We start from the raw sequence: 57,671 nt of genomic DNA, 5'->3' as shown, positions 1-57,671 counted from the left end.
CAGCTTTTGATTGTCGAGGGTTGGTTGCTGCTCTAAGCGATCGTATTGAGATACGATCTCTTCAAGATACGGCATAAAGCGCTTTGACTCAGTGGTAAATCCTTGATCACTCTTAAATATATGTTCAAACTTAGCATGGCCATTTTGGCTAAGCTGGTCTAAAGTTTTATCAGCGTCATGAGCTTGTCTATAGGCAGTTTGTAAACTGCTGCGCAGTTGCGCTAATACTGGATGTTGCGCCATGCACATCTCCTAAAAAACGGAATTTCGACAAATTATACGGGTGGTTCAGGATGACAATCAATACACCAATACGACTTGGGCAACTACTATTACTGGTTTTACTCTTTTTAACTGGCATCAGCGTGCAGGCGGCACCGACTGATAAGCCGCCGTTTTATCGTTTACAAATTAACGGCAGTACCACCTACTTACTGGGCTCTATTCATGTCGGCAAAGCCGATATGTACCCAATGGCGAGTGTTATCGAGCGTAAGCTAGAAGATGCGGACGGCATCGTTCTTGAAGTGTTGCTCGAGCAAGCGAATATGGTGGATTTGGTTCAACGCTACGGCATGGGAGCGCAAGATATTGATCGTGAATTGCTCAATAAACGACAGGCATTTTGTAAAAACTATGCCACTCAATGCGCTTCCATTCCTTACTTAAAAGCTTGGATGCAAGCGTCGGTGATTACGATGATCCGTTTTGGCGAACAGGGGCTAACGCCGGAATATGGCGTTGAGACTTGGGTGTCTGCAAACTATCCAGAGCATAAACGCTATCAGTTAGAATCCACTGAGTTTCAGTTTCAGTTGTTTTCAGGACTGTCTAACGAGCTTCAGCAATTAATGCTCCAAGACGCCCTTGAGGCCGATGAACAGGAGCTTAGCGCTTTGGTTGAGGTGTGGCGCAGCGGCAATGAAGCTGATTTTTTAGAGCTCATTGAAGACGGCTTTAGCAACAACCGCGAACTCATGGACGCGGTGTTAACCGAACGAAATTATGGCATGGCCGCGGAATTAAGCCGTTTGCTTGACAGTAACAAGCAGCAAAAATTAGTGGTTATTGTTGGTGCGGCTCACCTTGTTGGACCGGAATCTTTACCCGATATCTTTAAAAAAAGAGGCGCTATAGTATCCAGTTGCTGGAAGGTGGATTGTTAAAAGCGGGGTGTGAGTTGAGCGAGTACCCGCGGCGGCTTCATAGTGCTACAATGTGCAACTTAGCTATTATTTTCACACTGTTAGAGCCGACGCAATTATGAAACACCAGCAGCAGCTAAAAAAGCTGCCTTCGCTTTTGCAAGTTTATCGAAAAATTCTGTTTTCACGTAAGCCCGGATGGGATGGCAAGCTTATGCCCAACATCTCGGTGTCGTTACCGCAATGGAAAGGGGATTCGGTCAAAGTTGAACGGTACTCACGAGTGTGTCAGTTCGACCACAATGCTCAGTACTTGCCCGTCACTTATTTATATACCCAAGTGTTTCGTTTACACGCCATCATCTTTACCAATCCGGCCATTACCATCCCACTGTGGGGCATGATTCATCTTAGAAATGAAATTGAGCAGTATCGCGATATCGGCTTTGATGAAACCTTACGCCTCGAGTGTCACTTAACCGAATCCCAAGTAACCGATAACGGTTTAGAGTTCGAGCTCTTGTCTCAAGCTTATGCAGGGCAGGATTTAGTATGGCAAGCAAAATCCATTTACTTGTACAAGTCGGCGCAAGCAAAAGCGAAGCGAGTTCGACCGCCAAGGGCTTCAGGGATGACGTGGGACCCGATCGGCCAATGGCCATTGCAAGCCTCTCTTGGTCGCGAATACGCAAGCGCAAGTGGCGATTATAACTTGATACACATTCACCCTATCCTGGCTAAGCAATTTGGCTTTGATAAAATTCTTGCTCATGGCATGTGGTCAAAAGGGCGCTGTGTCGCAGCTCTGCCTGAGCAATACCGCAGTGGTGCTTGCAAAATTTCAGTGGAATTTAAGTTGCCGCTGTTTTTACCTGCAGAGGTGAGTTTTGGATTTGAGCCCAATAATGACGGTTGTCATTTTGAGCTTCGAGACGGTCGAGGAAGACGCCCTCACTTGGTTGGACAAGTGGAGCGCCTTAATTAGCTCATCAGTGGCTTAGAAATGCCATTGTAAGTAAACCGTGTTGTAATTACTTCCGCCTTTGATTCGACCGAAGGCGGAACTGGTTTCAAAGATGCCGCTGCGGTGGTGAATAGACCAACCCAGCCACAACTGGTTGAGTTTTGGCGAATTAAACCAATCGCCAATGTTGATATCAAAACTAAAATCTAAATAGTTAAGTAACTTAGACGGTCGATAGTCTTTGGCATCCAACTCGGTTCGCTCGATATAGGTCACTTGGCTTACGTAAGACAAACCTTCCGCCACACCAAAGCGCCATTTTCTTGGCCAATCTATTGTATAGTAGGCTTTTACGGCGAGTACGCCCTCCCACGAGCGGTCTTGTACCTCTGATGGCTGGTGGTGGCCTATGCCGGTGGTGAAATACACATCCAATGGCAGGGTGAATAGGTTATCCGCTAAAGGGAAACCATAAAAGACCGAGGTCATTTGATTGTTATAAGGGTCTTTGCGGGTCTTAAATTTCAATATTTCGTTTAAGTTAGACGGTGTCGCCCAACCGTGTGAAACCCTTATGTATTCGCCGGGGTTTGACGCTATGGGATTGGTTTTTTGCTCTTCTGTGGGGAAGAAACCAAACCCTAAAAAGCTTTCTACCTGATGACTTTGATTCATCATCGGCAATTGGGTTAATGACTTTTCATGTTGGGTCACCCCAATTTGCGCAATCAAATGCAAATTAGACACCACATGATAGCTCGCCTTTACGCCGGCGCCGTAAGAGAACCCTGAGTCCACATCCAGCAGATCGAGGCCATAGTAATAGCTGTTATACTGGCTCGATTTCCAGCGGGTTTCTGCATAGGGGTGCAGATACAAGCTGTCGAATTTGAATGGCTTTCCAACGCGCCCTAATACCGACGGATGGCCTCGAGTGTCGCTGAGTAGACTAATGTCTGCGTACCAATCCTGTTCGCTTTCATAGCGGTACTGAAGCCCGGAGTCTAAAGCGTCGGCTTGAGTCTGGTTTTGATATTCTTTTGGAACATCAAAGAAGCGGTACTTGCCAAACAAATTGAGCTGATGGCCGTCTTTCTTCCAAAGGTGTGCGCCACCTTCTAAACCGTCAATGTAGAAGCGCTCACCTTTGTAAATGAACAAAGGGATGACATCGGCCACTTTGTCTATCTCGGTGTTATAGGGGATTTGCGCTTGGCGAACCCCAATGCCGATGCCCCATGGAGCAGGGGGCTCAGTGGATTTTGCAGAAGCTTCTTCGGCAACGGCAATATTGGCTGAGCCGGCGGCAGCCAGTATCGCTGCCGCAGTAAGTTGGCTAATCTTTTTCATGATAAATGTGCACATCGCGCTGCGGGAATGGAATGCTGATTCCTTCTGCATCAAAGCGTTGTTTAACGGCTTTGGTTATGTCCCAATGAACCTCCCAGTAATCTTTAGGCTTAACCCAAGGGCGAACCACAAAATCAACTGAAGAGTTGTTCAAGGTATGCAATTTTACTTTCGGCTCCGGATCCTTTAACACCAGTGGGTGGTTCTCAACAATATCGATAAGTACGCGCTCTGCATGTTCAATATCGTCACCGTAGCCAATGCCAAAGACCATATCGATACGACGGTGAGTTTCAGCGGTAATGTTGTTGATGGTGTCTCCCCAAATTTTATTATTCGGGATAATAAGGCGTTGGTTATCCAACGTCTTAATGGTTGTGGATACTAAGCTCATGTGGCTCACCACTCCGGTAACACCTGCAGTTATGACCAAATCGCCGACATCGTAAGGCCGATAAATCAGAATCATCATGCCTGAGGCAAAGTTTGACAGCGTATCTTGCAGGGCAAAACCAATAATGACACCGGCAATACCGAAACCTGCCAACAAGGGACCAAGTTCTAGCCCTAATTGTGATAAACCAATTAAAACACCGATAACCACGACAATCTTGGTGGCTAAGCTGACGAAAAAGTCTTGCAGCAATTTACTAAAGTTAAGTTTAGAGGTTTTTACTGCGCGTCCGACAAGCTTGCCCACAACGCGGCTTATTAAGCTGGCCAACGCAATGATCAAAACAAATATCAGTAGCTTAAATACTAGACCAGGGCCTTCTTCGAATAACTGACTGCTGGCTTTGTCCCACCATTGTTTCGCCAGTTTGCTGGCCAAACTTACATTAAGAACATCTTGGGTAATGTCACCGGTAAGGTTGAACATGGTTTGCTGATAATGCGTGGTATCCATTTGCAGCCCGCTCATCAACGATATTTGTTGTTTTAAGCTGGTATCAATGGCCACTAATTGAGTTTTAATGGCGGTAGCCGAGGCTTGCAAATCGCCTTGTTGGTCAGCCGGTGTTAAGGCCAATTTGTCTTGGATTCGACTCAATTTCTCTCGGTTAAACAGGGCAAAGTCGACGAGGTAATCTAGGCGTTCAGCAAGCTCTCGCTTGAGTTCATCAGTTTGCGCTTTGGTGTCAATGTTCAGTTGATTTGCCCAGGCTAGGCTTTGTTGCAGCATGGCATAATACTGATCTTTTTGGTGATAGCGCTTGAGCATTTTGTTCAATACGGCATCTGAGGCTTGTTCAGAGTATTCGTTAGTTAACTCTTGCATGCGCTGATCAAGATACTTGCCGTAATCTTCGAGATAACTGAGTTGAAATTGAACGTGGGGCACAACGGTTTTTGCCGCCGTTTTGTTAGTTACTTCACCGTCGATGGCTTTACGGAGACTTTGTGCCATTCGATTGAGGCGAAATTCTGCTAAATCTCTTGGCTCCCCTTCTAGGGTTTCCATTGACTGCAGTTGCTGAGTGAGGTTGGATTCGAGTTTATTCCAATCGGTAGTTTGGGCGTAAGTGGTAACACTAAACAACAGGGTCGTTATCAACAGAGCGGCAAAGCAGGATTGTCTGACCATAGTGATTCCTTTCAGAAGTTACATATTTGTGAACTCTGTCAGTTTATGCGAGTCGTCGTGTAAAAGAAAGAATTGCGGCGTAGAGAATCGCCAAGTAGACTGTGCGCTGCTTAAAAAGGAGCCGATTTGTTATGCAATGCCCTAAATGTGCCAAGTTCTTAAAGTTGTCTGATATTAGCGAGTATCAGGTGAAAGGAACCCAGCGCCATATTCAGTGCTATCACTGCCAAACCTGGTTAAAGAATAGTGGGGTAACGCTCATGCTTAAAGTCATTGCGTTTTATGTATGCGCAATCAGCATTGGAGTGGGGTATTTCATGGCCGAGTGGCGCACGATCACCACGCCTATAGCCATTATGGCGCTTATTGCAACCTTAGTCTCTCATTTGATGGACCAATGGGCTGAAACGGAAGCACCAAAAAACTACCAATCGAAATCCTCGTCAGAGTAACTTTTCAATTGGTAGTTTAGGGTCGGTATTACATTTCTACCGTTTGCGCTTCAAGCGAAGCTTCAACAAGATAGATTCCGCCGAAGATGGTTACGGCCATCACGACCATAACAGCAATGATGCCGAAGTTTGCTTTTAAAAATGACATGTTTCTATTCCCAAGTTAGTGCGATTAAAGAAGGTACCTCGCATTGGCTTAGCCGTAGTCCGTCACTGTTTGCGTCGAAATACCAATCTGCGTCTATTATAGACGGCCTTTGCGTCGGAATAAATATATAAAACGTCTGCTAAAGCTCGGTTTTACTTTCTAGCTTAGTGTAAGTTCTCACGCGTAAAAGGTCAAAAAATGAGCGGTACCTCTCACTTTTGCTGAAAGTTAAAAATGGATCGGTGTTTTACTGGCTTTTGTCGCTTGTTCTCGAACCAGTTTAGGGACCAAGAAACCCGGCAAAATGGTGAGGATTTGTTGCATTAAGGATTGGGCTTGGGCTAACGATACTTCGAAGTGCTGAGCGCCGGACACCTTATCCAGCATATGCAAATAGTACGGTTGTATGTTGGCATCGTACAACGCCTCAGACAAAGCTACTAAGGTGTCACAGGAATCATTCACGCCTTTAAGCAGAACGCTTTGATTCAACAGCAGTATTTGATTTTTGAACGGTTGCAGGTTTTCAACAAAGGCACTGCAGAGTTCGTTAGCGTGATTGATGTGAAACACCATTACCACCTTTAAACGGGTGGCGGTTAAGGCAGAAAGAAGGTCAGGGGTAAGACGTTGCGGCAACACAACCGGCAGTCGAGTGTGAATTCGAATGCGTTTGAGGTGCGGGATTGCGGCTAGGGCTTCAATATAGCGTTGTAAATGTTCATCTTTGGCCATCAATGGATCGCCACCAGAGAAAATGACTTCATTAATTTGTGGGCGTTGGTGCAAGTAGTCGAGGATGTCTTGCCATTGTGAAGCGCTTAACGAGTGTTCTTGATAGGGAAAATGTCGTCTAAAACAGTAACGGCAATTAATGGCGCAACCGCCTTTAAGCATAATTAGGACGCGAGTGTCATACTTATGCAGTAATCCAGGTAAGGGGGTGTCTTGTTCTTGCAAAGGATCGTGGCTGTAACCCTTGGCGGTGGCGAATTCAGAGGCGGAACAAAATACTTGCTGCAACAACGGATCCTGTAAGTTGCCCTTTTGCATTAATTGTACAAAAGGACGAGGCACTCTCATGGGAAATAGGCGACGAGCTTTGATGTCCTCAGACAGTGGTGTGGGATCAATTTCCAACAACTGCAACAGTTGTATTGGGTCTGTCACACATTGTGCCAACTCTTTTTGCCAATCAGAGTGCAAATTTAAAGGGATTCGGGTTATCATTTTGCCCATAAGTTACTAAACGACAGTTAGACGAGAATTAAAATGGCTTCAGTAAGCACCAACGAGTTTAAATCTGGCCTTAAAATCATGCTGGATGGCGAACCTTGCAACATCATTGAAAACGAGTTTGTTAAACCGGGTAAAGGCCAAGCCTTTAACCGCGTAAAAATTCGCAAGTTGATTTCTGGCAAAGTACTAGAAAAAACCTTTAAATCCGGTGAGTCTGTAGAGCGTGCAGACGTAATGGATATTGAACTTGCGTATCTGTATAACGATGGCGAGTTTTGGCACTTCATGAACAACGACACTTTTGAGCAGGTTGCTGCGGACTCTAAAGCCGTAGGCGATCAAGAAAAGTGGCTTGTTGAACAAGACGTATGCACCGTTACCACTTGGAATGATAACCCGATTGCCATTACTCCACCAAACTTTGTTGAACTGGAAGTTGTTGAAACGGATCCAGGTCTTAAAGGGGATACTCAAGGTACCGGTGGCAAGCCGGCCACCCTTAGCACGGGTGCCGTAGTTAGAGTACCGCTGTTTATTACCATTGGTGAAGTGGTGAAAGTGGATACTCGCAGCGCAGAATACGTTGAACGTGTGCGCAAGTAAGCTCCGGTTATTTTAAAAAAGCGGAGCCTTGGCTCCGCTTTTTGGTTTTTACGGATAACCTCATCATTAGGACCTAAGAGCGGCTTATGAGTAGTCAGAGTTGGCGCCCAAGCGCTACCATTGAAACCCTAAAAGCGCGGGCGGCATTCATGTCGGCCATTCGTCAATTTTTCGAGCAGCGCAATGTCTTAGAAGTGGAAACTCCCTTGCTTGCTCGCTCCGGTGTCACCGACCCTCATTTGGTTAATTTTGAGACCAATTTGATAGCTCCGGGCTTTGCTAAGGGGCAACGATTGTTTTTGCAAACCTCACCGGAATACCACATGAAACGATTGCTGTGTGCCGGCTCTGGGGCTATTTTTCAATTGGCTCGCTCGTTTCGCAATGAAGAGAATGGACGCATTCATAATCCGGAATTTACCATGCTCGAATGGTATCGCCCCGGCTTTAATCAACAACAGTTGATGGATGAGGTAGAGGCTTTGATGATGTTGCTGCTTAATTGCAACAGCGCTGCCCGCATCAGCTATCAACAAGTCTTTATTCAACAGCTGGCTCTGGATCCTTTACAATGCAGCCATGCCCAATTGTTTGAAGTAGCGTGCAGTCATGGCCTCGCTGAAGCGGCCAGCGACAGTGATCGCGATACCTTGCTGCAACTGCTTTTTAGCTGTTTAATTGAGCCAAAGATAGGTCAGCAGCGCCCTTGTTTTGTTTACGATTTTCCAGCCTCGCAAGCGGCACTCGCCAAGTTGAACCCGAATGATGAACGGGTCGCACATCGTTTTGAGGTTTATTATCAGGGGGTTGAATTAGCCAACGGGTTCGATGAGCTACAAGATGCTCAACAACAACGTCAGCGTTTCGAACAAGATAACCAGCAGCGCAGCCAAATGGGCATACAACAGCAGTCCATTGATACTCACTTAATTGCCGCGTTAGCGCATGGATTACCGCAGTGCAGCGGTGTTGCCATGGGGGTGGATAGATTGTTTATGCTGCAACAGCAAACTCAGACGTTGTCTCAAGCGATGAGCTTTGGCATTGACAACGCCTAGCGGAAGTTGCTGTTGCTGAAGGCTTACGGCTGATAATGCGTGCTGGCGCCACTCAGCTTGCCCACTCGGGTTCTAAACCACCAAGGGCTGCTTGGATCCAATGCCTGTTTAGCCAAGGGAGTCCAATTGCTACCATCGTTACTAAACTCAATGGTTAACCCAGGAAAAGCACTGTTAACCTTGAGCTTATTGCTGCTGGTGTCGCGCTCTACGCCCACCAATGGCAACCGCGGAGACACGCCATCTCTTACTAATCTCGGCAACTCCTTTTGCGCCAGAGTCTGAGCGAATAAGCTCCATTGCTCGCTTTGTTCTTGAGCACTTTCAGCGCCGGCTGTGTTTTGCCACACCCCTTTATGCCATGCGCGCTGCGCTACCGCTAATATTCGTGGAAACACCATTTGCTGCAGTTGCTCTGGGGTACGAATGGTTTCGGTCCAAACATGGCCTTGCATACCCAACAAGTGTTCTGGTTTTTGTAAAGCGGGCATACGCCTACCAACCAAACCCTCAAGGTCATTTATCGGATTCCCTTCTCGAGTAAAGTCTGCGTTGGCATACAAATCTAATGGGTTATAGCCAAAGGTTTTTTGGGTATCGGAATAACGGGTCGCCCAATAGTAACCGCGCTCATAAGGTGAGGTTTCGTAAGGATGGTCGAAATACAGATGAGTAGCCGACGACAACACCACTTGATAACCGTCATTGGCAAGTCGGTAGCTTCTATCGGCAACTCCCCATTCCCAAATGTTGTCCCAGGTATTGCCAATAACCCGCTGATTAGCAAATTGACTGCGGGCAAAAGGCACCGTGGTGCTGTACATTAAGCCATCTTCCCAACCGGCAAGATCCAGTCCGCGAGCAGCACTTAGCTGGCTAACCCGTTTGCTAAAATAAGCTTTCAGATCAGCGACGCCTGACACGCCATTATTAGGCGCTTCAAATAATGCCTGGCATACCGGGCTATCTTGCCACGCGCCTTTAGGCGTTTCGTCGCCGCCAAAATGGTAGATGTTAAGTTGGCTATCGGCACTGCGATACATTTGTTGCAGTTCATAAAGCACTTTATCAATGAACTGGTAACTGGATTCTAAGCAGACGTTAAGGGCATTGTCAGTGTAGTTTTGCACTGAGTAATATTGGCTTAAATCTTTGTCGTCGGATAGACGATAAGTATTGGCCTGTTCGACACTGGCTCCGGCTTTCAATAATCGTTGGCTTCGGGCGTTCATTGCGACAATGGCTGCGCGACTGTGCCCTGGCATATCAAGCTCTGGAATAACTTCAATATGGTGCTGTTTGGCAAGAGTTAACAGCGTTATGAATTGCTCTGTGGTTAAAAAGCCATTCCCGGATCCGGATTTAAAGGGGCCGGTACCTAGCTGAGTCAATAAACACTGTTGTTCGGTTAGGTCAAAACAGCGGTAAGCGCCGATTTCTGTTAGCTCAGGTAAGCCTGGAATTTGCAGGCGCCAACCTTCATCATCGCTTAAGTGCAAATGCAATTTATTGAGTTTGTAGCGTGCCATTTGCTTGATTAAGGTTTCGATGGCTTGGTAACCGTGGAAGTTTCGACCCAGGTCATAATGCATTCCTCGCCAGGGAAACAGAGGTTTGTCTATGACCGTCATTTTCGCCACTGTTAATGGCTCGCTGGTGGTTATTGGAAAGAGAGCCAATAGACTCTGAATTCCATAAAATACACCGGCTTCATCGGCTCCTCGAATCACAATGACATCGGAATCAATCTCAAGCACATAACCTTCCGCTGTGCTTTGCTTACCGTCTAACTGCAATCGAATCACTCGTTTTTCTTTGCTATGAGCTTGAGAGCTCAAGAGCTGTTGCAATGGTTGACCTAAGTAGGCAGTCAATTGTTGTTGCAGCTGAGCGGCTTCATTGGTTAATGCGCCGTCATATATTAGACGCCACTGCGATGTGATGCTGGCTTGTCCGCGGCGGCGTTCAACTTTGGCAGGGAAGGGGATTATTTGACGGTCGATGGCTTCTTGAGAGTAGCGTTTACTATAGGCATTAGCGTTGCGTTTAAATCGACTTTGAGGCGTTACCTGAGCGTAATTGTCTGATGGTGAGTTAAATCGGTAGAGCTGTTCGTTGTAAGTGAAAGGCAATACAAATTGCTCGAAGTTTTCGCTATCGGTATTGGCAATAATGCTGGGTCGATTATCGCCTATAACGACGAAGGCTCTCGGCATAAGGTCGCTTTGGCTTACGACCCAAGCAGCCGCAATGTAGTCAATGGTTAGCGATTGCTTTGGCGCCAATGCTTTGAAGTTTGGGCCGGCGGTCATTTGGTATAAATCGCCTTGAACGTGTTTAATGACAACGTTGTCATTTAGGCTCTTAGAAATCTTTCTTATGTTGTGAAAATAAACACTCCAATCGTGATCGCTTTGCAAGCTAATATCGGACTGGTTGCTAATAATGATTCGGCCTTGGTGTTGCCCAGCCTGTTCCAAAAAGTTAGAAACGACCCCTTGTTGAAAAGTTAGTTTTTGGGCGAGTTGGTCTTGCTGGTCTTGACTGACGGGGGTGCTTGCCGTTGCGGCAAAGCTTAAGATAGCCAGTGACCTGATAAACAGCGATATGATCTTCAACGTTCTCTCCATGAATCCATTATGGATACAGGTATAGCATAGCTGAACTAAGAAAACCAAGTTGGATTATCAACCGCAGCCGAGCAGACTGCGGTTGATGCCCAACAAGCTCTACGCCTGGGAGGTGTGTGAGAATCGATTAATGGTTAGTCGACAAACAATGGCTGAGATGGCGAGCGTAGCAACAATCGCGGCACCGGCCGGCAAGTCCCACATTGCAGAACAGGCGAGGCCAATTAGGTAGGCGCTGATCCCAACACTGTAGGCTAGCACTAACGGTCGCTTGACCAACTCACTGTTCACTGCTAGGGCCGGTAAAATTAGGCTACTAAAGACTAAGTAGACACCAATAAGCTCGACCGATTGCGTGATTACAAGGGCGAATATCAGGTAAAAGGCTCGGCCTTCCATTAACTGTGGTTTAGTCATTATTACCACTAAAACCACGGCTGTAATGATCCCCGGTATCATGAGTTGATGCCAGTTAACCCACAGAATTTGCCCGTCTAACAATCGTTTCAGAAGTTCGGCACCATGGGGGTCATGACTGAGCATCAATAGTGCCGCAACGGCAGAAACAACATACAGGCAGCCGATAATAGCTTCTAGTTCTCGACGCGCACGCTTTTCTAACCAAGCAATGCCCATTGCTGCCGCCAGAGCGAACAGCAATGGCACCCATAGGTGCACCAAAGGTAACTCTTCTAAAGGATGCCAGATATGAGTCAGGACACTGCCCAGTGCGGCCACTTGAGCGATGGCTAAATCAATAAAGATAATGCCTCGTTTAAGTACTTGCCGTCCTAAAAGTACGTGAGTCGATAGCACCACAATAGCCGCTGCAAAAGCGGGCATTAAGATGCTAATAAGATCCCAATCAACCATGATTTGATTTCAACTCCAACAGCTTGTTTATCACGCTATCGTATAAAGTGAACAAATCGGTTACCGAGTCATCAGCACCCACCGACATAGGCAGAATTTCACCTTTAACACCGGTGCGATTCTCTAACCACTCAGCGCCGCGAGGGTCTTGGTAAGACGCAACAATAATGCCAATCGGCTTTTGTTGTTCAGCCACTTTAACCAGCTTGGCAAGATGAGCGCTTGTGGGCGGTAGGCCTGGTTTTGGCTCTAAGTCAGCCACTTGCTTCATACCCAGCCAGTTGTATAGATAACGGAAACTGGAATGGTAACCAATGACTTTGCTGCCTTTTAAGCTGGCGGCTTTGGTTTGCCACTGCTCGGTTGCTGTCTGCCAACGTTTGCTGAAATCGTCTAAGTTAGCCTGATAGGAAGCTGCGTTGTCAGGATCAATGCTAGCTAAGCGGTTATTAACCTCTTCGGCAACCTGCAGCATTCGCTTGGGGTCGAAGTGCATGTGCGGGTTACCCAGTGCGTGAACATCCCCCATGCTGCGGTCGACGCTGGCCGGAATGTCTAGATTTTCAATCACATCGGAGGCAAATAACATGCCTGATTGGCCATTGCGAACCTCTGGGTTGTTGGCTTTCATTTGCACCATTGGCAACCAACCGATTTCGAGATCCGCTCCGGCACAGATGGCTAAATCAGCACGACGAAGTTGACTAATGAGACTCGGTCTTGCTTGCACCTGATGCGGATCTTGCAAGGCAGTCGTTGCATTATAGATTTTTGCTTGAGGCGCAATTTCTTTTGCTAATGCACCGTATTCAGGTTCACAAGCAAACACGGTTACATTGGCCAGTGCTTGTGGGCTAAAGGCTGCGATAAACGCCGCAGCAACGAATTTAGAATTGATGCGCACCGTGAGCTCCTAAAGTCATTGTGTATTGTAGGCTGATAACTTGGTCGTCAACCATGCCTTCGAAGTTTGTCCCTTTCTGTTGAGTTACTTGTAATCTAACGTTCGAGAAATGGGAGGCGTGCCAGTTAAGGCTGATGTCAGTTTCTTTTAGGTTATCGGCATCTAAGTGATCGCCGTGAATGGTTTGTACGTCCAATTCGCCATAACGAACCCCAACGCTCCAGGCCGGCGCAAACTGATAAACAGCGGATGCATACCAACCTTGGTGGTAGTCTTTATGAGCGTCGTGGTCGTCGTGATCATCATGGTCGTCGTGATGCTCTTCTTTCAGAATATCGTTAACTCGGAAGAACTCGCCGCTAAAGGTAAAGTTTTGATATTTACGGTTACCGTTAGGGGCCCATTTGTAAACGGCATCTAGTACATACATGCTTTCGCCAGTATACATTGCACCGTGGGCGTGATCGTGCTCTTCACCATCATGAGCGTCCGCCATATGGTCGTCATGATGCTCTTCTAGAGCACGGCGGCCATTGGCATTGTATAAGTACGACAGACCAAGTTGCCATGAGTGACTGACACCAATGTCGCCACCGATTTTAGTGTAACCATTGATGACAGGTACTTTTTTGTCGCTGTGATCGTCATGATCGTGCTCATCTTCCGCAGCCAAAGGTTTGCCTGCGAATCCTTCCACACCCAGTAACCAATAGGTTTCAGTAGGTACTAGATAGTTTAAGCGTAAGCCAGTATCTGAGTAATGATTGCCCAAGAAAGCGCGATATACGGAAGGACGTTCCGCAAATGAATCGGTGTGAGTGTGCTGGTTGTTTAAGTAACCTAAATCCGATAGGAAGCGACCGCCTCGGACGGATAAGCCATAAGGCATGGACGTGGTTTGAATGAAGGCTTCTTCTACATTCACTTCCGTTTCACCATCGTGCATTTCAAAAACTGTGGTGAATTTGCCGTAAAAGTTCTCGTCAATGTTTGCTGACAACGCCAATTCGTTGTGGCCTAGGTTAAAGCCTTCTGCATGCTCAGACATGGCACGATTGCCATTTTGATAATAGCCGTCTAACACAAAGCTGATGGCTGGATTGGTTAGCGTTGGGTTTGAAGCCGCCATGGCTGATAAAGACACGTATGCAAGCGCCGCGCATACACCGCGGGCGATATAACTTTTTTTCATTTGTTGTTTCCTTTACATAAATCGTTCACCGCCATTTACAGTGTAGCGGAGATGTTTAATTACTGAATGATCTATGCAAAGGGTGGGGCGCGAATGCTTTTCGAAGCGGCACAATGAGCTAAAGAAACGACGATCGCAACTTGAACCCTTGGTGTGCAGGCTTTGGTAGTGATAAAGCTGTTAAAGTCACCGATTGATATGTTGTCCAGAGCATGCTTATGGGCACACAGCTGACAATGGTCGATGGTATTGGCATCGATGTGAGTGTGATGGTATTCGTGCGCTGCTAATGCATCCGCTTGGAAGATTAGAAGTAACGTTAATAGCAGTGGTTTAAAGTAACAGAACCAGCTTATTTTCACTCTTACTCTTTGCGCTACTTGGAATGATTTGAACGCAAGTGTAGATCAGTTGTTAGCAATTATAAAGAGGTGATCCACATCAAAATTTAATTTGAAGTTTGATGTATGCGTTTTATGAGCGCGTGTAAGCCATTTCCTCGGGACGGGCTTAGATGCCCTAGTAAATTATGTTGTTCGAACCATTGCACAATATCCATGCTCTGTAGTTGTTCACTGGTCTTCCCTTGAACCTGAAACAATAACAGAACCAACAAGCCTTTAACGATTCGCGCATCGGCATCGGCGATAAAGTAGTGTTTATTATTAATTTGGCAGTGATACAACCACGCATCGCTCTCACAACCATCCACAAGGGCCGAGGCCTGCCTTAAACCGTGGTCGAGTTTGGGTAACTGTTTAGCTAGTAACATAATTTGACGATAGCTGCTTTGCCAATCGCGACTGCTGGCTAGCTCAGTGAGCACCTGAGGCTTAATCTGCTGGAGGTGGTCGGCTAAGTCGATAAACGTTTGTTGTAAAGGTTGGCTACTCACTTAACATGTCCTTGGCAATCGCAAGCGCTTCTATCGCGCGGTCAATGTCATTGGGAGTATTGTAGGCGGCCACAGACAAACGACAACTGCCTTTGGTACCTAAGTGCTCCATTAATGGCATAGCGCAGTGGTAGCCACAGCGAATGGCTACTTGTTGTTGGTCTAGCAGGGTGCCGATATCTTGGTGATGCTCACCTAAGAGATTGAAGGCTAATGCGCCATGGCAGTTGCCTGGGTCACCGTATACAAAATAGCCCAGTTGTTGTAGGCCAGCTCGAGCCTTTCGCAACATCGACTGCTCCATTTCAGCAACGGCTTGGCGATCCAAGCTTTGGATAAATTCAACCGCTTTAGCCAGTCCAATGACTTGTGCAATGGGGGGAGTTCCCGCTTCTAAACGGTTCGGAAGCCCAGCAAACTCTGAGTGCTCGAAACGGACGGTTTTTATCATTTCTCCGCCACTCATCATAGGTTCCAGTTGCTCCAATGACTGGCGTTTTCCGGTCAATATACCGACCCCAGTTGGACCATACATTTTGTGGCCAGAAAATACATAATAATCACATCCGAGTGAGCGCACACTAACCGGCAGATGCGCAACCGCCTGAGCCCCGTCGACTAAAGTTAAGGCCCCTACGGTTTTAGCCAAAGGAATTAAAACATCTAATGGATTGGCGTGGCCCAGTACGTTTGAAACGTGATTTAGGCTGACCAATTTAGGGCCGCGTTGCAGCAAAGCTTGATAGGCGGGTAAGTCTATGGAGCCATTTTTTAAAAGAGGGATCGGGTACAGTTCCGCTCCCGTGCGTTTGGCCAGCTGTTGCCATGGCACTATGTTGGCGTGATGCGCAGCTCCATCCACAAGTATGATGTCTCCGGGAGACAATTGATGAGTTAACCCATGGGCTACAGTATTGATGGCGTGAGTTGTGCCGTAGCAAATGATCACCGATTCTGGCGACTCAGCATCAACGAATTGGGCGATTTGCGCTCGGGCACGCTCATAGGCGCTGGTGGCTTTTATCGAAAGCGCGTGGGCGCCACGATGAACATTGGCGTTGCTGTGCAAATAAAACGCTTGCACGGCCTCAAGTACCGCCGCAGGCTTTTGCGTGGTGGCGGCGCTGTCGAGATAGATAAGTTCTGGCGAGTGTTCCATTAATGCTGGAAACTGCGACTTAATAAAAGGTTCTGCCATAGTAGATTATCAATCCTAGCCTTTATCGGTTTATTACGGACACGGGATTCGATGTTGTTCGCCAAGGTCTACAATTTCTTGCAGCACTTTATCCGTTAAGTGGACCGATAAACTGTCGATGTTGTGCTGCAGTTGAGAAAGTGTGGTGGCGCCAATGATGTTACTGCCGACAAAGCTTTGTTGATTCACAAACGCCAATGCCATTTGCGCAGGGCTGAGTTGATGATCGTTTGCCAACGTAACGTAATCGTCAATGGCTTTGAGGCTTGCAGGAGTACCTGTATAGCGGACAAATCGGTCGAATAAGGTGAGCCGTGCTCCCTCCGGCTTGGCCCCTTGTTGATATTTGCCTGTTAACGTACCAAAAGCCAACGGTGAGTAGGCGAGTAACGGCAACTCCTCTTGCAGAGCGACCTCTGCCAGGCCCATTTCAAAGCTGCGGTTCAATAAATTGTAAGGATTTTGAATGGAAACAATGCGTTCAAGTCCATGCTGTTGCGCCAGTTGCAAATATTTCATTGCCCCCCAAGGGGTTTCGTTCGATATCCCAAGGTAGCGTACCTTGCCTTGCTTTACTAAGTCGGACAACGCATCTAAGGTTTCCAGAATCGGCGTTTGTTGCTGAGAGGGCTTATTGTGGTAATACATTTCACCAAATCGAGGCGCCACTCTGTCTGGCCAGTGCACCTGGTAGAGGTCAATGCAGTCAACTTGTAATCGTCGCAGTGAATCTTCACAGGCTTGATGAATGCTTCGCCAATTAAGGTGCATGTCTTCACGAATGTAGTCGCAACCGCCTGGCGCCGCTACTTTGGTGGCAATGACTAAGTCATTGCGAAGACTGCGCTGTTGCAAATAGTTACCAATAATGGTCTCGGTATCGCCTTGTGTTTGAGCCGTTGGAGGGACAGGGTACATTTCGGCGGTGTCAATGAAATTAATGCCGCGGCTAATGGCGTAATCGATTTGTTCAAAGGCTTGAGCTTGGGTGTTTTGCGCCCCCCAAGTCATGCTGCCAAGACAGATTGGGGAGACGTTTAACGAAGAGCGTCCGAGTTTGGATAACTGCATAGGTTTCAACATTCCATGGCTATAAACTAGCTTCACTCTACCCCAGAGTGGCTATCCTCTCCAGCACATTTATAGGTACAGGTCGCGATTAATAAAAGGTGCCATTGCCATCAGAAGGGCTTGCTGATACACCTGCTGACGGCTTGTTTGGCCGTGGGTTAATACACCAATGGCGCCACCCTTTTGCTTAATATTATTGTCATTAAACAGTCTGTCCATGACGTCTCCTAACTCTTCGCCGTTGAGCAAACTTTGGTATGCACATTGGGGCAAAGGCAAGGCGCTGGTGCGGGTATGACTGAGAGTGTCGCCGTGAGCCACCGCAATGTAAGCAAAGGTCATTGCTTGTCCATGCAATAGGTCGACACCGCCTTCCATTGCCACGTAATAGTCAACATTTGGCGTTTGTTGTTTTAGGTTAGCAATACGATTTAAAGCACCATCGAGCGTTTCTTGGTCCGTCATGGGTTGATCGCTTACCTGAGAATCCGTTGCCACGCCTTCACAATGCAACACCTGTTGCCCAAAAAGCTGACGAAAAGCTTGCTCGGCGGCGGCGATTTTGACGGGGTTTTTAGAGGCTACTCGTATCGTTAAAATGGGTTGTTGAGACATAATTGAAACCAAAATAGGGGGATGATGATAATTGCTTTGCCAATAAGCATCGGCGCGACCGTGATTAGGACTCTTCTTTTTGTTCGTACATTAGGTACTGACACGGGGCCATTTGCAGCGCTTGGTAGGTTGCTTGAGCGTTAAGGTTATCCCGCTCAACGTAAAGCCTAAAGCTGGCGGCTTGACCATCGGCTAATGACTTAACTTGTTGATAAAGTTGTCGGTAGATACCTTGTCGACGATAGTCCGGTAAAATATAGACGCTTTGGATCCACCAATAGTCTTTAGCTTGCCAATCACTCCACTCAAACGTCACCATAAGCGAGCCTACGATTTTTTGGTCGTGCTGTGCTACTAAATAGAAACCTCGATGAGGCTGCTCGATGAGGGTTTCTACGCCTCGAGAAATAACGTCATGGGCCAGCTCGCGTTGCTCCGTTTCCAGAGCCATTGCCTGATTAAAAGCAATTATGGATTGTGCATCAGTGCGACGAGCTTTACGTATTATGGTCATAGAAGTTTCTAGTTGGGGTTATCAAGCGAGCAAACGAACCGGCATTATAAGCCTTGCTATTAACGGCTAATCGCCTTTTTTAGTCAGAATGAGTACCGTGTCTTTTTGGGCATTGAGCAAGTGCAATCGGCCTTTTACCATTTTCGCTTGCAGCACCTGTGCCATTGCTTGCATAGTGCGTTGCTCTTGCTCCATTAACGCGTCGACACAGGCTTTCATTGTGCTTCCAGCCGGTGCTAAACTCAACTCAGAATTGATTTGCTGGTAGGTGCCAAAGAAGTTGTTGCAGCTGTTATTGCCACTTAAGCGCCCATCAAGGTCGAAGCGAATGCGCGCTGGACTGTAGTCGATAACCGGCTGCTTGCCAATTTGCTCTATGTGCCAATCTCCAATCAGATCAAGTTGAGCTTGCTGAGTGTTTGAGGATGGCGCGCTTTGACAAGCACTAAGGGCAATCGTGGCGATAATAAGTGGTATGTACAATTTCATTGGGTGTAGAATCCGTTGCGGCGAAGCCTGATAATCTTATAGTGTAGCGTTTTTATGGGGTAGAAGTTAACAATGAATTGGCAAAATTGGATGCGAATCGCTCATTGGGGGCATGGCTTAGGCATATTGCTAGTGATTGCAGCGGCATGGGGCTATTTTGCAACCGATGTGAGCAATGAACTAACCGGCATGGTCGCAATTGCATCGGCCTTCGCGATTGGGTTATTGATGATGGCCCCGTATCCGGTGATGCTGTTTATCAGTTGGGCACGCAAGCAAGACCGAACTGGCAACTAAAGGAGCAAACGACAGGATGTCTTTTTCATTATGGGTGCCGTTATTCTTAGTGTGCTTATTGGGCGCTGTTTCGCCTGGCCCGAGTTTGGCTATGGTGCTACGACACACATTATCTGGCGGGCGTACAAACGGTGTGGTGGCGGCTTGGACTCATGCATTAGGTATTGGAGTGTATGCTGCCATCAGTGTCATGGGGCTGGCTATCTTGGTTAAAGCCATGCCCAACGTCTATTTAGCAGTAACACTTGCAGGCGCAATGTATTTGTTTTGGCTAGGTTGGCAAGGGCTCATGGCAAAACAGGGAATAGCGGCTAAATTAGCGGCGGGTGAGCAGTCGAGTGTTTGGGAGGCGGCGCGAGATGGTTTAGCGGTGTCTTTGCTTAATCCAAAAATTCTGATCTTTTTTATTGCGCTATTCAGCCCGTTTGTTGATACCAACGCCAGTTTAGGCAGCCACCTCATTGTTATTGCTACGCCGTTGTTGGTTGATGGTCTGTGGTATACCTTAGTGGCTTTATTGCTGTCCCATTCCGGCATATTGCCAAAACTCAGAGCTAAAGCAAACGTACTGGATAAGCTGTCTGGTTTGATTTTGGTATTGTTGGCCGCAAGAGTAGTCTGGCAAGCCTTGTTTTAGTAAGCAGCTACAAAAAAGCCACTGTTAAGTGGCTTTTTGACAATCAATGGTGAGCGCTATTCGGATTTAGCTGCTTCTTGCTCACGAGCGGCCATGGCGATGTGATCGTCCAGGTTCACTTCCATCATTTGCTTGTACTCGTTAACAAACCACTCAAGAGCGTGCTCTTTCTCTTTCGATAAATCCTGTGCTTTTAACGACGCTTCAAACGCATTAAAACGTGCAGCTGCGAAACGAATAGCAGCGCCAGCTTTACCTATGTCTTTTTCTTCTTGAAACAACTTGTTCGCCAATGCGATGAACTCGTCCGCAAGTTGGTACATAGTGCGGTCGGTGCCTTGCTCGGCTGCGTTTTGGTCTGCCATGGATAACTCACTTGTTTAGGTAAAAAGATAGTTTGTGGCGTAAGTCTACGCTATTGTCGGTGCAGATTGAACACACTAAATCACAGGAAGTGTTGTTTGGCCTTGCATTTTCGTGATCTGTTTAAAAAAGCCTGCAAAATTTTGCGAAGAGTTTTAGGTGAGAATTTGTAAGTACTCCGTATAATGTCTGCATTAATGCACCTTTTAGTAAACGGAATTAACAATGCGCTTCATTCAACAATGGCTGTCGACCTTCTTAAAAGGCATGGCAATGGGGGCTGCCGATGTGGTTCCTGGCGTCTCGGGCGGTACAATTGCCTTCATTTCTGGTATTTACGATACGCTTTTGGAAAGTATTAGACGCATCAACCCAAGCCTAATTGGCATGATTAGAAAACAAGGCTTTATTGCAGCTTATCAACACATTAACGCCACCTTTTTAATCGTTCTTTTTAGTGGAATTCTAACCAGCATTTTTAGCCTAGCTAAACTGATCACTTATTTATTGGAGCACCAAACCATCATGATTTGGAGCTTCTTTTTCGGGCTGATTTTAGTGTCGGTTTGGCACATGTTGCATCAGGTTCAGCAGTGGGATGTCAAAAAGGTGGTTGCACTGAGTGTCGGGGCGGTGTTGGCTTATGTGATCACCGTATTGAATCCTATTGAATTATCAGGATCGCTAACGACGGTATTTTTTGGCGGCGCGATTGCTATTTGCGCCATGATTTTGCCTGGCATTTCTGGCAGCTTTATTTTATTGCTATTGGGCCTTTATCCGGTGGTTCTAGGAGCGGCTAAATCGTTTGACGTCGCTGTGTTAGCAACCTTCGCATTAGGAGCTATCGCTGGACTATTGAGTTTTAGCCATTTGCTATCCTGGCTGTTGAAACGCGCCCGGGACATCACCATTGTATTCTTAACCGGCTTGATGATTGGCACGCTCAGCAAAATTTGGCCTTGGAAAGAAGTGCTGAGTTGGCGGACTAACTCAAAAGGTGAACAAGTGCCTTTGTTAGAGCAAAATTTATCGCCTTTTGACTATCAGCAAGTGGTGGGGCAACCACCGGAAGTTGTTGTCGCCGTCATTGCAGCCCTCGCTGCAATTGTTTTGGTTTTAGGATTAGAGCGTTACGCTCAAGTTAAACGAAGCTAACTGGCTTCACAAAAGCCACATACCAGAGTGCGTTAGCAACATAATTGTCTATCAACTATGCTAATCTTTCGCGCTATACACAGCCAAATACGCAAAATAGATGAGGTCTTCGGTGGATAAGCACTTTATAACCGCGAATGAGTTACTGGATATTTCCTTTAAATTAGGGTTGCAAATCTTTGAATCAGGTTATCGTCCCGACTACATTGTTGGTGTATGGCGAGGCGGCGCTCCGGTGGGTATCGCGGTTCAAGAAGTGCTCGACTTTTTGGGTGTTGAAAGTGATCACATTGCAATTCGAACCTCTTCTTACATCGGCATTGGCCAGCGCGGAAAACAAGTGAAAGTTCACGGTTTGCGCTATATCGAAAAGCAAGTGAACGCTGAAGATAGTCTATTAATTGTCGATGATGTGCACGATACCGGCTTATCTATCGACCAGATTATTAAAGATTTGCACAGCGCCTGTCGTAAGAATACCCCTGATATTAAGATTGCAACGCCGTACTTTAAACCAGGCAATAACAAGACCCAGCGCAACCCAGACTTCTATGTAGAAGAAACCGATAAATGGTTGGTTTTCCCTCATGAGCTCAACGGCTTGAGCATCGAAGAAATTTGTGAACACAAGCCAGAGTTGGGCAAAATCCGCGACAAACTGACGAAACTGATTAAGGCTGAGGAAGAGTAGTACTCAATGACTAATTTAGAATACAGCGACGTTTTGCAAGGCTTTGCAGAGGTTTTGCTAGCGCCAGATGGGGAAACTGTCAATCTGATTCGAGGGCTCGATGAGAGTCTCTGTTTGCACTTGAACCGCAGCTTTCCGGGCTACAGCGTTGAACTGGTGCAAGAGTATAAAGCTTTGTTTGATGTCGCTGAGGGCAGTTTGTCATTGCAAATGAGTGACTACTTTGACGACACGCAATCTGCTCAGCGCTTGCAACAACTAAATGATGTGGCGGCTCAGCTTAAACTTGAGGAAGCTGACGCCGAGCATGCAGCGCCACAAGATTTGCCTTATTTGTTAGAAATCGCAGCGATGCTAGCTCAGCACGACATCAATGTGGCCACCCAATTTCTGCAGTACTTTGGCAAACCATGCATCGAAGCGGTGCAGCAACAGCTTCAAAAGCAGCACCCGGATAGTTTTTATTGCGCCGTGTTTAGTGGCATGAGCCAGTTGTTGAGTAAGGGATAGTTCACAGTTTTTGATCGACTTTTGTGACTCTTAAAGCTCAGTAAAACCGCCTTTTAGCTCGCTGGAAGGCGGTTTTTTGATCTAAGACAATTTTGAACCCATCATTTTGACCCACCATAAGTAATACTAATAACCCTATAAGAATTGTGTGATAGCCGCGGCACCTTGTTTGGAATAATTTTTAGGTGAAACAAGAAATCTAAAATAGCAAATGGAAGGTGAACTATGGATATCAACAGAAGAAACGCAATTACAAAAATCATTGGTTTCACAGGCGCAGCTGCGGGTACGAGTTTGATCAGTACGCCAATTATGGCGGCTGTTAACGCCGACGGAGACTATCAACTTGAGCTAGGTGAAAAGCTACAATACGTTAAAATCGACCCAATACAAACCGCCAAGCTTGCCTATGAAACACCCGGCGGCTGTATGCGTCAGGTGTTTCATGCAGTCATTCAAATGTTAGCGAATTCAGGGTCAGTTGACGCTGCGAAGTTTGCCACAATACCCACAGCATTGGCCGCTTATGGAGGCGGAGGGGTATTAGGGCAGGGCACGATTTGTGGTAACTGTAATGCCACCGGTATGCTGCTCAACATTCTTGCTATCCCCAATGCAGAGGGTTTGAACGGCAAGATTAATGGCGCAATATTTCGTTATTATGAATCGACCCCACTGCCCTATATGGATGACGAGTTTGTCAGTGCAATTGGAGCAAACCCTGAGGATACTGCAACTAAGGTGGTTAGCAATTCGGTAGCCAACTCCTTCATGTGCCATTCATCGATCAGCAATTGGTCTGATGCTTCTGGGTTAGGTGCAAAACAGAAAGGTGAACGCTGCCGTCGATTAAGCGCATGCATGGCACATTACATCGCAGTTTTACTAAATCGCATTGTAGATGGTGAAGATGTGGATCTGGCCGCTATGAGTGTTCCTGAGGGTAGTGCTGGAGAATGCGTACAATGTCATAGTGTTGACCACATGATTGGTGACGCGCCCAGTGTAAGCACCGGTATGGATTGTACCGTCTGCCATACCGGCCATTTTAACTAGGAGGCTATCATGAACAAGCTAACTGCAGTAGTGGCTTCCTTGTTGACGTTAACTGTGATCGGATGTTCCAGCGATGATGACGAGCTAATTGAATCACCACCGATAACGCCCGCACCGCAAGTCATCAACATAGCGAATGCCAATGAATTGAATGTCACGGTTGAAAAGTTTGATCCCGCAACCGGTTTGGTTCGGTTTTCAATTGCCGATGATAATTCGCTAGCGGTTACTGATGCGAAGAACTATCACATTGTGTATTTTGGTTTTCCAGATAGCGATAGACCGTCAGCCAACCCAAAAGCGTGGAAGCGTTGGCATGTTTATTATCAGTATCAATGTGCTGCTGGCGATGACTGTGATGGCGTGCTAACTGAGACTGTGGACTCAGGACACTATCAGTTCGAAGTGCAAGATTTAGATTGGGATGCCAATGCCGTGCCAGGCGCAGTGCAACGTTACCAAGTAGGCATAAGAGTCAGTCATGGTGACCTATTTAGTGACTTTGAATTGGCTAATCCAGCAGGGTAAACAATGGAATGCTAGACGGCCATCAAGTAGACCATAGACCCGGCATGGACCGGGTCTTTTTTATAGTTTAAATGCTTTGTGAACTTCGTCGATAAATGCGCGTATCAAAGCCTGTTCGCTTTGGTTTCTTTGAATTAACAAGCTGCGTCTACGCATTAGATCAAAAGTAGGAATGGTGTAACCTCGTAACTCACCACTTGATAACAAAGAACGCACCAAAGCGGTTGATAAGAGCGCGATACCATGGCCCGAGGTAATTCGAGTAAGGGTCATACGTAGGTCGTCAGACACTATTACGGATTCAAACTGCGACAAGTCGCAACCGTGTTGCTTAAGGTTTTGAAGTAACAATGCCCGACTACTGCACCCTGGTTTTCGAGTAAACAAACGATTGCTAAGCAGCCCTTTCATATCCAACTCACCGGCGTTATTGCTAATGGGGTAGTCTGCACTGGCTACAAAAATGAGTTGATCTGGCGGTAGGCACTCAAACACATGGGTTTGTTTATCGAGTGGCTCAAGGTGCTCGACGATTATGGCATCGTACGTTCCTTGATTCAGACCGTTGACGGCATTAGCAGTTTGGTCAAATACAAAATCCAGTTCCACCTCTTTGTCAAAGCGCTCCGTAAGCGCTTGAACGATATTCGGTAAATACACTTGGCCAAAGGTCGGTGTGCAACATAAGCTGAAATGCTTTCGTTGAGTATTTGGCTTTATTTGCTGGAGCATGGCGTCTTCGAGTGCAATGATGCGAGAACCGTAGTCTAATAGCACCTTGCCCGCATGCGTGGCGACAATACGAGAGCTTGAACGATCCAATAACGGTTTTCCGATTCGCTCCTCTAATGCTTTGAGGCGCTGAGATGCTGCCGATTGCGTTATAAACAGCGCTTTAGCTGCTTGAGATATACTGCCAAGTTCAACGGTTTTGATGAAGGTTTTTATGTCGGCAGTTTTCATGAGAATTAACGACCTTAAACGTATTCAGCTAAGGTGTCTCTAACCACCTGTTCAAGTGTTTCGGTGTCCTTTTCAGTAAGCGTTTTGGCCAATAGCAAAGCACCAACAGCGGAGGCTTTAGCAGCCAGTTTGCTGCGCTGACTTTCCGACAGTTGGGGCAATTGTTGGGGCTCCAGCGCATTAAGCTCATCCATAAAACGTTGCAGCATATCCTGATAAAGCAGTTCGTTGTTATACAGAGCCTGTCCTGCATCTCTATCCAGCAGAGTAACGGCTTGAGTCTGGGTAAATCCATTTGGATGGTATTTTGATAACCAGCGCACAATGGTGCTAAACATGGACTTCACTTCGATTGGCTTAGTGATGTAGTCGTTCATGCCGGCATGATAGGCTCGCTCTTGATCAGCAGGCATGGCATTGGCGGTCATTGCCAATATGGGTACTTCGGTAAGTTGTAAATCATGGCGAATAGCTTGAGTGGCTTGGTAACCATCCATTATGGGCATTTGGCAATCCATTAAAATTAGGTCGAAGGAATGCTCATGGCAAAGTTTAACCGCTTCCGCGCCGTCATTAGCGACCTCTACCAGCAGTCCTTTGTCTTGCAATAATTCCAATGCAAGTTCTTGATTGATTGCATTATCTTCGACTAATAATACTTTTGCTCCGCTCATGTCATAGTCAACATCTGGGTGAGACTGCGGCTCTATGGTGATCGCTTCTTCAGCGATGCCGAAACGAGCGGTAAAGTGGAATGTAGAGCCTATATTTGGTTTACTGCGGGCCCAAATTTCCCCGCCCATTAATTCGGTTAAGCGATTGCTGATTGCAAGCCCTAAACCGGTGCCACCGTATTTTCGAGTGGTGGATGTATCCGCTTGACTGAAGCTTTTAAACAGCTTATCAATTTGCTCCGAGGTCATGCCGATTCCAGAGTCTTTTACGAAAAAGTGGAGCAGCACCGAGTCATTGGTTTGTTCTTCAATTTGAACCGAAATTTGTATCTTGCCGTTTTCAGTAAACTTCACGGCATTACTGCCTAAGTTAGTCAGTACCTGGGTAATTCGCAACTCATCGCCTATTAGCATAGGTGGAATTTCTGCTTGCAGATCCACGTCCAGCTGAATGGGCTTTCCTTGCAGGTTAATTTCCAAAATGTCAGTGACATTGTCGATTACCTTGGAGAGGCGAAAGGGGATAGCCTCTAAGGTGAGCTTGCCGGCTTCAATTTTAGAGAAATCTAAAACATCGTTAATGATACCCAGTAAAAACTTGGCGCTGTCGTGTACTTTGGCGATGTAATTTCGTTGTTTTGGGTCAAGCTTGGTATCTAACGCCAGATGCGACATGCCAATGATAGCGTTCATGGGGGTTCTAATTTCGTGGCTCATATTAGCTAGGAAATCGGATTTAGCCTGAGTGGCCGCTTGCACCTGCTTAATGGACTCACGCAACTCGCCGGTCCGTTCTTGAACCAATTCTTCTAAACCCTCATTGACTTCGTCTAGCTCGCTTTTTTGCGCTTCAATGGTATGAATTTTGTCTTTAATGGATAATCTCATCTCATTGAAGTTGTTTGCTAAAATGCCAAACTCGTCTTGCCAGTTATGCTCAACTCTTGTGTCCAAATTACCATGGGCAATATCGATGGAAGAGCGGGTGAGCGAAAGCACCGGACGCGTAATAATGGTTGCGAGTATAGAGGAGGCGAAAATAACGATAAAAATCACGCTTCCGCCCAAAATAAGCATCAGCTTTAGGAGGCGATTAATACCAGCATACGCTTCGTCCTCGTTAACCTCAGCAATCAAGGCCCACTGGCCACTGGGCACATCAACAGGGGTATAGGCAGACAGCACAGGCACATTTCGATAATCAAAAATAATGTCTTCGCCGCTCACACCCCTTAGTGCCTCTAAAGAAGCGCGGGTTTCTACAAGCCCTTCTGAAGGATTCGCAAAACTTGCGCTGACGGTGCGCTTGTAGGGGTCGAGGTAACTGTCGCTGCGCATTTTCTTATCTGGGCCCACCAAATAGACTTCGTGAGACGGCAATAAGTGAGAACGCTCAAGCATGATGGTATTGAGCTCATTAGGGGTAAATTTGAGCACTAAACTTCCCCAATGTCCCTCTGGTGTCGAAATTGGAGCGATCACAAAACCCAGAATGGTTTTGCTGGTACTTGGGTAATAGCCAAAATCGGTAATGACTACGTCATTAATCGCGCTGGCTAAGTGCTGTCCCAACAAGTTGTCAGGGTTAGGGTTCGCCAACAGATTGCTGGTAAAGTCAGGTTCTTGGCGCACCGAATAAACCACGTCACCTTGCCGATTAACCAGCATTAAGTCGTAGTAGTCAAACTCTTCTAAGAACTGTTCGAAACCTTGCCTTGTGCCTTGTTGCTCAAGGGCTTTAAAGGCTTGAATATCGACGACCGTTGAATCCACCAGTTCATCGAATGCTTGAAGCGTGTTGGCAATATTACGACTGTCGGCGAGCACGCGAGCTTCACTCTCAAGGCGGGCGAAGTAATTGAGTACCCGTTGTTTTTTGGTATCTCTAACGTATTCTAAATGGGTAAAAGCACTGTCGCTTAGGGCCTCTTTTGAATGGTGCACTAACACCGCAGTGGTTATAGCAAGCGGCAACAAACTTAAAAACAGCAGCAAGGTGATGAGTTTGGTACGGATTTTCATTACGCATCTTCCAATTGCTGTAGCCAGTTGTGAACTAACTGCTCAACATCGTCTGTCCTGAATTCATCCAATGCCGATGCGATATCAGTATACTGAGGGTACTCGCTTAATGTTGCTAACAGCTGCTGGGCTTCCGACAAATCTTCTTCTAGCAGTCGGTACAACTCAGTAAGTTGGGCCTTTAAATTACCTTTATCTTGAGTAGCGGTTTGGGCGCTAGTGTTATTGTCACTGACGGTGAAAATGGTTGTGCAGGCTTGCGAAACTTGCTGTTGCAGTAATTGCCATTGATTGAGCTGCAGAGATTGGTTCGCCGCTTCTTGCTCCATACTTGCCGCCAAAGCAGCAATGTCAGCCAAGCCAACGTTAGACGAGGTGCCTTTTAGCGTATGCAGCCAGTTTGCCTGTTGGGCTTGGGTTTGATGAGGTAACCCTTGCCAATCGACTTGGGCGGGGGAGTATTGCTCAGCGAATCGACGCACTAACCGTTGCAGCAAACTGCGATTATCAGCCACTCGATCCAAGGTTTCCCGAAGTCGCAGTTGAGGTATGGTTTCGAGCCAATCAACCCGTTTGCTGTGCACTGAGGTTTGAGCGCTTATGGGGGCATTTAAGTATTTTTCCAACGTTGTTTTCAGCGCGTTAGGATCAATCGGCTTGGTGACATGCTCGTTCATACCAGCAGCTTGTGTCGCCTGTCGGTCTTCCTCATGGGCATGGGCAGTCATGGCAATGATGGGCAGTTGCTGATACTTAATGTCATCCAATGCTCGAATGGCTTCCGTGGCTTGCAGGCCATTCATCAGCGGCATATTTACGTCCATCAGTACAAGGTCGAAATCCTGTTGTTGAACAGCCGTCAGGGCTTGCTGGCCATTCTCAGAAATAACGCTGGCAATTCCCCAGCGAGCCAGCAACTCACTGATAACTTGTTGGTTAATGTCATTGTCTTCAGCCACCAACACCGACCATTGGCTATCGGTGACCGTCTCGTTCTGCAGGTCGGTTTGCGGTCGATAATGCAACATGCTTTGCAGATGACGATCGAGCTTGCTAATGGTCATTGGGTAATTAAGCAATCGAGTGACTCGAGACTTCGGCAAGCTTGCGGACTGGTTTTGTCCGCTAGGCAACAGCGCAACCCAACGAGAATCCAGTGTTTTGGGTTGAGTTAATTTGGGATCAAACAAAATGAGTTTAGCGGCCAACAATTGCGCGTCGTTGGCGTGTTGAATGCCTATGGCTTGCAGACGTTGGCTGATTTCCGGGTGGGGCAGGTCTCCAAAGTAGCATACATCTTGGGTGTCGCTAAGTTGCAGCTGAGGCACCTGGCCGACGGTTGCAAGCGTGATGGTAAACCCAACTTGGCTGCCTTTGCTTGGTTCGGCGCTGATTTTCCAAGTACCGTTCATCAGGCTGACCAATTGTTTACATAAATTAAGGCCCATTCCTAAGGAATTGTTTTTAGGTGAATGCTGCTCGGTATCCACGAGTGCGTCGATAACGGCTGTCGGCAAGCCAGGGCCGGTATCGTTAATGCTGAAGGCAAGCGTGAGCGCATTCTCGCTTTGCTCTAGTAGATTAACGCTAAGGTCAATGGATCCATGCTCTGTGTTTTTGATGGCGTTGGTTAGAATGTTGAGTAACACCTGTTCCAGCCTCAGCTCATCGCCCAGCACTTTAGGTAGCGGTTGTAACGGGCTGTGCAATCGCAGTGCTAAACCTTGGTTAACGGCGCGTTGACCAATAATGTCGACCAGCTTATCAAGCAGAGTATCAAGATAAAATGGGGTGGGGTCTAGGCGCAGCTTGCCTTGCTCTATTTGACTGTAATCGACAATGTCACCAATCATGCCCAACAAGTAATTGGCCGAATTATGGATTTTCTCCAAGTAGCTCATGGTTACCGGGTCACTGCCCTGTTGGGCTAAATAGCTCAATCCCAGCACAGCGTTAATGGGCGTTCTTACTTCGTGACTCACCCGACGTAAAAATTCGGATTTAGCTTGATTGGCTCGCTCAGCTTCCTGTTGAGCTTTTTTTACATCGTCCAGCGCTTCTTTTAATTGTTGTTGGGCCAGTTCACGCTCTTTAATTTCTTGGGTCAGTTGCTGATTTAAGGCCTCAATTTTTCGTTTTTCGGCGTCTTGGCTCGCCGCTAGAAAGCGATAATCGTCGTCTGGTAGTGCTTTGCCTTTCGCCCAACTGCGAGCTTCTTGCAATGCCTGACCTTGCAGCAGCTGTTCATCACTTTGGCCTGAATCTAACCAAGCGTTAAACGCTTCAAAGTAGGGGCGACGAGCGCTGAGTTGGCTAGTGACCCAATTCATGTCATACACTTGAGTGTACAGGCGATTGCGGCTGTATATGCGGCCGCGAATGACTTCAATAAGACCGGTCAAATACAGTCGGCTGTGCCCCGACACTTGTTCTAAAGGTAAACCTTTATCACCGGCTTCGAGTACTTTTTGGTAAATGCTGAGGCTTTGTAAGGTATGTTGCTCATCTAAAAGTAAGCGATCGCGTATCGTGCGTAAGTGCTCTGGATTATCTTGTCCTTCCCAGTCGGCGAGAACCTCTTGCTCAATTAACTCATCCACCCACTCACAGCATTGCTCAACGGATAGTGGTGGCTGATCATGACGATTCACCGATAACTGACAAAGTTTTTGGGTTAAAAAGGGTTGGCCGCCGGTCCAATAAACAATGCGTTGCACCATGGCTTGAGCTATGTCTTGATTAAAAGGTAGCCCTTTGACAAGGTGCACCGCTTCAGCGCTTTGAAACCCCTGCAAGCTCACCGCGTGCCCAATATTAAAAGGCGAGCGGGTTTTGTTGGTCATCAAGTCGGTTGGTAAAGCGACTCCAAATAACGCGAACTGCAAACGCTCAAACTCTTTGTTGGCAGCGCGTTGGTTAAAGCAAAAGCGGATGACACTGAAAAAGTCATCACTGGAAAAGGGGAGGCTGAGTACGCTATCGATTTCGTCCAAGAACACGACCAGTTGCCCTGGACAGTTTGGCAGCAATACTTTTTCGAGAAAATCGGACAGTTTTTGTGCGGGGGTTAGCTCACCAAGCTCGCGCCACCACTTAAGCACATCAAATGTTCCAATGAGGCCAAAACCACGACAAAGTTCGTAAACTAAACCTCCATACCATTGCTCGCTTTTTGTATCAGTACTGCCGATGCGGCTGACGTCGATAAAACAGCAAGTGATGTTTTGTTGTTGCAGGTGTTCCTTGGTGTGCAGTAAGAGTGATGACTTACCCATCTGCCGCGAATTAAAGACGTAGCAGAACTTGCCTTCTAGTAGCGCTTGAGTGAGCTCTTGGTCTGCTTGGCGTTCAACGTAAATGCTGGTGGACGACGAAATGCTGCCGCCCACCTGATAGCTACTCGAAGCCAAATCCATAGGCTTAACCGATTTGACTGGCGAGGAAGTCTGAAATGACTTTGCAGCTAGTGCTGACTTGGCCATTTTGTAACTTCACCACACCTAAGCTCTCTAATTGATACATCTCGATTCTAGATAGCTTGGCGTCTTTATCTTTACGAATTTTTCTAAAGGCCGACATGGCATCTTGATTATTCATGATAGCAACTAGAATGTGTTGCAAATAGTCGCTGAACAAGCCGTTGGATTCACTGCCTTCTTTTAGGACTTGTTGCAGAGTCTCTGATGGGCTTTCAATAAAACCTTCTTTGGTGGCCAAGGTATAAAATACCAATTGGGTTAAGTAAGGATGACCACCTAAGTGAGTTTGTAAAACTCGAATCGGGCTTTGAATTGAACCATCAGCAGGCCAATTGAATCCGTAGCTTTGGGCTAAGGTTGATAATTGCTCGTCGTTAAAAGGTTTTAATTCGATAGGTAAGCCAACGTTAAATGGCGACAGGTTTAAGTCCAGTTGCACGTACACTTCAGTGGAATATATCAGTACTTGGCGAAGCCCTTGCATCACTTTGTTGTGCTTGGCTTCTTCGTGCCAAGAACGCAGTAACGCTAAGAAGTCCCGGCTCACATCGGGATAATCGAATATTAAGTTAACCTCATTGATGGCAATTACCACCACATCGCCTTGGGCAAGCAGGTAATCTTGCATGTAGCTGGTGCAGCTTAGTTTGGGGCCAATGAGCTCGTTCCAGTATTCGTCAATTTTATCTTCTAAGCCCAATTGATTGGCAAACTGCAGACAAGTCCAGCGCAGCAACTTGTCTAAATCACTGAGCATGCTGGAGTCAGCCATTTGCAGGTCTAAAATCACCTGTTTATAGCTCAGTTCATCGGCATGATCCATCATACGCAGCATGAGGGAGCTTTTGCCCATTTTACGAGGCCCTTTAACTCGAATTAAGCTACCTGGGCGCTGCATTTGCGCATAGGCTTGATGCTCTTCGTCAGTACGCTCTACGTAGTATGGCGAACTGAACAGCATGGGTGCGCCAGGGTATTCTGGAATTTGTGTTACCGTCTTTTGAATTTTGTTCAGTTGCGCTTCGATAAGCGGTCGAAAGTTTCGTTTGGTAACCGAGGTTTCTAATAGTTCAGTGAGCTCTTGCCATAGCAATGAACCTGACTTGCGAACGTAGTCGTGGTCATAGCCTGTTTCTTCAGCAATGATGTTGTACCCTTTACCTTGCCAAGACAAGCGAAATACTTCGACTTTAATTAGGCTCAAACTGTCTTCAGGTAGTAAATTTTTTAATAAATCTTTTGCTTCTTGATGATTCATAATCTCGTTCACTTAGGGCAAGTCTAATGCTGCGAGCGAGTAATCGCGACTTGGCTTGCTACGTGTCAATTGTTGTTATGGCAAACTCTTTGGTTGTCTCATTGTATGGTGATTTTCCTATTCAGGTAAAGCCACTATTGAATGTTACAACGAATCTCTTTTATTTCTTCAAAACAGGCTTCAAACGCCTCGACCACATTAGGGTCGAAATGACTGCCAGCATCGGCTTTCAGAAGGTCTAACGCTTTATCATCACTCCAGGCCGTTTTATAAGGTCGAGGGCTGGTGAGTGCGTCATAAACATCCACAACCGAAACAATTCGAGCTGAGATTGGAATGCTTTCGCCACTCATGCCGTTAGGGTAGCCACTGCCGTCCCATTTTTCGTGATGATTCAGCGCAATTTCTTGCGCCAATTTCAGTAAAGAAAAGTTGCTTCCCTCGAGGATTTTCGAACCGTATTCACTGTGACGTTTCATTTCTTCCCACTCGTCGGCATCCAGTTTTCCGGGTTTCAAAAGGACTTTGTCTGGGATACCAATTTTACCAATATCGTGCATTGGCGATGCGTGAAAAAGCAACTCACACCAATTAGTTGGCATGTTCATTTGTTTTGCAACGACGCGTGCAAACCAGCTGATTCGTTCAATGTGGGAGCCTGTGGTGTTGTCTTTGTATTCTCCTGCGAGCGCCAGCTTTCTCACCACTTCTAAGCGGGTGCTCTCAAGCTCCTTTGTTCGCTCCCTTACCATCACTTCCAGTGTTTGGTGTTGGTGATGCAATGCTAGGTGAGTTCGAATTCGAGCTTTTACGATGGATGGGCTAATCGGTTTGGTCAAGTAGTCGACGGCTCCTAATTTAAACCCTTGCTCTTCATCTTCAACTTGATTATTGGCGGTAACAAAAATGATGGGAATGTCGGCGGTTTTTGGGTTCGATTTAATCTGCTTACAGACTTCATAGCCATCCATTTCGGGCATGATAACGTCCAGCAGAATCAAATCTGGGTTATTACCATTGGCAAGTATTGCGAGTGCTTTGTCGCCGCTGGTGGCCGCTTTAACTTTGTACTGAGTTTTCAGCAAATTCATTAAAATATGAATATTGTCTGGAGCATCGTCAACAATAAGTATGGTTGGTTTGTCTGGCATAATTCTCCCTGAATCTCCGCCACCGTGCGATAAAGAAGTGAGTAGGATCTTTTGGGTGGTGGCAGCGCCCCGTCGATACACAGCTAAAATTAGCATAGACGATGGCGTTTGTTAACGTTTGTGAGCAGGATTAATAAGTTAAAAAGCAAAGGCCGAACTCAGGCGACTGGGTCTTTGCTAATAAAAATGCCAGCGTTCATATAGAATGCTGGCATTAAGTAAGTGGTATGAGGATTGCTTAGAAGTCGTAACGGGTTAAGCTCGCCACCTGACCACAAATCTCGCTGATGGTGTCTTTATCGGTATCGGCGATGAATTGCTTGGCGTAGCTTTCAGCTTCTTCGTAGTCCGCTAAATTCTTATCCGCAAATAAATCAATGCTGTCATCGTGCGCATAGTAGTTAAAAGCAGGACGGGACTCTTTGGGCGCTAAACCTTGAGCAATACAGGTATCAACAATCCGCGCTGAGGTCACATAACGTACGTACAGCTCATCAATGGATGGACCAATGGCATCAAAACCGGCTTGAACGCCCGGACGGCTTTGAATGCTGTCCGCGGTTGCGATTGGACTTAAAAAAGAAACAATGATGAGAATACTAGCTGTTAAGAATTTATTCATTATTCGACTCCGTGCCGTTTATTTCGTAATCAGTATAGAGAAAGAATATTGAATGGAAGCTTAACCGGCAGTGTGCTGGTGTTAATTAATTGTGTGCTACTTGTAAAAGAATGGGTGACCTCATTGTTGTCAATGAGGCCAGTAGCTTATTGAGCGCATGTTAGGAAGCCAAGGTAAAAAGTATAAACCCCAGCCAACTGAGTGCCAGCAAGGCCCAAGGTAAACGTGCTGTTTTGTTGACAACCGGCTGCGTTGGTGATTCAGCCAAAGGTTGCGACGGTTGTTTTTGCTTAATGGCCTGTTTTCGTTGCTTGTCTCGTTGGCGCGCCTGCGCTTTTTGGCGTTTCTTATATTCAGCAATGCCTTTTTCGATACCTTGAGCAATTAACTTGGTTTGCTCTTTTGTTTGGCCGGGCTTTTGAGTGGCTTTGGCAACTTGCAACGCTTGCTGCTGAGTTTCGGTGGAGACTTTGTTTTTCATAATGACTGGGGTCTTTACTAGGATTTAACAGCGCTACGCCGATAGCCCACGAAAGGCAGTGGTAAACGACCGTTAAGGTATTGGCCCGCTGCGATCATTCCAACGAGCATGCTAAGCACAAACCCTAACATGATATTGGTACCTCCGCCTAGACTGGCAATAGCAGGACCCGGACAAATACCGACTAAGCCCCAACCCACACCAAAGATGGCCGCTCCAGACAGTAGGGTTGAGTCGACCTTGGTTGAGGTTGGTAGGCTAAATTGTTGAGCCGCCAAAGGTTTTTGTTTTGGTTTGATGATGAAGTGATAAACAGGAGCATAAACCAGCAAGGCGCCGGCCATTACAAAGGCTAAGCTTGGATCCCAATGGCCGCCGATGTCTAAAAAGGCCAATACCAATTGCGGATCCGTCATATTGGAGATGATCATTCCTGCGCCAAATAACAACCCTGACACCATTGAGACTGCTATTGAATATAAGCGTATTGTTGATTCAGTCATCTGCTCAGCCTCCAATATGTCGAACAATGAATACCACTACCATTGCAGTGGCCATAAAGGTTATGGTTGCGGCCAGAGAGCGTTTAGAGAAACGGCCTAATCCCGCAATACCGTGGCCACTTGTGCAGCCATTACCTAACCGAGTGCCAAAACCAACCAACAAACCGGCAAAACACACCAGTGCTAAACTGTTATTGCTTACGTCGGGTAAGTCGAATCCCAAAGGTTTAACCAGAAACAGGCTTAACACCATGCCGGCTAAAAATGTGGCGCGCCAACTGGAATCATTTTTTTTCGGGTTTAGTAGACCAGCAATGGTGCCGCTGATTCCGGCTACTTTGCCACTAAATAACATTAATATTGAGACAGATAACCCCAATAGCATTCCTCCAATAAAGGAGTCCCACGGTACTGAAAATTCCATTAAAGGTTCCACGTAACTATAAATTGAGCTTAAGTATACAGAATATTTAAATTGGCCATATTCGTTTCATAGTTAAGAAGTGAGCTTATGCCTCAGTTTCTGAGTTCTATGTTTCAGTAAAGGACGCACGGCAAGCAGGCTGCTTGCTACATATACCTATCCTAGAAAGGAAAAACTTTGAGGCATCAGAGAAAAGGGGGGGGTAACGCAAAGAAGTGCACTTTAGAGGTCAATTCGAAAATTTGCAAAAACAGAAAGGCACCTCTTATAGGGTGCCCAAATGCTTTGGCTAACGGATCTGTGGTAGCACCATTTGTTCGCCGGCTTGCAATCCAGATAAGATCTCGCGTTTGCCCTCGTATCTTGCTTGACTTACCTCAACGATTCGACGACTCAGACCCTTTTCGGTTTTGATGTAAACCATTTGCAGTTGTCCTTGGCGGACTATATAGGCATCGTCAATCAACAGTGCATCGCGAGTCTCGGTCGGAATTTGCAGACTGGCGTATAGTCCGGGGCGTAATTGCGGCGCAGCCTCGAGTTTGGCCTTAATCGTGACGCTGCGACTGTTGCTATCGGCAGCAGGTACCATTTGGGTTATCAAAGCGTGAGTGGTCAACTCCAACGCTGGGATCTCAGCAGGCAGATTTTGGCCTACTACTAAGTCCACCGCCAAGCTTTCACGAACTTTGGCTTCGACTCGCAGGGCCTGCGGGTTATACAGGCTTAACAGAGGCTTACCCGGATTGGCCATGTCACCCTCTTCGGCAAACCGATCGACAATCAGGCCGTCTATAGGCGCTATGATATGGCGATAGCTTAGGTTAACTTTAGCTTGGGATAGAGCCTGCTCCGCTTGTTTTTCCTGAGCGGTTAAGGTGTCCAACTGAGCTTGAGCGTGATCCCGTTCGGCCTTCGATGCTAAGCCTTTAGCGGCTAGCTCGCTAACCCTTTGGTTTTGACGTTCAGCGTCTCGGCGTTGTACTTGAGCGGCTTTCAGTTGAGCATCGGCTTGGGCTAACACCGAGCGGCTGTCCTCTTGCTCTAAAGTGATCAAGGTTTGTCCAGCGATGACGGAGTCTCCTGCACGCACTTGAATCTGGGCGATACGTGCCATCACTTGTGAGGATAAGTCGGTATTATGCTCAGCGGCCAAGCCCGCGGCGACCGTCTCAAAACCTTGTAACTGGGTTGGACTTAGCGTTTGCGTCTCGATATTGTTATCAAATGGTGCCGCTGCTTGTTGGCCTGGCTGGATTTGCTCGTTAAACCCACCGGCCATCCACATTATCACAATCACCAGCATGGCGATTGCTGCGAGGGTTAAGCTAATACGTTTCATGAGACTTCCTTTAAGGTTTTCGTTGGGTTTGATTGGGGTTTGTCGAATACCAGTAGGTAAACTATAGGCACCACTAATAGTGAAAATAAGGTGGAAGCCAAAATGCCGAAGATAATGGCCAAGGCCAGTCCACTGAATACGGGATCGAGGGTAATCACCAAGTTGCCTAGCAAGGTGGTACCAGCGGTCAGGAGCACGGGCCGCAATCGTTCATCACCGGCTTGCAGTAAGGCTTGCTTAATGGGTACCCCTTGCTTGCGTTGCGCGCCAATGAACTCCACGAGAATTAACGAATTGCGCACGGCGATACCGGCCAGAGCTATCATGCCGATCATCGCAGTAGCCGTGAACAGCACAGGGTCTGGCGCGCCGGCAATTACTCGCTCGCCAAACTGATTCATCAGATAAAAGCCTGGCATAATGCCAATCATTGTCAGGGGAATCGCCGACATGATAATCCCTGCTAGCGCAGCGCTTCGGGTTTGCCAGCGCAGCACCAAGTAGATAGCGGTTAAGGCAAAGGCAAAGGCGATACCCATGTCGCGGAACACCCGTATGGTGATCCTAAGCTCACCCTCGCCTGTCCAACTGACATGGGTGCCCGGCTTCATTTGCCAAGGAATATTAGCACCGTTATTGAGATACGAACGCGACTGCCAATCTGGGACAGGCTCGTTCGTGTCAGTTTTGTCCTGATCTGCATTGATATCGGCTATCACCTCGGCAGGGGTTCGACCGTTAACCTCAGCAGTGACATAGATCACTGGGCTTAAGTCCTTACGGAATAGAGTGGCATCTACCGGTTGGCTATGCCATTCGCCTAATTCCGCCAGTGCAACCATAGCCCTTGGGCTAGCATCCAAACCATTTCCTTGGTTATGCTGCTCAAAGCCAGCCTGACCTTTTAACTGCAAAGGGCCAAAGTCGCTAATCTGACTGCGTGAATCACGGCTAAATTGCAATACGATTGGCGTCGGTTCAGCTTCGTGGGCTAAAGGCCAGTAGCTGGCCACCAGACCTCCATTAGCCAGCTGCAAAGCCTGATTCACTTGCTGAGTAGACACCCCAGATTGAGCAGCCTTTTGCTTGTTAACAACAAAGTTCATTTGTTCTTGGTAGCGTGACAAACTCGAGTCTACCTCAACCACGTGCGCTTCTTGGTTTAAGCGTGCCATTAGGTTTCTCGCGCTTTGCTCGGCGATACCAGCGCTCACTAACGGATCGCGGCTAACTTCGGCCACTAGCGTACTCATCACAGGAGGACCCGGTGGCACTTCTACCACCTTGATGCGTTCATCGCCCTGATTAAAATGAGCCAAATGTTCACGCAAGCGCAATACGACGGCGTGCGACTGATGACTGCGCACCAATTTATCGGCGAGGGTTAAGCGAAGCTCGGCTTGATACCACTGATTGCGTTGGTAATAGCGACGCACTAAACCGTTGAAGTCCATTGGTGATGCCTCACCCACATAGGCGGCAATCGCGTCCACCTCGTTAAGCTCGGCAACTGCATTTGCGACCGCCTGAGTCTTGGCCGCGGTGGCTTGTAAACTGGCGGATGGTGGCATGTCGATGATCACCTGCACTTCGTTCTTGTTGTCAAAGGGCAGCAGTTTTAAGGGAACTAAGCGCATCGCCGGTAGAGCAACAGCCAAGGCAAACAAGCCCAGTACCAACCACAAGCTCAGTTTAGCGGCTTTGCGCGAATCTAACAGCGGCGTTAGCACTCGAGTGTAAAGGCTTGGTTTAAGTTTACTGGGTTGTTGGGATCGCTGCTTGGGTTTTAACCAAGCCTTGGCTAACCAAGGGGTGACCAACAAAGCAACCAAGGTAGAGACGGTAACGCTAACGGGTACGTTAAATGCCATTGGCGCCATATAAGGGCCCATCATGCCGGTAATAAAAGCTAAGGGCACAAACGCGAGCACAATCGTCAGGGTCGACATTAACAGTGCTGGGCGGATTTCCGACATGGCTTTAGTGATGCTATCGCTGACCTTATCGGCGGACTTGCCTAAGTTGCGTTCAATGTTATCCACACCGGTAATCGGGTCGTCTACCAATAAACCCAAAGACAAAATTAGTGCAAACAGAGTGACTCGGTTAATGGTGTAACCAAAGGCCCAGTCCAGTCCCAGAGTTATGCCATAACAGATCGGCACAGCCAAACCCACTACGATAGCGGCGCGCCAACCCAAAAAGAGGCCGATGAAAACAACCACAGTCGCCACAGCAAATGCCAACGAGGCGGTTAGGTTGTTGACCTTTTCGTTGGCGGTCTGGCCGTAGTCGCGCAATACCTCAACCTTTACCCCTTGTGGTAACCACTCGCCTTTTAGTTGTGTCATCAACTGGTGAACTTGATTAGCAATTGTGACTGCATTGGCCCCAGGTTGTTTGGCTACTGACAAGGTCACCATGGGGTACTGTTGGCTGTTTTCGTAAGCCTTTGGGCTATTATTAGCAAACTGAAGCCATTGGTATTGCTGGGCTTGTTCAGGGCCATCCACCAAAGTGGCGATATCCCCTAATGATACCTGAGCACCGTTCACAACGGCGACAGGCAAGGCTTCTAAATCGGCTTTGCTGCGCGCCCAGTCACCGCTTTCTAAGCGAATTTGTTGGTTGGCAAGGGTTAGCTCACCGGCGTATTGGCGGACGTGGCTCTGACGTACCGCGTTAATCACTTCCTCGGTAGACACCAGACGTGCCGCCATCGCACTTGGGTCAAGCTCCACTCGCAATTGTCTCTTTAAGGCGCCAACTACATTCACTTTACTCGTATCAGCTATCGCTTGCAGTTGAATCGCGACTTCTTGGGCTAATCGCCCAAGCTGATAAGCATTAACCTGCTGCGGGTTGTCGCTCCAAAGGCCTAACGCCACCACAGGCACATCATCCACTTCCATCGGCTTTAACTGCCAGTCGCTAACAACTGCAGGTATTCGATCCAAGTTGGAGTGCAGCTTATTGTAGGTATTTAGCAGGGATTGCTCGCGGGCTTGGCCGACTTCAAAGCGCAAAGTCACCATTGCCATGCCAGCGGAGCTTTGGGAGTAGATGTGTTCTACACCTTTAATTTGGTTCAGCAGTTTTTCCAGTGGAATGCTGACTTGTTTTTCCACCTGCTGGGCGGATAGGCCAGGAGCGAGCACTTGCACATCGATCATCGGGACTCGAATTTGCGGCTCTTCTTCCCTTGGGGTGAGCTGCAGTGCCAGCACGCCCAAAACCAAAGCAGTCACCAAAATCCACAGGGGCAGGCGACTTTGCAAACTGGTTTTGACCATTGTATCGATCGGGTTAGACATAAAGTTACTTAAATTTAAGAGTTGACATTCTTACATTATAATATTGTAATATCATTATGCAAATGCAATCCGGTACACTCCCGAAATCGAGTTTGACGATTAACGAGGAAACTATGACGGCTAAAGGCAATATGAGCGTAGAGGCTATGGAGCAAAAGTGTGAAATGGTGGCGCAAGTGATGAAAGCCTTATCGCATCCCAAGCGGCTGTTGATTCTGTGTCACCTAGCCCAAGGAGAGCGAAGCGTTAGCCAGTTAGAATGCTTAACCGGTCTTTCGCAATCTCAAGTATCTCAGTTTTTAAAAACCATGACATTACAAGGGCTGATTCAGGCGCGAAACGACGGTAGCTTTAAGTATTTCTCGGTGGTCGATAAAGAGTTGGAGCGGTTATTGGAAGCTTTGCATCAAGTGTATTGTTAAATCGCGAGGAGTAAATCATGACAGTAAACGAAGGATTACGATTGGTCGCAGGCAGCGTGTTATTGCTATCATTGGCACTGACCATTTGGGTCGACCCTATATGGGTATGGTTAAGCGTGTTCGTAGCGCTGAATCAGATTCAGTCGGCCTTTAGCAGCTGGTGCCCAATGATGTGGATTCTAGAAAAGTTAGGGTTGGAAAGGGCGTAACTCATGCAGTGCTGGCCGCTGATTAAACGGAGTGCAGGTTGTGCACATTCAAAGTCACAAAAGGAAAACATCCAGTGATAGCGGCTTATGTGCTCGAAATCTATCAATGATTTCACGGCCATAATTAACGACGACATGGGATTAAGTATATAGATATTATGATATTAAAAAATGTTAATGTGATTGCGAAATAATGATAGATTACCCTAATGCTTATTAATCCCCATTAAAGTGAGTAGCTAAGTGACCAAGATTGTAATAGTAGGTGGTGTAGCCGGTGGCGCAAGTGCAGCGGCTCGAGCGCGTCGCTTGAGCGAAGATGCCGAAATAATCATGTTTGAGAGAGGGGAGTACGTTTCCTTTGCAAACTGTGGCTTGCCCTATCATATCGGTGGTGACATCAAAGAGCGCAGTAAGCTGCTTTTGCAAACTCCCGAGAGTTTTTTGGCGCGATTTAACGTCGATGTGCGGGTCAATTCAGAGGTGATTGCTATTGATAAGGCGAGCAAACAGGTAACAGTTAAACGGGCATCAGGAGAGGAGTATGAAGAGTCGTACGATTACTTGCTACTAAGCCCTGGTGCATCGCCGATACTGCCTCCTATTCCAGGTTTGAATAATCCGTTAACCCATTCGCTTCGCAACATCCCAGATATGGATAGAATCTTGGCGAGCTTATCTGAGCATAAACCACAGCACGCAACGGTTGTTGGCGGTGGTTTTATTGGGCTAGAGGTGATGGAGGCATTGCAACAGCTTGGGATTGAGACCACCTTGCTTGAAATGGCGGATCAAGTGATGACTCCGGTGGATCGCGAGATGGCGGGATTTGCCCACGCTGAGATTAAAGCTCACGGCATCGATTTACGCTTAAATACCGCCCTTACAGCGGTTCAGCAACAACAGGTTGATGGTCAATTAAGCGGCTTACAATTGTCATTAAACAACGGCGACACCTTGGATACAGGCTTGCTGATTATGGCCATAGGGGTACGCCCAGAAGTTGAGCTTGCACATAAGGCGGGACTGGAGATAGGTGCCTTAGGTGGCATTACTACTAACTCCCTAATGCAGACCAGTGATCCCAGTATTTTTGCAGTTGGCGATGCGGTTGAAGATCAAGACTTTGTTACCGAGCAGCCAGGGCTTGTGCCTCTAGCTGGGCCGGCTAATCGCCAGGGGCGCATGGCTGCCGATAATATGCTAGGTCGTCAGCAGCACTATCGTGGCACTCAAGGTACTGCGATCGTTAAGGTGTTTGATTTGGCGATCGCCAGCGTCGGCAAGAGTGAAAAAACATTAGCGCGCGATGACATAGCCTATGAGAAAGTTTATGTTCATGGTGCCAGTCATGCCAGCTATTACCCAGGAGCGGAAATGATTTCTTTGAAAATCATTTATTCGCCTACGAGCCTAAAGATTTTAGGTGCCCAAGCCTGTGGTAAAGACGGTGTTGATAAGCGTATTGATGTGTTGTCGGTGGCGCAAAGAGCCGGAATGACGATAGAAGATTTACAACACCTAGAACTGACCTATGCTCCACCGTTTGGTAGCGCTAAAGACGTAATCAACCAAGCGGCGTTTGTCGCCAGTAATATTGTGGCGGGCGATACTAAAGCCATTCACTACGACCAAGTGGATAAGTTGAGTGATGAGCAGCTATTGCTGGATGTTAGAAACCCAGGGGAACTCGAAAAATTGGGTCACATAGAGGGCGCAATAAACATTCCCGTTGATCAATTAAGACACCGGCTTGGCGAGTTACCAAAAGACAAAGAAATCATTATTTACTGCCAAGTAGGGCTTCGTGGAAACGTGGCCTACCGGCAATTAGTAAATAACGGTTTTAAAGCCAAAAACTTGCTCGGCGGTTATCGCACTTATCAGTTTGCCAAAGCTTAACTGCGAGAGCCGTTTACTTGGTTTCCTTGTTGAGCAATGGTGACCGGCCAGCCTGCAAATTGGTTGCTGTCATCATTGCTGAGTAGGTTGGCTAAAAAGCGGTAGGCTTCAATTTGGTAGGTTTTTTCCTCAGTGTTAAAGCGTATCACTCCGAAGCCACTGCCTTTTTGTTGCGCTTTTAGGTAACGGTTCGATGCGGTTGCCGCTATGGGATTGGCCACGGCATAAACGTACATCTTATTACCAAATGCGTCTAAATATTCGCCGGTATTCGCCAAATTATGGTCGGGTCGGTTGCTGTGGGGCAATCCAATGCTATCGGGAATCCACCAACGCGGCCAACCTGCGGCGATTGCCGGTGTGCAAAAGACCCAGTTACTGTCTCTTTGTTGATGCACACCGTATTGGCTTAAGCTGCCCAAATGGGTATCGCCACATATGTGCAACGCCTTGCTATCACGCATAATATCAATGGCTCGGTTGCGAGCTGTTGCTGGCCAGCCGCTGCAATCGAAATCGTATTTAAGGTACCTGTCCGGTCGTGGTTGGTGGGTTGAGATACCACTGAACACCGTTTGGCTTAATACGGCTTTGAGTTTATGTCCTCGCCAGTCAGCTCCCCAGCTTGCTAAGAACTGTTCTTGACGGGCGCCGAGCAATTGCAAATCAGGGTGATCAAAGTCGGGGTTAATCAGGGTTGGTGGCTCGTTTTCTCCACTTACTCCAACCTTGATATTTAATAGCTCAGGCCCACTTTTCCATTGCCTATCCGCGATAATTGCAAAGCTCACGTTACCGTAAATCAAATCGGTAAAGTACACACTGATGTCGCGCAGGGATGCTTGCTTGTCATAGGGGAGCGGATGATGGGCTGTATGGGTTTTGTGAACCGTGTTAATCATTGCGACATTGGCAATGTAACCACCGGCATTATCGGTACGCCCCGATGCCACGGCAACATTACTCATAACCTCACCGCCATTACCCCATAAGTTACCCTGAAAAACATCGTGATCGTCCGGAAGTACAACGGTGGGTGCGTGACGCATGGACTCTCTAAACGCCCAACCAAACTGGTAATATTTGCGCAGGTAATTAAGTATCGACTTATCGGTGGGTTGGTAAACCACGCCATAGCCACCGTGGTTCTCGTAGAGTTGATCACCGGAAAAGTAAAGCATATCCGGATCGAGAATACCTAAATTGTTAGCAACCGGTGCGTAAGGAAAGGCGTAATCGTTTTGGCAAGTGAGGGCAGCCAAAGTGAGAGGGCGACCAGAATATTTGGGATCGGCCTTTATTGTGCCTTCAAACTCATCAACTTCGATGCCACCATCCCGCATGAGCTCGTTATACAGCAATCGATAGCGCACATCGCGGCGAGCTGGCCAATTATTGATGGTGAAGGTTGCTAGCCAAGCCTGTTGGTCAAGGGGCTCTTCAGCCAATGTTTGCCAGCGACCATCTTGCAGAACTTGTAAGGTAATCCGTTGTGGCTCGTCAATGTTTAAAGGGCCTGTAAGGGCAGACATTCTAAGACTATGGCCGTTCTCTGTTTGGCTGTCATTTAAGGTGTACATTGCCCATAAAATCGGGCCGAAGCGTTGACTGGCTTGATGGCTAAAGGCATCACCGCTGATTAACCAATCGCTGAATTGATAGCGGCAGCCTTGGGGGATGTTTGGTTTGTCGGTACTGTTGGCAAAATTGCTAACCAAAGCAACATTACCCGTTAAAGACTGCGCCTCGACATGATGGCTCATGGTTGCAAGACGTTCTTGAGTGGTCGCGTCGTACACGGTTAAAACCAGTAAACACACACCCTGCTTTGGTTGTCCAGATAGGTGTAATTTGAGGGGGGTGCTAGAGAGCGGAAAGTTCGCATTAACACGCTTGCGCCCAATAAACATTTGCTTTTTACAAAGGCCAATATCAATGCCTTTATGAATAAAGCAATTGGCTCGATAATCATCGATATCGCTGCTAGCACCCAACCGTATGCCGACACCGCCATCGTTAGTACCGGTTTGAATTTGCTCGACGTCTACCGAAAGCTCAAATGGGCTATTGGGGTCTCGTAACTGTGTGGTGAGTGAATGTAAGCTGCGATTACCACCGCTTGAAAGGCATTGCGCTTTTCCGTCCTGTAACTGCCAATCTTCCATGGGGTTAGCCCAGTATTCAGCGCCAATCCAAATGCGATCTTTACTGTTACCCCAGTTGCTGCTTAATGTTTTTTGGGCGCTGTTTTGGTGTTTACTGTCATCCTTCGTTGATTGACAACCAATGGAGCTTGTCAAAGCACCGGCTAACCCAAGTTTTATAGCATTACGACGTGTAAGCCTAGGTTGTTTCGACATGATTGGCGCATCCAGCGTTAACGATCCTTGGATAACGATGATGCGCAATCAATTGTTAATTGTCAACAAACCACTGTTCGAAAATCCCCTAGTCAACAATGGCCAGAGGTTTGCCGGTTTTCCAAATTCCTCGAGTAAAATCGGGGAAGTCTTTTGAGTTACTTCTATCGGCTACAGAAGCTACCGATAGCGGCATTACCGCAGACCAAGCCGCTCCGTCATACACGTCTTGGTCCAAAGGTTCACCATTACGTAGGCAGTAAATCATGCGCCAACACATTAAAAAGTCCATTCCGCCGTGGCCACCATTGCGTTCGGCTTCTTTACCCATTCGTATCCAAAGTGGATGATCGTATTTTTGGTACCACGAAGTCATTTCATAGTCCCATTCGTGGAAGTTACCACTGCCTCCATTTTCCAAAGCAATCCGGTTAGGAAACCCAGCAAATACGCCATTAGTGCCTTGAATTAAGTTGTGACGAGAGTAGGGCCGGGGCGTGGTGGTGTCGTGCTGCACCATGATACTGCGACCCAGTTTGGTCTTAATAAGGCTGGTGTTCATATCGCCACAAATGTAGTTCATTTGATTTCGAGAGTGATCAGCGGGAAATTCCCTTTTCGCATAGGCGTTGCGACCAATTGCTGGAGAGCTGGTTGAGGTAAGGTAGTCGAAACGGTCGCCTCGATTAATATTCATGTATTGAGCAATCGGGCCCAAGCCGTGAGTAGGGTATAGGTTACCGTTCATTTTGGAGTGGTAAGCGGTACGCCATGAACCGGTTTTACGTTCAATTTCTTTCATTTGCCAACGCAATTCATGGATATACGCCGCTTCACCATGCAGCAGGTCACCGAACAGGCCTTGGCGGACCATGTTGAGCGCCATTAACTCATCTCGGCCATAACAAACATTTTCCATCATCATGCAATTTTTTTGGGTCTTCTCAGCGGTGTCCACTAAGTTCCATAGATGCTCGATAGTGGTGGCCATAGGCACTTCAACAAAAGCGTGTTTACCCGCCAACATGGCGTCTTTAGCCATGGGATGATGCCATTGCCAAGGGGTACAAATAACCGCTATGTCGACATTGTCGAGGGCCAGTAAATCACGGTAGCTTTGTGAGTTATCGGAAAAGTATTGTGGGGTGTCTCTACCATACTGTTCGCTGGCGGCTTTTGCACGCTCCAATACTAGTTTGTCGATGTCGCATATGGCCGTGATTTTGGCTCCATCAATGCGATTGAAATGATGCACAAAGCCGATTCCTCGTTCCCCGACGCCAATAAGTCCAATACGGACTTCATCCATCTTAGGGGTTACCAGCCCCATTACGGATTTTCCTAAAGGTTTAGGGGCGATGGCACTGCTGCTTGCACAACCGCCTAATGCGGTTGCAGCTGCTGTGGCTATCGAGCCTTTTATAAAGGCTCGGCGATCGAAATTGGACATCATAACTCCTTGATTAGTGGTTCGACTCTTAACAATGCTAACTGAAAAAAGCGCTAAAAATGGTTACTAATGTGCTCCTCAAAGCGCTTAAAGTCGTTTTCAATATCTGGGTTCTTTAGCACATCGTAACAGGCAAATGTTGGCAGTGCGCTCATGCCGAAGAAGCGAAAGTTAGCGTGCATGTGGAACATCAGATCATCAACGCCTTTGCCTTGGAAAAGATACTCGTTGTCGTTATCGAAAGCTTGCTTTGGCGCGTTAAAGGTGAGACTCAGCATATACTTGGCATTGGTTTTTACACCGCCCGTGCCGTAGTTGTCGGTTGGGGCTTCACTGGTTCGTCCATCAAAGTTACACAAGGTGCCCATCATTCCAGCGCTAAATACTTCATCCATGTATTTTTTGAAGGTCCAAGGAATGGTCATCCAATTGACCGGCGTTTGTAGAATCACCCGGTCGGCCCATTCATAATGTGCTAACTGCTCTTCCATCACTAGCTCGTCTTGCATGGTGACCACTCTTACATCGTGCCCTTTAGCGGTTAGTAAGGTTTGTGCTTTGTCGACAAGGCTTGCATTAAGGCGACCAGCAGAAAACTCGGACGGTTCGTGGGCATTAATAATCAGTACATTACTCATTGGTTTCTCCATGTCTACTTTGTTGTAAATCGCTTAACTTACCGATTTTGAAACGATAGCGATCACAATAGCAAAGAGCAATAGAAATTGACTTGTTCGCTTGAGCGCTAATTCGGCTGTGCTAATTCACTAAACATAAAGTCTATAAAGTGGCGAACCTTTGAGGACATGTGTTTACGGGACGGGTAAATCACATAAACGCCGATTTCTTGTTTTGGAAGCTCTGTGAACAAGGGCACCAGTTTACCGGTTTGCAATTCATCGGTGAGATTGAACGAGGGCACCCGAGTTATTCCTTCACCGGCGAGACATAAGGCCAGCTCCATTTCTGGGCTATTCGTTAGTAAGCGGTTGTTAACGGTTACGTCTACACCGCGACCATCGGTTAGTTGATAGTGCCAGATGTTGGGTTGTTTGAGATTGCTGTAGCTCATGGTGGCATGCGCTGGCAACTCCGTAGGACAACTGGGTGTGCCATGTTTACTTAGGTACGAGGGCGCCGCCACCGTGACACTGTACGCCTGTTCTATTTTTCGACTAACAAGAGTTGAATCTTCCATTTTCATTGAAGCGCGAATTAATAAGTCCCAGCCGTCCGCCACTAAATCAACCTTACGGTCATTTAAGTCCAACTCAACCTGCACTTTCGGGTAACGCTGCATGAATTTGGCAAGGATAGGACGTATTTTTGATAATCCGTAACTCACAGGGCAGCTGATGCGTAACCTGCCTTGGGGCTCTACTTGATGCCCAGCAAGCATGTTTTGTGCGGCATTGGCGTCTTCAACCAGCTGTTCGCATTGCTGATAATACATGGAACCTTCAGGGGTTAGACTAATGCTGCGGGTGGTGCGGTTAAGCAGACGTACCCCGAGGCGCTCTTCCAACTTAGAAACTTCTTTGCTGATGTAAGAGGTAGAGTGGCCGCTAAGTAGCGCCGCTTTGGTAAAGCTGCCACTGTTTACCACTTGGGTAAAAAATACGATGCCATCCAGTAGCTTGCCATCAAATCCCATGGTCTTATTCACCTTTAGAGAGAAGGTTATCTTGCTTATTAGGTCTTATTTGGAAATAAAGTTTAGATAATTAGCTTATTAATCTCAAGGAGGTATCAATGTAATGTGTTCGTTAAGGAATGTAACTTACCTATTAGATAACGAAAACATTGGAAAAAGGAGAAGCAACGTGAGAGAAATAAGTCGAATTAATCACATTGGCCTGCGAGTTAGCAACTTTGAAGTATCGAGAGACTTCTATGGGCTGCTCGGCTTTAATTACATAACCGGACCAGGCGGCCCAGAGCCGGTGGCCATTGTTGAGCATCCAAGTGGTATCAATATCAATTTCATTTTGAATGCCAATCAAACCGATGATGCCAACGTGCTTATGGATGTTGCTACCAAGCATACGGGCTACACCCATGTAGCCATAGAAATATCAGATAAAAAAGCCGTCTTGGAAAAGCTAGAACAATTGAATATTCCTCTCAGCGGAGGTCCAATGGAACATCCTACTGGTACATCATTTTTTATTCGAGACCCAGATAATAACGTGGTTGAATTTATAGAATACAAAGGGTTAGGCGAATTTTTAAAGTAAAGATACCTACTCGTGTGAGTTATTAAAATAAATCGTTTTCTAGTAATTAAGGTTGGATAAAGGGACATCTAATGAAAATAATCGCTTTCGCTGCGAGCAGCAGTTCACAGTCTATCAATAACAAGTTAGTCCAGTATGCCACGAGTCTTATCTCAAATGCCCAAGTCGAAGTACTTGATATCAACGATTACGAGATGCCGCTTTTTAGTGAAGACAGAGAAAAAGAACTTGGACACCCGCAAGCGGCGCAGAGTTTTTTTGAAAAACTTACACAGGCGGATGCGATTCTTATTTCTTTCGCTGAGCACAATGGCTCTTATACCGCAGCGTTTAAAAACTTATTTGATTGGGTCTCGCGCATTGATATGAAGGTTTATCAAGGTAAACCCGTGGTAATGCTCGCCACCTCGCCCGGGCCGGGAGGCGCTGCTAACGTGTTAGCTGCGGCGGTAAATTCAGCCCCTTATTTTGGTGGCGAAGTAGTAGGGCAAGCCTCTGTGAGTCGTTTTTATGATCATTTTGACGCTGAGTCGATGCAGATCCGCTCCGAGACTGTAAAGGCGCTTGTGTTAGAAGCCTTATCCGGGTTGGAGCAGTACCGTTGATTAATAAAAAAGGGTTAGCAACCACTACGGTGCTAACCCTTTCATTATATGGTGGCCCCTCACAGACTTGAACTGTGGACCTAACGATTATGAGTCGTGCGCTCTAACCAACTGAGCTAAGGGGCCAAAAATTTGTTTTCAAAAAACGAGCCAAAGTATACGAAGTTTAGCTTGGCTTGTCATGGTTAACTGTCCGAGTTTCTGAAAAAAAAGCTCTAATTGGTTAACTCTTGTTCAAGATTAAAAGTGATATTTCACCAAAGCGTTTAGGTTGCGCTCATCAACACCGTGGACGCCGAACTTGTTGTTCCAATATACGTATTCAAAGCCAACGTAAAGCTTACCCGGAGCGCCAACCCAAGGGGCGATGTCTAATTTAATTTGTGGGGTAAAATTAAATTGACTGGCTTGATCTCGGGTGCCAGAGGTCCAGTCAATAAAGCCATCAAATAGTATTTCCGTCTTAGAAAACGGGATTGGTAATCCCCAAGTCAAAGTAAACTGTTGATTACTGGCTTGGTCGTTGTCATTGAAACGTTGATAAACGTTGGCGCCAAAATGGCTAAACATAGGGATATTCCAAGCAGTGCCCACACCGGCTAGGTAGTTGTTTTGTGAAAAGCCATTGGAATCATTACCAAATTCCCATGTGGTTGCCACGGAAATGGCTTTAAGCGGTCCGTTGTTCACCTGCATAATGTTAAAGCGTGGTGAGAATTCGCCATAAATCTCACTGTCGCCGTTAAAGGACTCTAGGCGATCGACGAAAAAGAAGGTATCGCCCCAGCTGGCTGCGTTTGCATATTCAAAGGTTGCGACGGTACGGTTGTTATCTCCCAACTCATAATCGGCGCCGCGAAGTGCTGTGACGCTAAAATCCTGAAAGTATAGTTCAGCCTGAGCAGTGGCACTCATTGCCATTAAAGAAGCAAAGCAGAGAGCTTTTTTCATTGTCATTGTCCTTGGAGATGGGATTATTTTATCGGTATTATTGAGCACGGATCCTAAGTAACCAGCGCGTTAAATGCAAGTTGGTGCACACAAAAAAAAGCCCTGCTTTGCAGGGCTTTATTCGATTACTAGGTTAGTTACTTATTGTGAACCACATCGACACCATAGGTTTTGCCTTGTGCATGACACACTGCACAAGATTCAGTGGCAATGTTAGGATCCGTGTTCATGTCTTCAAACAACACCGCGCCATTGGACGAGAAGTGGGCTTGTGCAGACGCGGATACGTGACAGTTTCGACAAGCTTCCGCAATGGGCGATATGTAGTAAGTTGAGGTGTTATCGCTTGCGGCTATTGCGCCCTTACCTGATGCCAAATCACCATTGTCATTAAACAGATTGAACGACGTATGACATGCGGTACAGTCGTTCTCAGGACTTGGGTAGCCCATTAGGCTGCTTGATGAGCCGTCCGTTTCACGATACACAGCTCCTGGAGAATCCCACTGGCCATTATGGAAGCGGTGAGCGACGGTCGACAAATCACGGTTGTAGAATTTAACCGCTTGTACAACCTCATTACCGTCGGCGTCTTTGTATTTAACATCCGAATGTTTAGAACCCGCCCAGGTATTGTTGTGACAATCCATACATTGATTGAAACGAGTAACACCGTGAGAGCCTTTCACATGGGTAAGGTTTTCATGACACGAGTTACAGGTTGCTTCGGTTACCGTACTGCGCATGTCATCTTCCCAGCGAGACATTAAGGCACCACTACCATCGGCATTGGCTAGATTCCAATAAACGGTAGCTGCGGTATTGGCAACGGTTCGACCTGGATTGTCGGCACAGGTCACCAACATGCCGTCGGTTGCACACACTTGTACTTCCGACATTAGGTAGAGATTACCATCAGTTAACATAGCAACTGCCGCATCACTAAGGCCGGTACGCGTGACCGTTAACACACCACCGGAAAGCGTGGCAGTAACGTTGTTATTTGCATTGGTAATGACGTTTAACGTCTGCCCTGAGCGCATAATATCGCCGTTTGCCATTACTTGGCCCCAGTTAATACCTCGGCCTGGATTCGACATGTATGGCGTTAAGTCGAAGTCATCAGCCGGCGCTGCACCATTTACCATCATTGCCGCTTCGACCGTAATGGATTTTGCCGCCACATCGGCGCTCACTTTTTGAATGTCCAGCATTAACGCTTTTTCCGACTCGGCTCTGTCGCCGATACGATGCGCTTCAACTGGGCTAAGACCACCACTGCCGTGACAGCTCGAACAGGTGCTATCGTTGGCTACCTGAATGTTATTACCGTGATTCTCACCAGTAAATGGATTGGTACTGATATGACACGCTACACAGGCTTCGGCAAACGGTGTTTGCCAGCTGTCGGCCTCGTTAGTATGGCAGGTAGTACAATCCTTTAGTTCGGCAGGGTAGCCAATTGATTCGGACAACACCTTACCATTATTGCCGTGAATGCCATGAATCATCGCTGGCAGGTCAAATTCCCAACCCGCGGCAAACGCATCGTCGCTGGCTTTCAGTGCTGGATTATGACAAGCAACACAGGCTTCGGTCGATTGATAGTTACGATGGGCATGGATTTGCGCGATGGTGCCATCGTTATCGCCATGACAAGCAATACAGGCTGCATCCATTACGGTATCTTTGCCGGTGTCATCGACCATATCGCCGGAGGACGGCTGAAAGTCAAAGCGCTTCGATAGTACCTTCTCAGAGATGGCATTACCCATAGAGTCGGTAACGTTATACGCTCTAAAAAACAGTCGATGGGTTAGATCTTGGTCAACACCGTCCATAATAATCGGCGCAGGACCGTCATGCTCCCAAGTACCCATGTAGGTGCCGGGCATCTCTTCCGATTCGGTTAAAGTACACGCGTCATGCTTGGTACCGCGAATGGTGACTGTGCCACCTCCGGGCTGACAATATAAGGTTTGGTGAGGAACCCACTGCTTGGCTGAGCCAAAGTCAGTGTCGTTATCTTTAACATGGGCGTAATAAATTGACACCAAGTTGAGCCCCGAAAATGGTAAATCGGAACCGCTCATGTTTTTGCCCATCATGTTAAAGGTAATGCCAAATTCTGTATCTGGCGCAATCATTACGTCGGCGGGGTCGAGATCAAAACTCGCGTCACTAAAACGTTCAACTGTGGTTACAACATTACCGCCACCCGCTCCTGGGGGGCCCTCAGGACCTTGAGGGCCTTCGGGACCTTGAGGCCCTTGGGCTCCGTCTTTGCCGTCACTGCCACAAGCGGCAATGCTTGCAGCCATTATTACTGATAACAGAATTTTAGCTAAATTGCTCTTGGATTTGACCATTAGAATCTTCCTTACTTCCTGCATATTGTTATAACCGCACACAAAGTGCTGGTTTAATACTAGTCAAAAAATGAGCAGTCAAGAGTGATCAATATCAACTTTTTTGAGATTATTTTCAGTTGATCACAAGACGGGGTTCGCATGCCGTAATAAAGGGCTTTGAGGATCAAAAAAGCCTCGCATTTGCGAGGCTTTTTAACAAGCTAGAGGATTCGGTTATTCATCTAGGAATGACTTTAGAATCTCTGAACGGCTCGGGTGTCGCAATTTGCGTAATGCCTTCGCTTCGATTTGACGAATACGCTCCCGGGTTACGTCGAATTGCTTGCCCACCTCTTCTAGGGTGTGGTCGGTATTCATGTCGATCCCAAAGCGCATGCGCAACACCTTAGCTTCACGAGCAGTTAAGCCGGCTAGCACTTCGTGGGTCGCGTTCTTGAGGCTCTCTCCAGTGGCCGATTCTACAGGCAACTCTAAAGTGGTGTCCTCAATAAAATCACCTAAATGCGAATCTTCATCGTCACCGATGGGCGTCTCCATTGAGATAGGCTCTTTGGCGATTTTCAGCACTTTGCGGATTTTGTCTTCTGGCATCAACATGCGCTCTGCTAACTCTTCCGGCGTCGGTTCGCGTCCCATCTCTTGCAGCATTTGGCGAGAGATACGGTTCAGTTTATTGATGGTTTCAATCATGTGAACCGGAATACGAATGGTTCGAGCTTGGTCGGCAATCGAACGAGTGATTGCTTGTCGGATCCACCAAGTTGCATAGGTAGAAAACTTGTAACCACGGCGATATTCAAACTTATCAACGGCTTTCATAAGACCGATGTTACCTTCCTGAATGAGATCCAAGAATTGTAAGCCGCGGTTGGTGTATTTCTTCGCAATCGAGATCACCAAACGCAAGTTCGCTTCAACCATTTCCTTTTTAGCGCGACGAGCTTTTGCTTCGCCGATAGACATACGGCGATTGATGTCTTTAATGTTGGAAATAACCAAACCGGTTTCTTGCTCAACGGCAACCAACTTGGCGCGGCAACGTTCTAGGTCATGTTCCAGCATGCGCAACCCTTCCGCGTGAGGTTTGCCGGAAGCCATTTCTTTTTCTAACCAGTTGCTGCTGGTTTCATTGCCTGGGAATACCTTAACGAAGGTTTTCTTAGGCATGTATGCCTGTTCAACCGCCATTTTCAGAATTAGACGCTCTTGGGTACGAACCCTTTCCATCATAGTTCGCATGCTTGAAACAATGGCATCGAACTGTTTTGGAATTAGGCGGAAGTCTTGGAATTCTTCGGTTATCTTCTTGATAGCCTTCTTAGAGTCTGCGTGAGCACGACCTTTCTTTTCAATGACTTTTTGTGCAGCTTCATAGGCGGCGCGAAGGGCGTCGAAGCGCTCTTTAGCAAGCTCAGGATCGGGACCTTTGTCTTCCTCTTCTTCGCTCTCTTCATCATTGTCGTCGTCTTCGTCTTCTAATTCCTCTTCAGACAACGCTGAGCCGACATGGGTAGCTGTTGGGGCTACGCTGCCATCATCGTTAGGGTCGACAAAACCGGTGATAATGTCCGAGAGTCTCATCTCTTCGGCTTCGTACTTGTCGTATTGATCAAGGATGTAGGAAATTGCCGCAGGATATTCCGCTACAGAAGTTTGGACAGAATTAATGCCCTCTTCGATGCGCTTGGCAATACCAATCTCACCTTCGCGCGTCAGCAATTCAACAGTACCCATCTCACGCATGTACATGCGAACAGGATCCGTGGTACGTCCTAATTCACTTTCTACCGTAGCCAGTGCTTGAGCCGCAGCTTCTACCGCGTCTTCGTCGGTAGCGTCTTCAGACATCATTAGAGTATCGTTGTCCGGTGCTTCTTCAAACACTTGGATACCCATGTCGTTGATCATCTGAATAATATCTTCGATCTGGTCAGAATCAACCATATCAGCAGGGAGGTGATCATTTACTTGAGCGTAGGTCAAATAACCTTGCTCTTTACCTTTTGCCAGCAACAACTTAAATTGCGACTGCGGAGTTTGATCCATAGATACCATCCAATTAGGAATTTACATACAACAAGCAGCACCGAGGGTGCTGCGCAAACCAACAATTATAGACATTTTAGTGCTCACTTACTAGTGCAAGCGATGCGCTTGTCCATTATTTATTTCAAAAAAATACCTATGTAGTTTTTCATACTTAGGTCTGATTTTGCTTCATTTTAGCAATCAATGCTGCTAACTGCCTTTTTTCTACTGAGGTTAACTCGGTCTTAGCGCTTAATTGCTGATAACGCTGCTCTAAGTATTGATTATTAAGCCAATACAACGCTCGTTTAAAATCGGCCACCATGTTTTTCTGTGCGATTTGGTGTTCCCATTGAGCTAACCGCGTTAACGCTTTCCAATGCTCAGTGTCTCGATACAGTTCTAGCAATTGCCCGCTTGATAATTGCCGCTCTCGAGTTTTATCCAATAAATCCGCGAGCAATTGTACGCCAGGCATTTGCAAATGAGACAGCACAGGTTGCAATTTCATGCCATAGCCTAGTGAAGGCGTTTGAATTAACAGTGCGATGGCCAATCTTAATGGCGTACCGCGCCCCTTTAGCCCTTGTTGCTCGGTTGCTTTAGGCGCTTGGCTAAAGCCAAACTTACGCTTAAGTTCAGCGGCTGAGTTGAGGCGCAAACGATAGGCCAAAGCTTCTAATAGGGTTTCTTGAAGAACGGTATCTTTGACTTTTTCGATCAAGCCTAGAGCCTGTTTGGCTAAACTACCGTCTTCTACTCGATGGGTTTGGGATAAGCCTTCAAATAAAAATTGGTGAAGCGGTGTGGCCTGCTGAACTTGTGCTTCGAAGGCCTCTTTGCCGTGCTTGCGCACAAAGGTATCGGGATCTTCACCGTCGGGTAAAAACATAAATTTAAGTTGATCGCCAGGCCTAAGTTGCGGCAACGCGGTTTCCATTGCTCGCCAAGCGGCTTCACGTCCAGCTCTATCGCCGTCGTAGCAACAAACCACGGTGTTGGCTGTTCGCTGCAAAAGCTGCATTTGCTCAGCGGTTGTGCTGGTGCCAAGCGACGCTACCGCGTAGTCGATACCAAATTGGGCTAAGGCGACCACGTCCATATACCCTTCAACGATCAGCACTTGCTCAGGGGAACGAATGGCTTGTTTAAGCTCGTAGAGCCCATAAAGCTCTTGCCCTTTATGGAAGATAGGTGTTTCTGGTGAGTTGAGGTATTTCGGGGTGCCGTCGCCCAGCACACGACCTCCAAACCCAACCACTCGGCCTCGACGATCGCGAATGGGGAACATTAAACGGTCGCGAAAGCGGTCGTATCGACGCCCTTGATCGTTTTCAATAAGCACTCCGGTCTCGACCAACTTATCGATGTCAGTGGGCACTTGCTTAAACTGAGACATGATGCCATCCCAGGCATCCGGCGCGAAACCGATTCGAAAAGCTTTTACCACCTCGGGGGAGAGCCCACGCTGCTTAAGATAATCGATGACTTTTTGACGATCGGCATGATGACGAAGTTGCGCTTGATAGTATCGCCCAGCTGATTCCATCAGTTCGTATAAATCTTGGGAGGGACGAGGCGTTCTAGGGGCTTGTGACCCTTCTTCGCGGATGACTTCAAGGCCATGTAACCCTGCTAACTCTTCAATGGCATCAGGGAAATCTAAACGGTCATATTCCATCAAAAAATCGATGGCATTGCCATGAGCGCCACAGCCGAAACAGTGATAAAACTGCTTGTCTTGGCTGACGGTGAAGCTGGGGGTTTTCTCGCCGTGGAAAGGGCAACATGCGGAGTAATTTTTACCCGCCTTTTTTAAAGTGACGCGGCTATCCACCAGAGACACGATATCGGTTCTGGCCAACAGGTCATTAATAAAATCCCTTGCTATCGGCATCGATGTCCAAGCTGAATATTGAGCGGAGAAATAGCTTAACCCATATTGAAACAGAGAAAAACCGTTTTAGTCGCCGTCGTTATTGAAACACAAAAACAAGCAAGCCGAGCATGAGCTCGGCTTGAATGTGTCTGGCAGTTGAAATCTTAAGCAAGTCGCGAACGAATGATGCCGGATAGGGCACCCATGTCTGCACGACCTTGTACTTGAGGTTTCAAAATTCCCATCACTTTGCCCATATCTTGCATGCCGGTTGCTCCAGAATCACTGATAGCGGCATCCACTAAAGCATCGATTTCTTGCTGCGATAGAGCTTGAGGTAAGAAGGTTTTCAATACTTCAATTTCTGCAGCTTCGACGTCGGCCAACTCTTGACGGCCAGCGGCCTCGTATTGGCTGATAGAATCTTTACGTTGCTTAACCATTTTGGTGAGCACAGCAATAACGTCGCTTTCAGACAGCTCTTGGCGGGTATCCACTTCGATCTGCTTAACAGCGGCTAATGCTAAACGTATGGTTCCCAAGCGCGCTTTATCTTTTGCGCGCATGGCAACTTTCTGTTCTTCTTTAAGTTGAGCTAAAGTCGACATAAGGAATTAGTATAAGCGAACGCGACGAGCGTTTTCGCGAGCCAACTTCTTCAAGTGACGCTTAGCAGCAGCTGCTTTAGCGCGCTTACGAGCAGTAGTTGGTTTTTCGTAGTGTTCACGACGACGAACTTCAGACAAGATGCCTGCTTTCTCACAAGAGCGCTTGAAACGGCGCAGAGCTACATCAAATGGTTCGTTTTCGCGTACTTTGATAATTGGCATATGCCTCTCACCTTACCTTGGATTTTAT

General features: G+C 47.1%; 54 protein-coding genes and 1 tRNA gene (1 of these 55 cut by a window edge). 17 read left to right on the top strand and 38 right to left on the bottom strand.

Annotated features, from left to right (window positions below; all coding sequences use genetic code 11):
* A protein-coding gene (locus tag CLC91_RS04695) for a prephenate dehydrogenase (protein ID WP_095497956.1) crosses the window boundary here: on the bottom strand, nucleotides 1–243 show its 5' portion. It extends 69 nt beyond the left edge of the window; the window shows 243 of its 312 coding nt (coding positions 1–243); its start codon is at nucleotides 241–243; its stop codon lies off the left edge, out of view.
* 50 nt (nucleotides 244–293) lie between these two features.
* On the opposite strand from CLC91_RS04695, the gene CLC91_RS04690 reads away from it, so the two are divergent.
* Entirely contained in the window at nucleotides 294–1,166 is an 873-nt protein-coding gene (locus tag CLC91_RS04690) for a TraB/GumN family protein (protein WP_095497957.1), read from the top strand.
* A 97-nt stretch (nucleotides 1,167–1,263) separates the two neighbouring features.
* A complete protein-coding gene (locus CLC91_RS04685) occupies nucleotides 1,264–2,130 on the top strand; it encodes a MaoC/PaaZ C-terminal domain-containing protein (RefSeq protein WP_095497958.1) in 867 nt (288 codons plus the stop codon).
* 12 nt (nucleotides 2,131–2,142) lie between these two features.
* On the opposite strand, the gene CLC91_RS04680 is transcribed toward CLC91_RS04685, so the two are convergent.
* On the bottom strand, nucleotides 2,143–3,459 hold the full coding sequence (locus CLC91_RS04680) for a MipA/OmpV family protein (RefSeq protein ID WP_158220698.1): 1,317 nt from the start codon (nucleotides 3,457–3,459) through the stop codon (nucleotides 2,143–2,145).
* A complete protein-coding gene (locus CLC91_RS04675) occupies nucleotides 3,446–5,044 on the bottom strand; it encodes a mechanosensitive ion channel family protein (RefSeq protein WP_095497960.1) in 1,599 nt (532 codons plus the stop codon). The genes CLC91_RS04680 and CLC91_RS04675 overlap by 14 nt, the downstream gene beginning before the upstream one ends.
* Nucleotides 5,045–5,175: 131 nt before the next feature.
* Here CLC91_RS04675 and CLC91_RS04670 point away from each other — a divergent pair, with 131 nt between their 5' ends.
* Nucleotides 5,176–5,496, top strand: a complete 321-nt coding sequence (locus CLC91_RS04670) for a hypothetical protein (RefSeq protein ID WP_095497961.1) — start codon at nucleotides 5,176–5,178, stop codon at nucleotides 5,494–5,496.
* A gap of 376 nt (nucleotides 5,497–5,872) precedes the next feature.
* On the opposite strand, the gene epmB is transcribed toward CLC91_RS04670, so the two are convergent.
* Complete coding sequence (epmB, locus tag CLC91_RS04660; RefSeq protein ID WP_095497963.1) at nucleotides 5,873–6,883, bottom strand: EF-P beta-lysylation protein EpmB; 1,011 nt, start codon at nucleotides 6,881–6,883, stop codon at nucleotides 5,873–5,875.
* A gap of 33 nt (nucleotides 6,884–6,916) precedes the next feature.
* Between epmB and efp the strand changes: the two genes are divergently transcribed.
* Nucleotides 6,917–7,486: an elongation factor P gene (efp, locus tag CLC91_RS04655; RefSeq protein ID WP_095497964.1), complete on the top strand. Its 570-nt coding sequence runs from the start codon at nucleotides 6,917–6,919 to the stop codon at nucleotides 7,484–7,486.
* Nucleotides 7,487–7,572: 86 nt separating this feature from the next.
* A complete protein-coding gene (epmA, locus tag CLC91_RS04650; RefSeq protein ID WP_095500066.1) occupies nucleotides 7,573–8,544 on the top strand; it encodes an elongation factor P--(R)-beta-lysine ligase in 972 nt (323 codons plus the stop codon).
* A gap of 23 nt (nucleotides 8,545–8,567) precedes the next feature.
* On the opposite strand, the gene CLC91_RS04645 is transcribed toward epmA, so the two are convergent.
* The 11 genes from CLC91_RS04645 to CLC91_RS04595 form a co-directional block, all read right to left on the bottom strand.
* The gene (locus CLC91_RS04645; protein WP_158220697.1) at nucleotides 8,568–11,162 is read right to left on the bottom strand and encodes a family 20 glycosylhydrolase; all 2,595 of its coding nucleotides are present in this window, start codon (nucleotides 11,160–11,162) and stop codon (nucleotides 8,568–8,570) included.
* 111 nt (nucleotides 11,163–11,273) lie between these two features.
* Complete coding sequence (locus CLC91_RS04640; RefSeq protein WP_095497967.1) at nucleotides 11,274–12,047, bottom strand: metal ABC transporter permease; 774 nt, start codon at nucleotides 12,045–12,047, stop codon at nucleotides 11,274–11,276.
* A complete protein-coding gene (locus CLC91_RS04635; RefSeq protein WP_095497968.1) occupies nucleotides 12,040–12,951 on the bottom strand; it encodes a metal ABC transporter solute-binding protein, Zn/Mn family in 912 nt (303 codons plus the stop codon). The genes CLC91_RS04640 and CLC91_RS04635 overlap by 8 nt, the downstream gene beginning before the upstream one ends.
* A complete protein-coding gene (locus tag CLC91_RS04630) occupies nucleotides 12,935–14,143 on the bottom strand; it encodes a hypothetical protein (protein ID WP_095497969.1) in 1,209 nt (402 codons plus the stop codon). The genes CLC91_RS04635 and CLC91_RS04630 overlap by 17 nt, the downstream gene beginning before the upstream one ends.
* A 71-nt stretch (nucleotides 14,144–14,214) precedes the next feature.
* Nucleotides 14,215–14,505 (bottom strand): hypothetical protein, encoded by a 291-nt coding sequence (locus CLC91_RS04625; RefSeq protein WP_095497970.1) that lies wholly within the window; start codon nucleotides 14,503–14,505, stop codon nucleotides 14,215–14,217.
* 86 nt (nucleotides 14,506–14,591) lie between these two features.
* On the bottom strand, nucleotides 14,592–15,038 hold the full coding sequence (locus CLC91_RS04620) for a SufE family protein (protein WP_095497971.1): 447 nt from the start codon (nucleotides 15,036–15,038) through the stop codon (nucleotides 14,592–14,594).
* The gene (locus CLC91_RS04615) at nucleotides 15,031–16,236 is read right to left on the bottom strand and encodes an aminotransferase class V-fold PLP-dependent enzyme (RefSeq protein WP_095500064.1); all 1,206 of its coding nucleotides are present in this window, start codon (nucleotides 16,234–16,236) and stop codon (nucleotides 15,031–15,033) included. The genes CLC91_RS04620 and CLC91_RS04615 overlap by 8 nt, the downstream gene beginning before the upstream one ends.
* A 33-nt stretch (nucleotides 16,237–16,269) precedes the next feature.
* Nucleotides 16,270–17,307, bottom strand: a complete 1,038-nt coding sequence (locus tag CLC91_RS04610; protein ID WP_095497973.1) for an NADP(H)-dependent aldo-keto reductase — start codon at nucleotides 17,305–17,307, stop codon at nucleotides 16,270–16,272.
* 69 nt (nucleotides 17,308–17,376) lie between these two features.
* Nucleotides 17,377–17,922, bottom strand: a complete 546-nt coding sequence (gene yjjX / locus CLC91_RS04605) for an inosine/xanthosine triphosphatase (protein WP_095497974.1) — start codon at nucleotides 17,920–17,922, stop codon at nucleotides 17,377–17,379.
* A 64-nt stretch (nucleotides 17,923–17,986) separates the two neighbouring features.
* Nucleotides 17,987–18,436, bottom strand: a complete 450-nt coding sequence (locus CLC91_RS04600; RefSeq protein ID WP_095497975.1) for a GNAT family N-acetyltransferase — start codon at nucleotides 18,434–18,436, stop codon at nucleotides 17,987–17,989.
* Between the two features lie 66 nt (nucleotides 18,437–18,502).
* The gene (locus tag CLC91_RS04595; protein WP_095497976.1) at nucleotides 18,503–18,925 is read right to left on the bottom strand and encodes an META domain-containing protein; all 423 of its coding nucleotides are present in this window, start codon (nucleotides 18,923–18,925) and stop codon (nucleotides 18,503–18,505) included.
* A gap of 72 nt (nucleotides 18,926–18,997) precedes the next feature.
* Between CLC91_RS04595 and CLC91_RS04590 the strand changes: the two genes are divergently transcribed.
* Both CLC91_RS04590 and CLC91_RS04585 read left to right on the top strand, forming a co-directional pair.
* Complete coding sequence (locus tag CLC91_RS04590; RefSeq protein ID WP_095500063.1) at nucleotides 18,998–19,222, top strand: hypothetical protein; 225 nt, start codon at nucleotides 18,998–19,000, stop codon at nucleotides 19,220–19,222.
* 16 nt (nucleotides 19,223–19,238) lie between these two features.
* On the top strand, nucleotides 19,239–19,859 hold the full coding sequence (locus CLC91_RS04585) for a LysE family translocator (protein ID WP_095497978.1): 621 nt from the start codon (nucleotides 19,239–19,241) through the stop codon (nucleotides 19,857–19,859).
* Between the two features lie 56 nt (nucleotides 19,860–19,915).
* On the opposite strand, the gene CLC91_RS04580 is transcribed toward CLC91_RS04585, so the two are convergent.
* Nucleotides 19,916–20,224, bottom strand: a complete 309-nt coding sequence (locus CLC91_RS04580; RefSeq protein WP_095497979.1) for a DUF3144 domain-containing protein — start codon at nucleotides 20,222–20,224, stop codon at nucleotides 19,916–19,918.
* Nucleotides 20,225–20,447: 223 nt separating this feature from the next.
* Between CLC91_RS04580 and CLC91_RS04575 the strand changes: the two genes are divergently transcribed.
* The 5 genes from CLC91_RS04575 (at nucleotide 20,448) to CLC91_RS04555 (ending at nucleotide 24,165) form a co-directional block, all read left to right on the top strand.
* The gene (locus tag CLC91_RS04575) at nucleotides 20,448–21,380 is read left to right on the top strand and encodes a DUF368 domain-containing protein (protein WP_095497980.1); all 933 of its coding nucleotides are present in this window, start codon (nucleotides 20,448–20,450) and stop codon (nucleotides 21,378–21,380) included.
* Between the two features lie 112 nt (nucleotides 21,381–21,492).
* Nucleotides 21,493–22,071, top strand: coding sequence for a phosphoribosyltransferase (locus CLC91_RS04570; protein WP_095497981.1), 579 nt, complete (start codon nucleotides 21,493–21,495; stop codon nucleotides 22,069–22,071).
* A gap of 6 nt (nucleotides 22,072–22,077) precedes the next feature.
* Nucleotides 22,078–22,581: a molecular chaperone TorD family protein gene (locus CLC91_RS04565; protein WP_095497982.1), complete on the top strand. Its 504-nt coding sequence runs from the start codon at nucleotides 22,078–22,080 to the stop codon at nucleotides 22,579–22,581.
* A gap of 225 nt (nucleotides 22,582–22,806) precedes the next feature.
* On the top strand, nucleotides 22,807–23,637 hold the full coding sequence (locus CLC91_RS04560) for a cytochrome C (protein WP_095497983.1): 831 nt from the start codon (nucleotides 22,807–22,809) through the stop codon (nucleotides 23,635–23,637).
* A 9-nt stretch (nucleotides 23,638–23,646) separates the two neighbouring features.
* On the top strand, nucleotides 23,647–24,165 hold the full coding sequence (locus CLC91_RS04555) for a hypothetical protein (protein ID WP_095497984.1): 519 nt from the start codon (nucleotides 23,647–23,649) through the stop codon (nucleotides 24,163–24,165).
* A gap of 60 nt (nucleotides 24,166–24,225) precedes the next feature.
* On the opposite strand, the gene CLC91_RS04550 is transcribed toward CLC91_RS04555, so the two are convergent.
* The 11 genes from CLC91_RS04550 to CLC91_RS04500 all read right to left on the bottom strand — a co-directional run bounded on the left by CLC91_RS04550 (nucleotide 24,226) and on the right by CLC91_RS04500 (nucleotide 40,398).
* The gene (locus tag CLC91_RS04550) at nucleotides 24,226–25,128 is read right to left on the bottom strand and encodes a LysR family transcriptional regulator (protein WP_095497985.1); all 903 of its coding nucleotides are present in this window, start codon (nucleotides 25,126–25,128) and stop codon (nucleotides 24,226–24,228) included.
* Nucleotides 25,129–25,142: 14 nt separating this feature from the next.
* The gene (locus tag CLC91_RS04545) at nucleotides 25,143–27,824 is read right to left on the bottom strand and encodes an ATP-binding protein (RefSeq protein WP_095497986.1); all 2,682 of its coding nucleotides are present in this window, start codon (nucleotides 27,822–27,824) and stop codon (nucleotides 25,143–25,145) included.
* On the bottom strand, nucleotides 27,824–31,240 hold the full coding sequence (locus CLC91_RS15165) for an AAA-like domain-containing protein (RefSeq protein ID WP_158220696.1): 3,417 nt from the start codon (nucleotides 31,238–31,240) through the stop codon (nucleotides 27,824–27,826). The genes CLC91_RS04545 and CLC91_RS15165 overlap by 1 nt, the downstream gene beginning before the upstream one ends.
* A 4-nt stretch (nucleotides 31,241–31,244) precedes the next feature.
* Nucleotides 31,245–32,561, bottom strand: coding sequence for an AAA-like domain-containing protein (locus CLC91_RS04535; protein ID WP_095500062.1), 1,317 nt, complete (start codon nucleotides 32,559–32,561; stop codon nucleotides 31,245–31,247).
* A gap of 134 nt (nucleotides 32,562–32,695) precedes the next feature.
* The gene (locus CLC91_RS04530; RefSeq protein WP_095497989.1) at nucleotides 32,696–33,712 is read right to left on the bottom strand and encodes a response regulator; all 1,017 of its coding nucleotides are present in this window, start codon (nucleotides 33,710–33,712) and stop codon (nucleotides 32,696–32,698) included.
* A 238-nt stretch (nucleotides 33,713–33,950) separates the two neighbouring features.
* Nucleotides 33,951–34,334, bottom strand: coding sequence for a hypothetical protein (locus CLC91_RS04525; RefSeq protein WP_095497990.1), 384 nt, complete (start codon nucleotides 34,332–34,334; stop codon nucleotides 33,951–33,953).
* Nucleotides 34,335–34,494: 160 nt separating this feature from the next.
* Nucleotides 34,495–34,815 (bottom strand): DUF2956 domain-containing protein, encoded by a 321-nt coding sequence (locus tag CLC91_RS04520; protein ID WP_095497991.1) that lies wholly within the window; start codon nucleotides 34,813–34,815, stop codon nucleotides 34,495–34,497.
* A gap of 17 nt (nucleotides 34,816–34,832) precedes the next feature.
* On the bottom strand, nucleotides 34,833–35,318 hold the full coding sequence (locus CLC91_RS04515) for a YeeE/YedE family protein (RefSeq protein ID WP_095497992.1): 486 nt from the start codon (nucleotides 35,316–35,318) through the stop codon (nucleotides 34,833–34,835).
* Between the two features lie 4 nt (nucleotides 35,319–35,322).
* Nucleotides 35,323–35,742, bottom strand: a complete 420-nt coding sequence (locus tag CLC91_RS04510) for a YeeE/YedE family protein (RefSeq protein WP_095497993.1) — start codon at nucleotides 35,740–35,742, stop codon at nucleotides 35,323–35,325.
* 289 nt (nucleotides 35,743–36,031) lie between these two features.
* Nucleotides 36,032–37,084: an efflux RND transporter periplasmic adaptor subunit gene (locus tag CLC91_RS04505; RefSeq protein WP_095497994.1), complete on the bottom strand. Its 1,053-nt coding sequence runs from the start codon at nucleotides 37,082–37,084 to the stop codon at nucleotides 36,032–36,034.
* Nucleotides 37,081–40,398, bottom strand: a complete 3,318-nt coding sequence (locus CLC91_RS04500; protein ID WP_095500061.1) for an efflux RND transporter permease subunit — start codon at nucleotides 40,396–40,398, stop codon at nucleotides 37,081–37,083. Before CLC91_RS04500 ends, CLC91_RS04505 begins: the two co-directional genes overlap by 4 nt.
* 113 nt (nucleotides 40,399–40,511) lie before the next feature.
* On the opposite strand from CLC91_RS04500, the gene CLC91_RS04495 reads away from it, so the two are divergent.
* The 3 genes from CLC91_RS04495 (at nucleotide 40,512) to CLC91_RS04485 (ending at nucleotide 42,931) form a co-directional block, all read left to right on the top strand.
* Nucleotides 40,512–40,820, top strand: coding sequence for an ArsR/SmtB family transcription factor (locus CLC91_RS04495; RefSeq protein WP_158220695.1), 309 nt, complete (start codon nucleotides 40,512–40,514; stop codon nucleotides 40,818–40,820).
* Between the two features lie 17 nt (nucleotides 40,821–40,837).
* Nucleotides 40,838–41,029 carry a YgaP family membrane protein gene (locus CLC91_RS04490; protein ID WP_095497997.1) on the top strand — a complete coding sequence of 64 codons (192 nt, stop codon included), beginning with the start codon at nucleotides 40,838–40,840 and terminating at the stop codon, nucleotides 41,027–41,029.
* A 243-nt stretch (nucleotides 41,030–41,272) separates the two neighbouring features.
* A complete protein-coding gene (locus tag CLC91_RS04485) occupies nucleotides 41,273–42,931 on the top strand; it encodes an FAD-dependent oxidoreductase (RefSeq protein ID WP_095500059.1) in 1,659 nt (552 codons plus the stop codon).
* Here the strand turns inward: CLC91_RS04485 and CLC91_RS04480 are convergent.
* From CLC91_RS04480 to CLC91_RS04465, 4 genes are all read right to left on the bottom strand, one after another.
* Complete coding sequence (locus CLC91_RS04480) at nucleotides 42,928–45,291, bottom strand: alkaline phosphatase D family protein (RefSeq protein ID WP_095500058.1); 2,364 nt, start codon at nucleotides 45,289–45,291, stop codon at nucleotides 42,928–42,930. The genes CLC91_RS04485 and CLC91_RS04480 overlap by 4 nt on opposite strands.
* Before the next feature lie 88 nt (nucleotides 45,292–45,379).
* Nucleotides 45,380–46,741 (bottom strand): Gfo/Idh/MocA family protein, encoded by a 1,362-nt coding sequence (locus tag CLC91_RS04475; RefSeq protein ID WP_095500057.1) that lies wholly within the window; start codon nucleotides 46,739–46,741, stop codon nucleotides 45,380–45,382.
* Nucleotides 46,742–46,794: 53 nt separating this feature from the next.
* On the bottom strand, nucleotides 46,795–47,379 hold the full coding sequence (locus CLC91_RS04470) for an NAD(P)H-dependent oxidoreductase (protein ID WP_095498001.1): 585 nt from the start codon (nucleotides 47,377–47,379) through the stop codon (nucleotides 46,795–46,797).
* 107 nt (nucleotides 47,380–47,486) lie between these two features.
* Entirely contained in the window at nucleotides 47,487–48,395 is a 909-nt protein-coding gene (locus CLC91_RS04465) for a LysR family transcriptional regulator (protein ID WP_095498002.1), read from the bottom strand.
* Between the two features lie 169 nt (nucleotides 48,396–48,564).
* Here CLC91_RS04465 and CLC91_RS04460 point away from each other — a divergent pair, with 169 nt between their 5' ends.
* A complete protein-coding gene (locus CLC91_RS04460) occupies nucleotides 48,565–48,978 on the top strand; it encodes a VOC family protein (RefSeq protein ID WP_095498003.1) in 414 nt (137 codons plus the stop codon).
* 71 nt (nucleotides 48,979–49,049) lie between these two features.
* Nucleotides 49,050–49,583: an NADPH-dependent FMN reductase gene (locus tag CLC91_RS04455; protein ID WP_095498004.1), complete on the top strand. Its 534-nt coding sequence runs from the start codon at nucleotides 49,050–49,052 to the stop codon at nucleotides 49,581–49,583.
* Between the two features lie 49 nt (nucleotides 49,584–49,632).
* Here CLC91_RS04455 and CLC91_RS04450 read toward each other — a convergent pair.
* The 7 genes from CLC91_RS04450 to rpsU all read right to left on the bottom strand — a co-directional run bounded on the left by CLC91_RS04450 (nucleotide 49,633) and on the right by rpsU (nucleotide 57,643).
* Nucleotides 49,633–49,709 (bottom strand) — tRNA-Ile (locus CLC91_RS04450).
* Between the two features lie 114 nt (nucleotides 49,710–49,823).
* Entirely contained in the window at nucleotides 49,824–50,534 is a 711-nt protein-coding gene (locus tag CLC91_RS04445; protein WP_233132578.1) for a DUF5020 family protein, read from the bottom strand.
* A 137-nt stretch (nucleotides 50,535–50,671) separates the two neighbouring features.
* Entirely contained in the window at nucleotides 50,672–52,903 is a 2,232-nt protein-coding gene (locus tag CLC91_RS04440) for an OmcA/MtrC family decaheme c-type cytochrome (RefSeq protein WP_158220694.1), read from the bottom strand.
* 216 nt (nucleotides 52,904–53,119) lie between these two features.
* Nucleotides 53,120–54,952 (bottom strand): RNA polymerase sigma factor RpoD, encoded by a 1,833-nt coding sequence (gene rpoD, locus CLC91_RS04435; RefSeq protein WP_095498007.1) that lies wholly within the window; start codon nucleotides 54,950–54,952, stop codon nucleotides 53,120–53,122.
* A gap of 154 nt (nucleotides 54,953–55,106) precedes the next feature.
* The gene (dnaG, locus tag CLC91_RS04430) at nucleotides 55,107–56,831 is read right to left on the bottom strand and encodes a DNA primase (protein ID WP_095498008.1); all 1,725 of its coding nucleotides are present in this window, start codon (nucleotides 56,829–56,831) and stop codon (nucleotides 55,107–55,109) included.
* A 146-nt stretch (nucleotides 56,832–56,977) separates the two neighbouring features.
* A complete protein-coding gene (locus CLC91_RS04425; protein ID WP_095498009.1) occupies nucleotides 56,978–57,421 on the bottom strand; it encodes a GatB/YqeY domain-containing protein in 444 nt (147 codons plus the stop codon).
* 6 nt (nucleotides 57,422–57,427) lie between these two features.
* A complete protein-coding gene (rpsU, locus tag CLC91_RS04420) occupies nucleotides 57,428–57,643 on the bottom strand; it encodes a 30S ribosomal protein S21 (protein WP_095498010.1) in 216 nt (71 codons plus the stop codon).
* Nucleotides 57,644–57,671 lie beyond the last annotated feature (28 nt).

It is taken from the genome of Paraferrimonas haliotis, assembly GCF_002282895.1.
Classification (GTDB): Bacteria; Pseudomonadota; Gammaproteobacteria; order Enterobacterales; family Shewanellaceae; genus Paraferrimonas; species Paraferrimonas haliotis.
Note: the sequence above shows the minus strand (reverse complement) of the source record. Positions and strands in the feature narration are given on the sequence as shown.

Bases quoted from the DNA above. Each gene is read 5' to 3' on its own strand.
- CLC91_RS04590 (WP_095500063.1), top strand. From the start codon at position 18,998: ATGAATTGGCAAAATTGGATGCGAATCGCTCATTGGGGGCATGGCTTA.
- epmA (WP_095500066.1), top strand. From the start codon at position 7,573: ATGAGTAGTCAGAGTTGGCGCCCAAGCGCTACCATTGAAACCCTAAAA.
- CLC91_RS04525 (WP_095497990.1), bottom strand. From the start codon at position 34,334: ATGAATAAATTCTTAACAGCTAGTATTCTCATCATTGTTTCTTTTTTA.
- yjjX (WP_095497974.1), bottom strand. From the start codon at position 17,922: ATGTCTCAACAACCCATTTTAACGATACGAGTAGCCTCTAAAAACCCC.
- CLC91_RS04455 (WP_095498004.1), top strand. From the start codon at position 49,050: ATGAAAATAATCGCTTTCGCTGCGAGCAGCAGTTCACAGTCTATCAAT.
- rpsU (WP_095498010.1), bottom strand. From the start codon at position 57,643: ATGCCAATTATCAAAGTACGCGAAAACGAACCATTTGATGTAGCTCTG.
- CLC91_RS04585 (WP_095497978.1), top strand. From the start codon at position 19,239: ATGTCTTTTTCATTATGGGTGCCGTTATTCTTAGTGTGCTTATTGGGC.
- CLC91_RS04495 (WP_158220695.1), top strand. From the start codon at position 40,512: ATGACGGCTAAAGGCAATATGAGCGTAGAGGCTATGGAGCAAAAGTGT.
- rpoD (WP_095498007.1), bottom strand. From the start codon at position 54,952: ATGGATCAAACTCCGCAGTCGCAATTTAAGTTGTTGCTGGCAAAAGGT.
- CLC91_RS04565 (WP_095497982.1), top strand. From the start codon at position 22,078: ATGACTAATTTAGAATACAGCGACGTTTTGCAAGGCTTTGCAGAGGTT.
- efp (WP_095497964.1), top strand. From the start codon at position 6,917: ATGGCTTCAGTAAGCACCAACGAGTTTAAATCTGGCCTTAAAATCATG.
- CLC91_RS04510 (WP_095497993.1), bottom strand. From the start codon at position 35,742: ATGGAATTTTCAGTACCGTGGGACTCCTTTATTGGAGGAATGCTATTG.
- epmB (WP_095497963.1), bottom strand. From the start codon at position 6,883: ATGGGCAAAATGATAACCCGAATCCCTTTAAATTTGCACTCTGATTGG.
- CLC91_RS04505 (WP_095497994.1), bottom strand. From the start codon at position 37,084: ATGAAACGTATTAGCTTAACCCTCGCAGCAATCGCCATGCTGGTGATT.
- CLC91_RS04630 (WP_095497969.1), bottom strand. From the start codon at position 14,143: ATGAAAAAAAGTTATATCGCCCGCGGTGTATGCGCGGCGCTTGCATAC.
- CLC91_RS04580 (WP_095497979.1), bottom strand. From the start codon at position 20,224: ATGGCAGACCAAAACGCAGCCGAGCAAGGCACCGACCGCACTATGTAC.
- CLC91_RS04520 (WP_095497991.1), bottom strand. From the start codon at position 34,815: ATGAAAAACAAAGTCTCCACCGAAACTCAGCAGCAAGCGTTGCAAGTT.
- CLC91_RS04675 (WP_095497960.1), bottom strand. From the start codon at position 5,044: ATGGTCAGACAATCCTGCTTTGCCGCTCTGTTGATAACGACCCTGTTG.
- CLC91_RS04600 (WP_095497975.1), bottom strand. From the start codon at position 18,436: ATGACCATAATACGTAAAGCTCGTCGCACTGATGCACAATCCATAATT.
- CLC91_RS04670 (WP_095497961.1), top strand. From the start codon at position 5,176: ATGCAATGCCCTAAATGTGCCAAGTTCTTAAAGTTGTCTGATATTAGC.
- CLC91_RS04475 (WP_095500057.1), bottom strand. From the start codon at position 46,741: ATGTCCAATTTCGATCGCCGAGCCTTTATAAAAGGCTCGATAGCCACA.
- CLC91_RS04445 (WP_233132578.1), bottom strand. From the start codon at position 50,534: ATGAAAAAAGCTCTCTGCTTTGCTTCTTTAATGGCAATGAGTGCCACT.
- CLC91_RS04515 (WP_095497992.1), bottom strand. From the start codon at position 35,318: ATGACTGAATCAACAATACGCTTATATTCAATAGCAGTCTCAATGGTG.
- CLC91_RS04500 (WP_095500061.1), bottom strand. From the start codon at position 40,398: ATGTCTAACCCGATCGATACAATGGTCAAAACCAGTTTGCAAAGTCGC.
- CLC91_RS04680 (WP_158220698.1), bottom strand. From the start codon at position 3,459: ATGAAAAAGATTAGCCAACTTACTGCGGCAGCGATACTGGCTGCCGCC.
- dnaG (WP_095498008.1), bottom strand. From the start codon at position 56,831: ATGCCGATAGCAAGGGATTTTATTAATGACCTGTTGGCCAGAACCGAT.
- CLC91_RS04685 (WP_095497958.1), top strand. From the start codon at position 1,264: ATGAAACACCAGCAGCAGCTAAAAAAGCTGCCTTCGCTTTTGCAAGTT.
- CLC91_RS04425 (WP_095498009.1), bottom strand. From the start codon at position 57,421: ATGTCGACTTTAGCTCAACTTAAAGAAGAACAGAAAGTTGCCATGCGC.
- CLC91_RS04640 (WP_095497967.1), bottom strand. From the start codon at position 12,047: ATGGTTGATTGGGATCTTATTAGCATCTTAATGCCCGCTTTTGCAGCG.
- CLC91_RS04550 (WP_095497985.1), bottom strand. From the start codon at position 25,128: ATGAAAACTGCCGACATAAAAACCTTCATCAAAACCGTTGAACTTGGC.
- CLC91_RS04615 (WP_095500064.1), bottom strand. From the start codon at position 16,236: ATGGCAGAACCTTTTATTAAGTCGCAGTTTCCAGCATTAATGGAACAC.
- CLC91_RS04575 (WP_095497980.1), top strand. From the start codon at position 20,448: ATGCGCTTCATTCAACAATGGCTGTCGACCTTCTTAAAAGGCATGGCA.
- CLC91_RS04440 (WP_158220694.1), bottom strand. From the start codon at position 52,903: ATGGTCAAATCCAAGAGCAATTTAGCTAAAATTCTGTTATCAGTAATA.
- CLC91_RS04530 (WP_095497989.1), bottom strand. From the start codon at position 33,712: ATGCCAGACAAACCAACCATACTTATTGTTGACGATGCTCCAGACAAT.
- CLC91_RS04690 (WP_095497957.1), top strand. From the start codon at position 294: ATGACAATCAATACACCAATACGACTTGGGCAACTACTATTACTGGTT.
- CLC91_RS15165 (WP_158220696.1), bottom strand. From the start codon at position 31,240: ATGGATTTGGCTTCGAGTAGCTATCAGGTGGGCGGCAGCATTTCGTCG.
- CLC91_RS04470 (WP_095498001.1), bottom strand. From the start codon at position 47,379: ATGAGTAATGTACTGATTATTAATGCCCACGAACCGTCCGAGTTTTCT.
- CLC91_RS04465 (WP_095498002.1), bottom strand. From the start codon at position 48,395: ATGGGATTTGATGGCAAGCTACTGGATGGCATCGTATTTTTTACCCAA.
- CLC91_RS04555 (WP_095497984.1), top strand. From the start codon at position 23,647: ATGAACAAGCTAACTGCAGTAGTGGCTTCCTTGTTGACGTTAACTGTG.
- CLC91_RS04595 (WP_095497976.1), bottom strand. From the start codon at position 18,925: ATGAAATTGTACATACCACTTATTATCGCCACGATTGCCCTTAGTGCT.
- CLC91_RS04535 (WP_095500062.1), bottom strand. From the start codon at position 32,561: ATGAATCATCAAGAAGCAAAAGATTTATTAAAAAATTTACTACCTGAA.
- CLC91_RS04480 (WP_095500058.1), bottom strand. From the start codon at position 45,291: ATGTCGAAACAACCTAGGCTTACACGTCGTAATGCTATAAAACTTGGG.
- CLC91_RS04490 (WP_095497997.1), top strand. From the start codon at position 40,838: ATGACAGTAAACGAAGGATTACGATTGGTCGCAGGCAGCGTGTTATTG.
- CLC91_RS04560 (WP_095497983.1), top strand. From the start codon at position 22,807: ATGGATATCAACAGAAGAAACGCAATTACAAAAATCATTGGTTTCACA.
- CLC91_RS04610 (WP_095497973.1), bottom strand. From the start codon at position 17,307: ATGCAGTTATCCAAACTCGGACGCTCTTCGTTAAACGTCTCCCCAATC.
- CLC91_RS04545 (WP_095497986.1), bottom strand. From the start codon at position 27,824: ATGAAAATCCGTACCAAACTCATCACCTTGCTGCTGTTTTTAAGTTTG.